At 67.2% G+C, this 54,688-nt stretch carries 53 protein-coding genes (2 of these 53 running past the window's edge); 26 read left to right on the plus strand and 27 right to left on the minus strand.

Features of this window, described 5'->3' with window-relative positions:
* Both ACFVWT_RS16015 and ACFVWT_RS16020 read right to left on the minus strand, forming a co-directional pair.
* Positions 1-20 carry the start of a cation diffusion facilitator family transporter gene (locus tag ACFVWT_RS16015; RefSeq protein WP_390249483.1) on the minus strand. The gene continues 757 nt to the left of window position 1, outside the view, so the window shows 20 of its 777 coding nt (coding positions 1-20); the start codon lies at positions 18-20; its stop codon lies beyond the left edge, outside the window.
* On the minus strand, positions 17-343 hold the full coding sequence (locus ACFVWT_RS16020) for an ArsR/SmtB family transcription factor (protein WP_390249485.1): 327 nt from the start codon (positions 341-343) through the stop codon (positions 17-19). The genes ACFVWT_RS16015 and ACFVWT_RS16020 overlap by 4 nt, the downstream gene beginning before the upstream one ends.
* 88 nt (positions 344-431) lie before the next feature.
* Between ACFVWT_RS16020 and ACFVWT_RS16025 the strand changes: the two genes are divergently transcribed.
* Together ACFVWT_RS16025 and ACFVWT_RS16030 are read left to right on the plus strand one after the other, a co-directional pair.
* Positions 432-1,436, plus strand: coding sequence for a polysaccharide deacetylase family protein (locus ACFVWT_RS16025; protein WP_390249487.1), 1,005 nt, complete (start codon positions 432-434; stop codon positions 1,434-1,436).
* A gap of 70 nt (positions 1,437-1,506) precedes the next feature.
* Positions 1,507-4,668: a beta-phosphoglucomutase family hydrolase gene (locus tag ACFVWT_RS16030; protein WP_390249489.1), complete on the plus strand. Its 3,162-nt coding sequence runs from the start codon at positions 1,507-1,509 to the stop codon at positions 4,666-4,668.
* Here the strand turns inward: ACFVWT_RS16030 and ACFVWT_RS16035 are convergent.
* The 7 genes from ACFVWT_RS16035 to ACFVWT_RS16065 form a co-directional block, all read right to left on the minus strand.
* A complete protein-coding gene (locus ACFVWT_RS16035) occupies positions 4,665-5,666 on the minus strand; it encodes a zinc-dependent alcohol dehydrogenase family protein (protein ID WP_390249491.1) in 1,002 nt (333 codons plus the stop codon). The two genes, ACFVWT_RS16030 and ACFVWT_RS16035, sit on opposite strands and share 4 nt — an antisense overlap.
* Positions 5,667-5,701: 35 nt before the next feature.
* Entirely contained in the window at positions 5,702-6,556 is an 855-nt protein-coding gene (locus ACFVWT_RS16040) for a universal stress protein (RefSeq protein ID WP_390249493.1), read from the minus strand.
* Between the two features lie 81 nt (positions 6,557-6,637).
* A complete protein-coding gene (locus ACFVWT_RS16045; protein ID WP_390249495.1) occupies positions 6,638-7,771 on the minus strand; it encodes a YihY/virulence factor BrkB family protein in 1,134 nt (377 codons plus the stop codon).
* An 81-nt stretch (positions 7,772-7,852) separates the two neighbouring features.
* Positions 7,853-8,449 (minus strand): DUF3618 domain-containing protein, encoded by a 597-nt coding sequence (locus ACFVWT_RS16050; RefSeq protein WP_390249497.1) that lies wholly within the window; start codon positions 8,447-8,449, stop codon positions 7,853-7,855.
* 34 nt (positions 8,450-8,483) lie between these two features.
* Positions 8,484-8,906, minus strand: a complete 423-nt coding sequence (locus ACFVWT_RS16055; RefSeq protein ID WP_390249499.1) for a phage holin family protein — start codon at positions 8,904-8,906, stop codon at positions 8,484-8,486.
* Positions 8,903-9,865 (minus strand): hypothetical protein, encoded by a 963-nt coding sequence (locus tag ACFVWT_RS16060; protein WP_390249501.1) that lies wholly within the window; start codon positions 9,863-9,865, stop codon positions 8,903-8,905. Before ACFVWT_RS16060 ends, ACFVWT_RS16055 begins: the two co-directional genes overlap by 4 nt.
* A gap of 151 nt (positions 9,866-10,016) precedes the next feature.
* Complete coding sequence (locus tag ACFVWT_RS16065; protein WP_390249503.1) at positions 10,017-11,051, minus strand: NAD-dependent epimerase/dehydratase family protein; 1,035 nt, start codon at positions 11,049-11,051, stop codon at positions 10,017-10,019.
* Between the two features lie 178 nt (positions 11,052-11,229).
* On the opposite strand from ACFVWT_RS16065, the gene ACFVWT_RS16070 reads away from it, so the two are divergent.
* Positions 11,230-12,054 (plus strand): sigma-70 family RNA polymerase sigma factor, encoded by an 825-nt coding sequence (locus ACFVWT_RS16070; protein ID WP_390249505.1) that lies wholly within the window; start codon positions 11,230-11,232, stop codon positions 12,052-12,054.
* On the opposite strand, the gene ACFVWT_RS16075 is transcribed toward ACFVWT_RS16070, so the two are convergent.
* A complete protein-coding gene (locus ACFVWT_RS16075; RefSeq protein WP_390249507.1) occupies positions 12,012-12,989 on the minus strand; it encodes a glycosyltransferase family 9 protein in 978 nt (325 codons plus the stop codon). The two genes, ACFVWT_RS16070 and ACFVWT_RS16075, sit on opposite strands and share 43 nt — an antisense overlap.
* Positions 12,990-13,099: 110 nt before the next feature.
* Between ACFVWT_RS16075 and ACFVWT_RS16080 the strand changes: the two genes are divergently transcribed.
* Genes ACFVWT_RS16080 through ACFVWT_RS16110 form a run of 7 tightly spaced genes read left to right on the plus strand, consistent with a single transcriptional unit; the run spans position 13,100 to position 19,880 of the window.
* Complete coding sequence (locus ACFVWT_RS16080; RefSeq protein ID WP_390249509.1) at positions 13,100-13,654, plus strand: D-glycero-alpha-D-manno-heptose-1,7-bisphosphate 7-phosphatase; 555 nt, start codon at positions 13,100-13,102, stop codon at positions 13,652-13,654.
* Positions 13,651-14,724, plus strand: a complete 1,074-nt coding sequence (locus ACFVWT_RS16085) for a glycosyltransferase family 9 protein (RefSeq protein WP_390249511.1) — start codon at positions 13,651-13,653, stop codon at positions 14,722-14,724. Before ACFVWT_RS16080 ends, ACFVWT_RS16085 begins: the two co-directional genes overlap by 4 nt.
* Positions 14,721-15,737 (plus strand): glycosyltransferase, encoded by a 1,017-nt coding sequence (locus ACFVWT_RS16090; protein ID WP_390249513.1) that lies wholly within the window; start codon positions 14,721-14,723, stop codon positions 15,735-15,737. Before ACFVWT_RS16085 ends, ACFVWT_RS16090 begins: the two co-directional genes overlap by 4 nt.
* Positions 15,734-16,984: a glycosyltransferase gene (locus ACFVWT_RS16095; RefSeq protein ID WP_390249515.1), complete on the plus strand. Its 1,251-nt coding sequence runs from the start codon at positions 15,734-15,736 to the stop codon at positions 16,982-16,984. Before ACFVWT_RS16090 ends, ACFVWT_RS16095 begins: the two co-directional genes overlap by 4 nt.
* On the plus strand, positions 16,981-17,706 hold the full coding sequence (locus ACFVWT_RS16100; RefSeq protein WP_390249517.1) for an SIS domain-containing protein: 726 nt from the start codon (positions 16,981-16,983) through the stop codon (positions 17,704-17,706). The genes ACFVWT_RS16095 and ACFVWT_RS16100 overlap by 4 nt, the downstream gene beginning before the upstream one ends.
* Entirely contained in the window at positions 17,703-19,106 is a 1,404-nt protein-coding gene (locus ACFVWT_RS16105) for a PfkB family carbohydrate kinase (RefSeq protein WP_390249519.1), read from the plus strand. The genes ACFVWT_RS16100 and ACFVWT_RS16105 overlap by 4 nt, the downstream gene beginning before the upstream one ends.
* A 45-nt stretch (positions 19,107-19,151) precedes the next feature.
* Complete coding sequence (locus tag ACFVWT_RS16110; RefSeq protein WP_390249521.1) at positions 19,152-19,880, plus strand: SDR family oxidoreductase; 729 nt, start codon at positions 19,152-19,154, stop codon at positions 19,878-19,880.
* Here the strand turns inward: ACFVWT_RS16110 and ACFVWT_RS16115 are convergent.
* Positions 19,834-21,042 carry a glycosyltransferase family 9 protein gene (locus ACFVWT_RS16115; protein WP_390249523.1) on the minus strand — a complete coding sequence of 403 codons (1,209 nt, stop codon included), beginning with the start codon at positions 21,040-21,042 and terminating at the stop codon, positions 19,834-19,836. The two genes, ACFVWT_RS16110 and ACFVWT_RS16115, sit on opposite strands and share 47 nt — an antisense overlap.
* Positions 21,043-21,300: 258 nt before the next feature.
* On the opposite strand from ACFVWT_RS16115, the gene ACFVWT_RS16120 reads away from it, so the two are divergent.
* From ACFVWT_RS16120 to ACFVWT_RS16130, 3 genes are read left to right on the plus strand one after another with little or no spacing between them, the layout of a single operon-like run.
* Positions 21,301-22,716: an aldehyde dehydrogenase family protein gene (locus tag ACFVWT_RS16120; RefSeq protein WP_390249525.1), complete on the plus strand. Its 1,416-nt coding sequence runs from the start codon at positions 21,301-21,303 to the stop codon at positions 22,714-22,716.
* Between the two features lie 17 nt (positions 22,717-22,733).
* Complete coding sequence (rfaE2, locus tag ACFVWT_RS16125) at positions 22,734-24,284, plus strand: D-glycero-beta-D-manno-heptose 1-phosphate adenylyltransferase (RefSeq protein ID WP_390249821.1); 1,551 nt, start codon at positions 22,734-22,736, stop codon at positions 24,282-24,284.
* Between the two features lie 33 nt (positions 24,285-24,317).
* Positions 24,318-25,256 carry a spermidine synthase gene (locus ACFVWT_RS16130; protein ID WP_390249527.1) on the plus strand — a complete coding sequence of 313 codons (939 nt, stop codon included), beginning with the start codon at positions 24,318-24,320 and terminating at the stop codon, positions 25,254-25,256.
* Positions 25,257-25,519: 263 nt separating this feature from the next.
* Here ACFVWT_RS16130 and ACFVWT_RS16135 read toward each other — a convergent pair whose 3' ends face one another.
* The gene (locus ACFVWT_RS16135) at positions 25,520-26,362 is read right to left on the minus strand and encodes a GAF and ANTAR domain-containing protein (protein WP_390249529.1); all 843 of its coding nucleotides are present in this window, start codon (positions 26,360-26,362) and stop codon (positions 25,520-25,522) included.
* A gap of 69 nt (positions 26,363-26,431) precedes the next feature.
* On the minus strand, positions 26,432-27,328 hold the full coding sequence (locus ACFVWT_RS16140) for a LysR family transcriptional regulator (protein ID WP_390249531.1): 897 nt from the start codon (positions 27,326-27,328) through the stop codon (positions 26,432-26,434).
* Between the two features lie 132 nt (positions 27,329-27,460).
* Here ACFVWT_RS16140 and ACFVWT_RS16145 point away from each other — a divergent pair, with 132 nt between their 5' ends.
* The 3 genes from ACFVWT_RS16145 (at position 27,461) to ACFVWT_RS16155 (ending at position 30,371) form a co-directional block, all read left to right on the plus strand.
* The gene (locus tag ACFVWT_RS16145; RefSeq protein ID WP_043477367.1) at positions 27,461-28,840 is read left to right on the plus strand and encodes an MFS transporter; all 1,380 of its coding nucleotides are present in this window, start codon (positions 27,461-27,463) and stop codon (positions 28,838-28,840) included.
* A 76-nt stretch (positions 28,841-28,916) separates the two neighbouring features.
* Complete coding sequence (locus tag ACFVWT_RS16150) at positions 28,917-29,666, plus strand: 3-hydroxybutyrate dehydrogenase (RefSeq protein WP_390249533.1); 750 nt, start codon at positions 28,917-28,919, stop codon at positions 29,664-29,666.
* Positions 29,667-29,738: 72 nt separating this feature from the next.
* Positions 29,739-30,371, plus strand: a complete 633-nt coding sequence (locus ACFVWT_RS16155) for a flavin reductase family protein (protein ID WP_390249535.1) — start codon at positions 29,739-29,741, stop codon at positions 30,369-30,371.
* Between the two features lie 76 nt (positions 30,372-30,447).
* On the opposite strand, the gene ACFVWT_RS16160 is transcribed toward ACFVWT_RS16155, so the two are convergent.
* Genes ACFVWT_RS16160 through ACFVWT_RS16170 form a run of 3 tightly spaced genes read right to left on the minus strand, consistent with a single transcriptional unit; the run spans position 30,448 to position 33,258 of the window.
* Positions 30,448-31,533 (minus strand): ABC transporter substrate-binding protein, encoded by a 1,086-nt coding sequence (locus ACFVWT_RS16160; protein WP_390249537.1) that lies wholly within the window; start codon positions 31,531-31,533, stop codon positions 30,448-30,450.
* 43 nt (positions 31,534-31,576) lie between these two features.
* A complete protein-coding gene (locus ACFVWT_RS16165; RefSeq protein WP_390249539.1) occupies positions 31,577-32,422 on the minus strand; it encodes an ABC transporter permease in 846 nt (281 codons plus the stop codon).
* Entirely contained in the window at positions 32,419-33,258 is an 840-nt protein-coding gene (locus ACFVWT_RS16170; RefSeq protein ID WP_390249541.1) for an ABC transporter ATP-binding protein, read from the minus strand. The genes ACFVWT_RS16165 and ACFVWT_RS16170 overlap by 4 nt, the downstream gene beginning before the upstream one ends.
* A 257-nt stretch (positions 33,259-33,515) precedes the next feature.
* Between ACFVWT_RS16170 and ACFVWT_RS16175 the strand changes: the two genes are divergently transcribed.
* The 3 genes from ACFVWT_RS16175 to ACFVWT_RS16185 all read left to right on the plus strand — a co-directional run bounded on the left by ACFVWT_RS16175 (position 33,516) and on the right by ACFVWT_RS16185 (position 36,618).
* Entirely contained in the window at positions 33,516-34,307 is a 792-nt protein-coding gene (locus ACFVWT_RS16175) for an IclR family transcriptional regulator (RefSeq protein ID WP_390249543.1), read from the plus strand.
* Between the two features lie 122 nt (positions 34,308-34,429).
* Entirely contained in the window at positions 34,430-35,701 is a 1,272-nt protein-coding gene (locus tag ACFVWT_RS16180; protein ID WP_390249545.1) for a CaiB/BaiF CoA transferase family protein, read from the plus strand.
* Positions 35,701-36,618, plus strand: coding sequence for a hydroxymethylglutaryl-CoA lyase (locus ACFVWT_RS16185; RefSeq protein ID WP_390249547.1), 918 nt, complete (start codon positions 35,701-35,703; stop codon positions 36,616-36,618). The genes ACFVWT_RS16180 and ACFVWT_RS16185 overlap by 1 nt, the downstream gene beginning before the upstream one ends.
* Before the next feature lie 23 nt (positions 36,619-36,641).
* Here the strand turns inward: ACFVWT_RS16185 and ACFVWT_RS16190 are convergent, their stop codons facing one another.
* Positions 36,642-36,920: a hypothetical protein gene (locus ACFVWT_RS16190; protein WP_390249549.1), complete on the minus strand. Its 279-nt coding sequence runs from the start codon at positions 36,918-36,920 to the stop codon at positions 36,642-36,644.
* A 178-nt stretch (positions 36,921-37,098) separates the two neighbouring features.
* Positions 37,099-38,622: an amino acid permease gene (locus ACFVWT_RS16195; protein ID WP_390249551.1), complete on the minus strand. Its 1,524-nt coding sequence runs from the start codon at positions 38,620-38,622 to the stop codon at positions 37,099-37,101.
* A 236-nt stretch (positions 38,623-38,858) separates the two neighbouring features.
* On the opposite strand from ACFVWT_RS16195, the gene ACFVWT_RS16200 reads away from it, so the two are divergent.
* A complete protein-coding gene (locus ACFVWT_RS16200; RefSeq protein WP_390249553.1) occupies positions 38,859-40,442 on the plus strand; it encodes a DUF222 domain-containing protein in 1,584 nt (527 codons plus the stop codon).
* Positions 40,443-40,554: 112 nt separating this feature from the next.
* Here ACFVWT_RS16200 and ACFVWT_RS16205 read toward each other — a convergent pair whose 3' ends face one another.
* Complete coding sequence (locus ACFVWT_RS16205) at positions 40,555-40,893, minus strand: hypothetical protein (RefSeq protein WP_390249555.1); 339 nt, start codon at positions 40,891-40,893, stop codon at positions 40,555-40,557.
* Positions 40,894-41,110: 217 nt separating this feature from the next.
* Between ACFVWT_RS16205 and ACFVWT_RS16210 the strand changes: the two genes are divergently transcribed.
* From ACFVWT_RS16210 to ACFVWT_RS16225, 4 genes are all read left to right on the plus strand, one after another.
* Positions 41,111-41,962, plus strand: a complete 852-nt coding sequence (locus tag ACFVWT_RS16210) for an IclR family transcriptional regulator (protein WP_390249557.1) — start codon at positions 41,111-41,113, stop codon at positions 41,960-41,962.
* A gap of 205 nt (positions 41,963-42,167) precedes the next feature.
* Positions 42,168-43,865 (plus strand): urocanate hydratase, encoded by a 1,698-nt coding sequence (gene hutU / locus ACFVWT_RS16215; protein WP_390249559.1) that lies wholly within the window; start codon positions 42,168-42,170, stop codon positions 43,863-43,865.
* Between the two features lie 3 nt (positions 43,866-43,868).
* Positions 43,869-45,461 carry a histidine ammonia-lyase gene (gene hutH / locus ACFVWT_RS16220; protein ID WP_390249561.1) on the plus strand — a complete coding sequence of 531 codons (1,593 nt, stop codon included), beginning with the start codon at positions 43,869-43,871 and terminating at the stop codon, positions 45,459-45,461.
* 165 nt (positions 45,462-45,626) lie between these two features.
* A complete protein-coding gene (locus ACFVWT_RS16225; protein ID WP_390249563.1) occupies positions 45,627-45,863 on the plus strand; it encodes a hypothetical protein in 237 nt (78 codons plus the stop codon).
* A gap of 36 nt (positions 45,864-45,899) precedes the next feature.
* Here ACFVWT_RS16225 and ACFVWT_RS16230 read toward each other — a convergent pair whose 3' ends face one another.
* Together ACFVWT_RS16230 and ACFVWT_RS16235 are read right to left on the minus strand one after the other, a co-directional pair.
* The gene (locus tag ACFVWT_RS16230) at positions 45,900-46,136 is read right to left on the minus strand and encodes a hypothetical protein (RefSeq protein WP_390249565.1); all 237 of its coding nucleotides are present in this window, start codon (positions 46,134-46,136) and stop codon (positions 45,900-45,902) included.
* A 146-nt stretch (positions 46,137-46,282) separates the two neighbouring features.
* Positions 46,283-46,801 (minus strand): cupin domain-containing protein, encoded by a 519-nt coding sequence (locus ACFVWT_RS16235; protein WP_390249567.1) that lies wholly within the window; start codon positions 46,799-46,801, stop codon positions 46,283-46,285.
* 70 nt (positions 46,802-46,871) lie between these two features.
* Between ACFVWT_RS16235 and ACFVWT_RS16240 the strand changes: the two genes are divergently transcribed.
* Positions 46,872-47,480, plus strand: a complete 609-nt coding sequence (locus tag ACFVWT_RS16240; protein ID WP_390249569.1) for a TetR family transcriptional regulator — start codon at positions 46,872-46,874, stop codon at positions 47,478-47,480.
* A gap of 92 nt (positions 47,481-47,572) precedes the next feature.
* On the opposite strand, the gene ACFVWT_RS16245 is transcribed toward ACFVWT_RS16240, so the two are convergent.
* The 6 genes from ACFVWT_RS16245 to ACFVWT_RS16270 all read right to left on the minus strand — a co-directional run bounded on the left by ACFVWT_RS16245 (position 47,573) and on the right by ACFVWT_RS16270 (position 53,751).
* Entirely contained in the window at positions 47,573-48,433 is an 861-nt protein-coding gene (locus ACFVWT_RS16245) for a phosphogluconate dehydrogenase C-terminal domain-containing protein (RefSeq protein WP_390249571.1), read from the minus strand.
* 1 nt (position 48,434) lies between these two features.
* Positions 48,435-49,235, minus strand: coding sequence for a sugar phosphate isomerase/epimerase family protein (locus tag ACFVWT_RS16250; protein WP_390249573.1), 801 nt, complete (start codon positions 49,233-49,235; stop codon positions 48,435-48,437).
* The gene (locus ACFVWT_RS16255) at positions 49,232-50,053 is read right to left on the minus strand and encodes a triose-phosphate isomerase family protein (protein ID WP_390249575.1); all 822 of its coding nucleotides are present in this window, start codon (positions 50,051-50,053) and stop codon (positions 49,232-49,234) included. The genes ACFVWT_RS16250 and ACFVWT_RS16255 overlap by 4 nt, the downstream gene beginning before the upstream one ends.
* Positions 50,037-50,507, minus strand: a complete 471-nt coding sequence (locus ACFVWT_RS16260; protein ID WP_390249577.1) for a ribose-5-phosphate isomerase — start codon at positions 50,505-50,507, stop codon at positions 50,037-50,039. The genes ACFVWT_RS16255 and ACFVWT_RS16260 overlap by 17 nt, the downstream gene beginning before the upstream one ends.
* Positions 50,504-52,282, minus strand: a complete 1,779-nt coding sequence (locus ACFVWT_RS16265) for a dihydroxyacetone kinase family protein (protein WP_390249579.1) — start codon at positions 52,280-52,282, stop codon at positions 50,504-50,506. The genes ACFVWT_RS16260 and ACFVWT_RS16265 overlap by 4 nt, the downstream gene beginning before the upstream one ends.
* Before the next feature lie 104 nt (positions 52,283-52,386).
* Positions 52,387-53,751 (minus strand): MFS transporter, encoded by a 1,365-nt coding sequence (locus ACFVWT_RS16270; RefSeq protein ID WP_390249581.1) that lies wholly within the window; start codon positions 53,749-53,751, stop codon positions 52,387-52,389.
* Positions 53,752-53,960: 209 nt separating this feature from the next.
* Here ACFVWT_RS16270 and ACFVWT_RS16275 point away from each other — a divergent pair, with 209 nt between their 5' ends.
* A protein-coding gene (locus tag ACFVWT_RS16275; RefSeq protein ID WP_390249583.1) for a FadR/GntR family transcriptional regulator crosses the window boundary here: on the plus strand, positions 53,961-54,688 show its 5' portion. It continues 16 nt past the right edge of the window; only the first 728 of its 744 coding nucleotides appear in the window; its start codon is at positions 53,961-53,963; the stop codon falls past the right edge of the window.

Below are 54,688 nucleotides of genomic sequence, written 5' to 3' on the forward strand. Positions count from 1 at the left end.
GAGTCCAGCAGCGCCGTCATGCGAAGCACTTCCCGTCCGGGGCGCAGCAGGACGGATCAACGGCGAGGACCACGCCAATCAGGTCTTTGATGGCGTGGCCCAGCCTGGTGTCTGCGAGTTCATACCGGTTGCGCCGACCGTCAGGAATGGCAACCACCAGGCCGCAGCCGCGAAGGCACGTCAGATGGTTTGACATGCTCTGCCGGGAGACCCCGAGGGTGTCCGCCAGATCGGAGGGATAGGCCGCGGCGCCGGACAGGGCCAGCAGGATCCGGGCGCGGGTAGGGTCCGAGACCGCGTAGCCGAAGCGGGCCAGCACGGGTGCCTGAGCGAGCGTTTCCATAACGCCAAAGTACATCCTCTGATGTATTAACGCCACCGCGGGCCCTTCAGCCCTAGGCGCGGCAGGGTCCCGGCTGTCATCGTTGAACATGGCCGGCGAACCACCCCTCGAACAACGCCGCGACGCGCGCCGCCGGCTGATGGCGGCTGTCCTTGTGGCGATCGCTGTCCTAGCCGCCGTTGTCCTGGCCCTGATCCTGGCCGGAGCGCCGCGGGGACCGGCCCCGCAAACCGCTCCTCCGGCGGAAAAAGGGGCGTCCCCCAGTTCATCCGCTTCCCCGTCTTCGATACCGTCCACCCCGGTCACGGAGGTCCCGGCGTCGTCCGGGCCCCCGCCGTCCCCTTCCTCCGAAACCCCGGGCGAAGCGACCAACCCGGGCCCTGTTGCGCCGGGCCCCACACCGCCGCCGGAGACGCTGCCTGCTCCGCAGCCCCCTCCGCCGGTTGCCCCGTTTCCTGCCGGCCTTGCCGGGCAGGACGTGGAGCTGGTTCCCGGTGCAGGGCCCTCCGTTGCCCTGACGTTCGACGCCGGCGCCAACTCGGCGGGCCTCCCGTCGATCCTGCAGACACTGGCGGGCGCCGGAGTCCGCGGGACGTTCTTCCTGACCGGGGCATGGGCCGCTGCGAATCCGGCCGGGGTGGCCGCCATCGTGGCCGGCGGCCACCGGGTGGGCAACCATTCCCAGACCCACCCGGACTTCACCGGACTGCCGGACTCGGTGATCGGGGACCAGGTCCGCACGGCGGAGCAATCAATAGCCGGCGCCGGAGCGGATCCCCGTCCCTTGTTCAGGTTTCCGTTTGGCGCCCGTGACGCGCGCACCATCGCAGCCGTGAACAACCTGGGCTACGTGCCGGTGCGCTGGTCCGTGGACACCCTCGGCTGGAAGGGCACCAGCGGCGGCATCACGGCACAGCTCGTGGCGGACCGCGCATTGTCGGCCCTGCAGCCGGGCGAAATCGTCCTGATGCACATCGGCTCCAACCCGGACGACGGCTCCACCCTGGACGCCGATGCCCTGCCCCGGATGATCGAAAGGATGCGCCAGGCCGGCTACGGATTCGTCACGCTGGACAGCCTGCTTGCCGGGTAGCCGGGCAGCCGGCCGGAAGACGGGTCCAATGTCACTGGGCAGGCCGGGCCAATGCTGGTAGGACTAAGCCATGACTGAGTCGCCAACCGCCGCCGCCGCGCTGGCCCCGGTTGACGCCGTGGTTTTCGACCTTGACGGCGTGGTGACGGACACCGCGGACCTCCACGCGACGGCATGGAAGGAACTTTTCGACGACGTCCTTCAGGACCCCCGGATTCCGCGCACTGCCCGGCGTGATCCCTTCACGGAGGCCGACTACCTGCGCTATGTGGACGGCCGGACCCGGGAGGACGGAGCAGCGGCGTTCCTGCACTCGCGCGGGGTGGAACTGCCGGCGGGCGAATCCGGGGATGGCCCGGCGGAGTGGACCGCGGTGGGGCTGGGGGCGCGCAAGAACGGGATCTTTGAAACGCTGCTGAGGCTCAGGGCCGTCCCCGTCTTCCCCGGAACACTGGCGTTGCTCGAACGCCTCAAGGCAGGGAAGGTGCCGGTGGCGCTCGCCACTGCCAGCCGGAACGCCCGTGCGGTGCTGGCATCCGCCGGTCTCGAAGACGGCTTCGACGTCGTTGTCGACGGGAACACCGCGGCGCAGCTGGGACTTGCCGGCAAACCCGACCCCGCGCTGTTCCTCCACGCCATCAGCGAGCTCGGGGTGGCGCCGGAACGGGCGGTGGTCATCGAGGATGCCGTGGCCGGCGTGGCGGCGGGCCGCCGCGGCGGCTTCGGGCTGGTCGTGGGGATCGACAGGGCAGGACACCGGGCCGAGCTGGAAGCCGCGGGCGCCGACGTCGTGCTTGAAGACGTCAGTGAACTGGACCTCGGACTGGTCATCGCCGACCCCTGGCTGCTGGTCTATGAGGGATTCGACCCCGCACACGAAGGCCACCGGGAGGCCCTGACCACCCTGGGCAACGGCTACATGGCAACGCGGGGCGCGGCCCCCGAACACCGCAAGGACGATGTGCACTACCCCGGAACCTACCTGGCCGGCGTCTACAACCGGCTCACCAGCGTGATCCAGGGGCAGGAGACCGAGGACGAGCACATGGTGAACATGCCGGACTGGCTGCCGCTGGACCTGTGCGTGGAGAGCGGAAGTTGGTGGTCCGAGGGCGGACTGCGCCTCCGCAGCGAACGGCGCACCCTGGACCTGAGGCGCGCGCTGCTGACGCGGGAAGCTGTGCTGGAGGACGACGCCGGGCGGCGGCTTGATGTGGTCCAGCGCCGGCTGGTCTCCATGGCGGAACCGCATCTCGCCGCGCTCGAGATGACGGTGACAGCCGTCGGCTGGGGCGGCAAGGTGGGCATCCGTAGCGGTTGCGACACGGACATCACCAACTCGAACGTGCCGGTGGAAGCGCTCCTGTCCAACCGGCACCTGGCAGACGTGACGGTCTCCGGGGCCGATAACGGGCCCGGGTCCGCCACCCAGGTTGTCCTGGTCCGCACCACCCAGAGCAGGATCGGCGTAGCGGTGGCCGTCCGGACCGACGTCCCCGCAAGCCTGCATCCGGCCAGGCCCGAGGAGCTGGGCGGACTGTTCGTGCACCGCTTTGAGGTGCAGCTGCGGGACGGCGAGCCGGTAACTGTCACCAAGACCGTGGCCGTGGCGAGCTCCCGCGACCACGCCATTTCTTCGCCCAGGACAGCCGCCGTTGATGTCCTCAACCGCTCCGGGGGAGGCTTCGAGGTGCTGCTGGCCGCCCACGAGGCGGCATGGCGCGGACTGCTCACGCCCTTCATCATCGAGGTGGACGACTCCACCGAGTCGCAGCTGATCCTGAACCTGCATGTCTTCCACCTGCTCCAGACCATTTCGGCGCACACGGCGGAGCTGGACGCCGGAGTCCCCGCCCGGGGCCTGCACGGCGAAGGCTACCGGGGCCACATCTTCTGGGATGAACTGTTTGTCCTGCCGCTCCTGACATCCCGGCTTCCGGCCGTGACGCGGGCACTCCTCGACTACCGGTGGCGGCGGCTGGGGACGGCACGGGATGCTGCGAGGGCGGCCGGGTTCGAGGGCGCCCTGATTCCGTGGCAGAGCGGAAGCGACGGCCGGGAGGAGACGCCCAGGCTACTGTTCAACTCCCGTTCCGGCCGCTGGGTGCCGGACTACTCCCACCTGCAGCGCCACTCGGGCCTGACGGTCGCGTTCAACGCCTGGCAGTATTTCGAAGCGACCCAGGACCGCGCCTGGCTGACCCACCACGGCGCGGAGATCATCGTGGAGGTTGCCCGCTTGTTCGTTTCGATGGCGGAGTACGATCCCGCCGGGGACAGGTTCCATATCCGGGCAGTGGTGGGTCCGGACGAATACCACACCGGCTACCCGGACAACCCCGGCGGCGGCCTGGACGACAACGCCTACACCAACGTCATGGCGGCCTGGGTATGCGACCAGGCCGTGTGGATCATGAGTTCGGTGCGGGGCTTCGACATGGACGACTTCCGGCAAAGACTGCGGGTCACGGACGAGGAAATTGACGGCTGGGCGCGGCTCGGCCGCAGGGTCTTTGTTCCCTTCCTTGCCGACGGCATCATCAGCCAGTTCGCCGGGTACGAGAATCTCAAGGAGCTGGACTGGGAGCACTACCGCCGCACGTACCGGAACGTCCAGCGGCTGGACCTCATCCTCGAAGCCGAGGGCAGCAGCACCAACCACTACCGGCTGGCCAAGCAGGCGGACGCCCTGATGCTGCTCTACGTCCTCGGCGAAGACCAGCTCACCACCTTCCTGGACCGGCTCGGGTACCCGGTGACGGCGGAGCAGATCGCCAGGACCGTCGACTTCTACCTTGCCAGGACGGCGCACGGTTCCACGTTGAGCCGGGTGGCGCACGCCTCGGTACTGGCGCAGCTTGATCCGGAAAGGGCGTGGGACACGTTCCGCGAAGCCCTGGACGCAGACCTGGACGACACCCAGGGCGGCACCACCCGGGCGGGCATCCACCTGGGTGCCATGGCCGGTTCCATCGACGTGATCCAGCGCAGCTTCGCCGGCCTGCGCATTACCAGGGACGCCCTTGATTTCTCCCCCCGCCTGCCCGCGGAACTTGGCAGGGTTTCATTCAATGTGCGCTACCGGGACCAGCTGCTTGCGGTGCACCTGGAGAAGGGCCGCCTGCTGGTTTCCGCAGACCCCGGAGACGCTTCCCCCGTGCTGGTCCGGGTGGGAACCCAGCACGTCCTGCTGCACGCCGGTCAGCATCACGAATTCCGGCTCGGGTCCTAATCCATGTGCAGGACAGCCGCTCCGGTAATGCGGTCCGCGGCAAGGTCCTGGAGCGCCCGCCCGGCATCCTCCATCCGGTAGGCGACGGTGGTGGGACGAAGCGGTATTTCCGCGGCAACGCGAAGGAATTCTTCGCCGTCGGCCCTGGTATTTGCGGTGACGCTGCGCAGCTGCCGTTCCTGGAACAGCTCCGATCCGTAATGCAGCGGCGGGATATCGCTCAAGTGGATTCCCGCCACCGCCAGCGTGCCCCCGCGGTCCAGGGCGCGCAGCGCCTGCGGAACCAGCCAGCCCGCCGGTGCGAAAAGGATGGCCGAATCCAGCGGGACAGGAGGTTCGTCGTCGGCGTCCCCCGCAAAAGCCGCTCCGAGCTCCAGGGCGAGGCGCCGGGCTTCCTCCGAGCGGGTCATGACGTACACGCTGGCTCCGCGGTGCATGGCCACCTGTGCGGCCAGGTGGGCGGAGCCGCCGAAACCGTAGATGCCGAGGCGGCCGCCGTCCGGCACCTGGGCCCGGGTCAAGGCCCGGTAGCCTATGATGCCCGCACACAGCAGGGGTGCGGCCTGTTCGTCGGGGAAAACCTCCGGAATCCGGTAGGCATAGTCCTCATTGACCGTCACGCGGTCGGCGTAGCCGCCGTCCCGGTCCCAGCCCGTGAAGGTAGGGGACAGGCACAGGTTCTCCTGGGAGCGGAGGCAGAACCGGCAGTGTCCACAGGTGCCGCCCAGCCAGGCCACGCCCACTCGCTCCCCAATCCGGAACCTGGTGGCGCCTTCGCCAAGCTCCACCACTTCACCCACCACTTCATGGCCGGGAATGACGCCGCTCCTGCGGGGCTGGAGATCGCCTTCGGCAAGGTGGAGGTCGGTGCGGCACACCCCGCACACCCGCACGGAAAGCAGCACCTCGCCCGCCCCGGGGCGTGGATCGGGGCGTTCGCCGAAGACCAGCGGATGCCCCGACATGGGACCAGGATTGCCAACCCACCAAGCGCGCACGGCACACTTCCTGTTCTGTTATAGCGGGACGGTGCTCATCGCGTGATCAGCACGTTGCACAGCGCCCGCTCCAACGCCGAGGAGACGGTGCTCCCCGGATGTCCCTCCCGGTGATGCGCACCCAGCACCAGGACATCGGCCTGTGCCGCGGCTGCCAGGAGTTCCTTTGCTACGGGGTGGCTCTCCAGCAGGATGCCCTCGACGGGGACGTCGGGGGCAAGGCTCCTGGCAAGTTCTACGGCCTGGTCCAGCAGCTCCTTGCCGCGGAGGGGTGCATGGCGCCCGTGCGGTGCCTGGTGCTGGTCCCCGGCCACATGGATCAACTGCAGCGGGACGTTTAAGCCGGCCGCCATGCGGGCAGCCTCCGCAACCACCTTCGCGTGCCGGGGTTCTTCGTCAATTCCGGCCGCTATCGGCTGGCCTGGACGGCCCGGATAGCGGACCACCATAAGGGGGCATGGTGAGTGGACCGCCAAATCGAGGCATGCGGAACCCACCAGTTGGCCCAGGAACCGGCCCATTCCGCGGTGCCCCACGGCGAGCACGCCCGCGCCCTCCGCCGCAGAGCGGAGGACCTGGGCGGGAAGCCCCGGCTCAATAACGCCGTCAATGTCCAGGGTGGCCTTCAGCCCGGCCGCAACCGAACCGGCCAGGTCCAGGCCTTCCTGGAGGGTCGCCTCGGCGGCATGCCGCAGCCCGCTGCCTTCAACGCCTTTGACGGGACCAAGATTCTTGGTGAAAACGGGCCACACCCATGCGTGGATGACCTTCAATTTGCGGTTCGTGGCGGCGGCGTGGCCGGCGGCCCAGCGGACGGCCAGCCGGGACGGTTCGGACCCGTCATAGCCCACCGCGACAGGTCCGTCCGGGTTCCGTGCTGGAGCCGGCATGGGACCTCCCCTCGTAGGCGACGGCGCAGTGTCCGCCCGGGCGCAATGTCCACCCAGTAGAGACCGGGCATGCCCTCTGCGCTAGGGCCTTTGGTCCTGTTCGCGGTCCCGGCGCTCGCGGTCGTGACGTTCGCGCAGGTCTCGTCCCCGCCGGATATCCTCTTCTTCCCGGACCTGCAGCTTGTCGCTTTGCTTGGTGTCCCGGGGCGGCAGCTGGATGGTTTCCTCGGCCTTGATGCCGGCCTGGAGCTGGCGGCCACGCTCCATCTCGGCGTCGAACTCGGCGCCGAACAGCAGGGACATGTTCAGGATCCAGAGCCACAGCAGCGCAATGATCACACCGCCGATAGCGCCGTAGGTCTTGTTGTAGCTGTTGAAGTTGGCGACGTAGAAGCCGAACGCCAGGGACGCCAGCAGGAAGACTACGAGGGCGATTGCCGATCCCATGCTCATCCAGCGGAATTTCGGCTGCTTGACGTTGGGGGTGGCATAGAACAGGACGGCAATCGCCGCAATGACCAGCACCAGCATCACGGGCCACTTGGCGATGTTCCAGGCGGCCAGGAACGCGTCGCCCAGGCCGATGACGTTCCCGACGGACTCTGCCACCGGACCGCTGAGCACAAGCATCGCGGCCAACACGACGACGATCAGCAGATTGACGACAGTGACGCCGAGCATGGTGCCCCGGAGCTTGAGGAATGGGCGGCCTTCGTCCACTTCGTAAATCCGGTTCATGGCGCGGCCGAAGGCGCCTACGTAGCCCGACGCGGACCAGAGGGCGGTGAGGAGCCCTAGGACGAGGGTGACGCCGGCCGCCGAGGAGCCGGCCAGGTCTTCAACCACGGGTCGGATCGTGTTTACGGTCTCGCCCGGGGCTATGCCCTGCACGATGTCGAGAAGGGCCGACGTGGTTTTCTGGGCGTCGCCGAAAATGCCGAGCAGGGACACGAGGGCCAACAACGCCGGGAAGATTGAGAGGACCGAATAGTAGGTCAGGGCGGCGGCGAGGTCCGGGCACTGGTCCTTGGTGAATTCCCGGAAGGTCTTCTTCGCGATGTACTTCCACGAGGGTTTGGTGACGTCGGCGGGACTGTCCGGTTTACGGGAGTCATCCGGGGCAGGAGCGGTACGTGCCTTGGCGGTGCTACTCTCCTCCGTTTCAGCATCGGGGCCGGCGGCGGTGCCGTTCTCGGTGGCGGGGTTCTTAGCCATGGGAATCTTCTTTCGTGGTTAAGCGCAGCGGCCGGCTGCCCAGCGCGTCAGCGAGGGCAACCGGCCGTCTTCCGGGTCGGACTACACCTGTTGGACATTGTCCTTGGCGTCTGCGGCGCGGTATTTCACGTCGTCCACTGCGCCCTGGCCCTCGGCCTTGACGTGGTCAGTAGCTTCCATGGCGGTTGCCTTGACGTTCTCCAAGGCGTCCTGCGCCGGGGCCTTCAGGCCCTGGGCAACGTCCTTGGCGGCTTCGGTCAGCTCCGTGGTGAGCGGCTCGGCCTTTGTCTTGAGGGCGTCGGCTGCCTCGCGCTCCTTCTCGCTCGCCGGGATCAGGGACGAAACCAGCATTCCGGCGCCGAAAGCGATCAGCCCTGCTGCGAGCGGGTTGCCCTGCGTCTTGGTGCGTACTTGGCGTGGCGTGTCCCCGATGGCGGCGCCGGCGTCCGACAGATGGGATCCCGCACTGCCGGTGCCGGAATGCACCCGGTCCGTGGCGTGCTCAGCTGTTCCCATGACCTTCTCCTTCACTCCGAACACGGCGTCCTTAACCTTGTCCGTCTGGCGGTGGACGATGTTCGACGGGGTAACTTTGTCCGCCACGGCGTCGACATTGGTGCCGAGCCGCGCGCGGGTTGCTTCGATATCGGCGCGGATGGCGTCCGGGTTTTCACTCATCGTGTGTACCTCGAGCTCTCTTTGTGCCTGTGTCTTAGTGGCTGGGTTTAAGGGTGGGAGGTATTTCCTGGAGCGTCTCCGCTGTCTGCGGCATGCCCTTGATCGCGTTGAGCTGCTTACGGCCTACGGCTGCCAGGACGGCGGCAATGATGCCCCAGATAACAGCGACGACGACGGCGGACCAGCCGAGTCCCATGACTGTTCCCAGTGCCCACCAGAGGGCCAGGGAGAGGAACAGGAGCACGAAGTGTCCAGCCACTCCGGCCCCGGCCAGCATTCCGCCGCCTTTACCGGCGCGGGACGCTGACTGCTTGAGTTCGGCCTTGGCCAGCTCCACCTCCTGGCGCATCAGCGTGGAGATGTCCCGGGTCACGTCGCCGAGCAGGTCGCCGAGGGAGCTGTTGTCGGCTTTGGCGTGCGCCGCCGTAGGAGTGGTTTCCGGAAGTTGACTGCTCATCGCTGCCCTCCGCGCAAGGGGTCGTCACGGTACGGATCATCGGCGAGGGGGTCGGCGGCCAACGGATCCTTGGCCAGCGGATCCGCGGCCCACTGGTCCTGCTGTGTTCCCTCATCGGCCAGCGGGTTGGGCGGGTACGTGTCCTCCGAATAGCTGTGTGCGCCGGTCCGCTCGTCGCTATATGCACCCGTGCCGGCGTAAGCGCCGGCACCGGCTCCGGCAACGGACAGGCCGGCAGTGGTGGCGTCAGGCGCCGGCATCTGCACCGGCGGCGGCGGAACCGCTGTGCCGGTGTCGGGAACGTAGCCGGGCACACTGGAAGTCGGAGCCCGAGAGGTGCCGCCGCTGAGCGGCGCGCCCGTGGATTCGGGTGCCCCGGCGCTGAGGCTGCGTGTCAGCCGGCCGGCGAGGATACCCGCTCCGGCGGCAAGCATCAGGAATGTTCCCGGGCGCTGCCGGGCGAACGACTTCACTTCGTTGAGCAGTGAGCCGGGGTCCCGGCCTTCCAGCCATGAGGCCACGGATGCGGACCGGTCCGCAGCCTGGCGGATCAGATCTGTGGCCACACCGGGCTGATCGGAGGCGTCAGCCATGGTGCGGAGCTCGCCGGAAATGGAATGGAGGCCCTGGGCCACCTTCTGCTGCTGGGCGCCGGCCTGGTCAGTCAGGTCTGTCCTTGCCTGGTAGAGCAGATCCTTGGCGTTGGCCTTGACCTCTCCGGCGACGTTGGCGGCCTCCGCCTTGGCGGTCTCAGCCACGTGCTGGGCGGAGTCCGTTGCCTGGTGGGCAACGTCCCCGGCCTCCTGCTTGGCCGTCTCCGTCTTCGACGGCGTGCCTTGCTGCGCCGGATAGGCGGTGTCATAGGCGGCGGCGGTATCCGGCGTCGCCGGGACGGCCGTTTGCTCTGCGACCCCAGGGGTGCCGTAGCTTCCGTCCTGTGGCCATCGGTTCTCTGTCATCTTCGCGCTCTCTTTCCAAGAAGGTCGGCTGCTGATCAAGAACCAGCAATAACTGGCTACTAAATAGTAAGCATGATTACTATCAAATAGTAAGCACCCTTGGTGTATTTGTTTTTCGGACCGGCTATTTTCCGGCCCCGCCGTCCTTGGATCAGTTTCGCGGGCGCAGCGGGGGAGAGCCTTCCGAGCCGCTGCCGGTCGTCAGCCCTTCCAGCACCTCCCGGATGGCGTCCATGGAGGACGTGCGCGGCTCCCACCCCAGTAGCTCGCGGGCGCGGCGCGTGTCCATGAGGGGGGCTCCTTCAGCCATGGCAATCCAGCCGGCATCCGTTGGCTGCAGGCGGAGCCGCCAGCTGAGGTCCACGGCGGCGCGGACTAGCCCGTAGGGCACGGGAAGCCACCGCGCTGCATGGAATATCCGCGCCAGTTCCACCGGCGTAATGACGGGTTCGGCGGCGATGTTGAACGCACCGGAGGCGCGGCGGTCCAGGACGCGCCAGTAGGCGTCCGCGACGTCGTCGGCGTGGACTGCCTGGAAGGCCAGCCCGCGCGGAAGTGGAATGATCGGAAGCCTGAGTTTCCGCGGCAGGAGCCGGGGGAGCGCCCGCCCGAGGAAATACCGTCCGATCTCGCTGCCCGCCTCAGCCTGGAATGTGAGCGCCGGCCGGAGCCGGGAGACGGTGATGGCCGGGTTGTCCGCCGCGAAACGGTCCAGGAGGACTTCCTGTTCAGCTTTGTGCCGACCGTAGTGCGACTCCTGGATGCCCGTGGCCGGCCAGTCCTCGGCCCGGCGCGTTTCCTTGTCTGAGGATCTGTATGCGCCCACGGACGATGCGCACACCACGTGGCCCACGCCGGCTTCCCTGGCGGCCAGTAGGACGTTGGCCGTCCCCGTCACGTTCGTCCGGTGGAGGGCGGCCGGGTTGTGGTTCGGCTGGAGGATCCACGCGAGGTGCACCACGGCATCCGCGCCGGCGAGCGCCGCGCGCAAGGGCCCGCCGTCGTCGTCCGCGATGTCTACTGCGTGCCATTCCACGCCACCGTACGGCGCGGCCGTGTGGGTGGGCGGCCTGCGGCCAATTCCCACGATTTCAAAGGTGTCGGGGCGTTCCGCCCGCGCGTGCTGGAGGCGCCGCAGCAGCGCTGTGCCCACATTTCCGCTGGCGCCGGTGATCGCGATCCGCATGACGGTCCGCCCTTCCGAGAGGCTATGTACACCGGCTGACTATCCGGTCCGGGCCGGCGCGTTGTGGTTCGGCCTTAACGCTACCGGCCATTGTTTAATAAGCAAGCTTATGGTTACCTACTGCTCTAAGTCTTGCCACAGGCTTTCGGTCGCTCCACGGACAAAGGAACGAACCCCCATGGCGGAATCCCGGCAGTCGCCACAGATCCTGGAACCGGAACAACACCACGGCCGTCCGGGCCGGATCAGGCAAACCTTCGAAAACCACCTGGTTCTTGACTATTTGGACCTCGCTGAGGCACTCGCGGCACGCTTCCAGGCCCGCGGGCGTGACAGGGCGGACCTCAACCAGGTTGCCTACCTTGGCCTGGTCAAGGCGGCGCGGGGCTTCGATGAGGCCCGCGGGGGCAGCTTCCCCGCCTACGCGGCGCCTACCATCACCGGAGAACTCAAGAGGTACTTGCGGGACCGGTGCTGGATGGTCAGGCCGCCGCGGCAGGTACAGGACCTGCGGACTGAACTCCTGCGCACGGAACCGGCGCTGGCCCAGTCCCTGGGCCGCCCGCCCACCGTGGCCGAGCTGGCCAGGGAACTGGATGTAACCCCCGAAGCCGTGGGCGAAGCAACGGCTGCCGCGGCCAGCCTGCATCCGGAGTCCCTCGACGCGGTAGACGCCGCCGACACTGCCCCGCTCGCCGAAACCCTCAGTTCCGGGGAGGACCCACTGGCCCGTTTCGAGGAACTGATCTGCCTCAACCAGGCCATCCATGAGCTCAGCGCCGAGGACCAGGAGCTGCTGTACCGGCGCTATTTCTGCGAGGAAAGCCAGGCCGAGCTCGGACGCCGGTTCGGCGTCTCGCAGATGCAGGTTTCACGGCGCCTTTCCCGGGTCCTTGTGCAGCTCCAGCGCTTATTGCAGGACGAGGGCACCCAGGAATGGGGCTCCAGGGAGGACACGGATCAGAGCAGTCCCAGCCCGCGGAGGGCATCGAGCACGTCCTGAACGTCAACGCCCAGCAATGCCGGGTCCGGCTCATCGGCAAAGACATCCCCGCGGCGCAGCTCCGCGCGGGTCAGCACCACATGCGGACCGGCCGGCGGCCCCCACCGCTCCGGCGGAGCCGGACCGAACAGGGTAACTGACGGCCGGGCGTAGGCAGCTGCCAGATGCGCGGCCCCGGTATCGGCCGAAACCACCACACCGGCTTCGGAGATCATCGCGGCGAATTCCGAGAGGCGCTGCGTGCCGGCAACCACAGCTTCGTCTCCAAGTCCGGCCTGGCGGGCCACCCGGAGGGCCCGTTCCCGTTCGTCGGCGCTGCCGGTGAGCACTACGGCGTGTCCGGCGTCATGCAGCGCCGAAGCTACTCCGGCAAACCGTCCCTCGGGCCACAACCGGCTGCCGTAGGCGGCGCCAACATGCACCACGGCCATCGCGGCGCGGGCGCCGGGCAGCCTCGATGACTGCCGGCTGGAAACGGCGGGCCGGTCCAACCGCAGGTCGAGGGGATCTGCCTCGATGCCGTACCAGCGCAGGAGCCGGGTCCACCGTTCGCGCTCGTGCATCTGCTCCACCCATGGCGGACCGCCGCCCGCAGGGGCGTGCGCAATCAGCAGCCGCGGCCCGATGGCTTCCAGCAGGGCCGTACTCTCGGGCCCCCTGCCGTGCAGGTTGACCGCAACGTCCACGCTGCCCTGCGACACGGCGAGCGGCGTATCCAGCGCGGCCGGGAGCAGTTCGAAGCCTCCCACCAGCTCAAGGATGTCCGCCAGCCACTGCGGACCGGCATAGACCAGGCGGTGGCCGGGGAAAGCCCGGCGGAGGGCATGGAGGGCCGGGACCGACACCAGGAGGTCGCCAAGCTTGAGGGCGCGCAACACCAGCAGCGTCGGTGGAACGCCGGACGCCGCCGCTGAACCCGCCGCCGTGGAACCCATAGCTGCAACCCTCTCATTTCCGGACCGCCCGGACCCTTGGTTCGGGAGTCTAATCGGGGAAGCTGCTCCCGGGGCGTTTGAGCAGCCGGTTTGAGGGGAACAGGGTGGGTATGGCAAGTTCCAGCATTCCACCACCGAAGGCCGTGCTCTTTGACCGGGACGGCACCCTGGTCCGTGATGTGCCCTACAACGGCGACCCCCGGCTGGTGGCGCCGATGCCCCTGGCGCGGGAGGTCCTGGACGGGCTGCGCGGGAAAGGCATCGCCACCGGAGTGGTCAGCAACCAATCGGGGATCGCCCGCGGCTTGCTCTCCCGCAGCCAGGTGGACAGCGTCAACGGCCGCATCGAGGCCCTCTTGGGTCCTTTTGATGTCTGGGAAATCTGTCCGCACGGCACCGAGGACGGCTGCGGCTGCCGCAAGCCCGCCCCCGGGATGATCCTCAGTGCCTGCCGGAGGCTCGGTATCCGGGCTGCCGAAGCCGCCTACATCGGCGACATCGGCAGCGACATGGAGGCCGCTGAAGCCGCCGGGTCGAGGGGGATTCTGGTGCCCACCCCCCTCACCCGGCACCAGGAAGTGGAAGCCGCCGCGGAGGTGGCGGCGGACCTGTCCGCCGCGGTGGCGCTCCTGCTGGGCCTCGCGCCTGCCGGGAACCGACAATGACCCGGGTACTCGTGGCCCGCCTGGACAGCGTGGGGGACGTACTGCTGGCCGGCCCGGCCGTTCGGGCCGTAGCCAATGGACGGCGAACGGACGGCGACGCGCCGAACGACGTCGTGCTCCTGTGCGGCCCCCAGGGCGAAGCGGCAGGCGGGCTGCTGCCCAACGTGTCCGAAGTGCACAGCTGGGCGTGCCCGTGGATCATCAATCCGGCCCCGGCGGTCGCGGGGGAGGACACGGACCGGCTGGTCACGTTTATCCGTGATTCGAGGATCACGGAGGCAGTGATCCTGACGTCGTTCCACCAGTCACCCCTTCCCCTGGCGCTGCTGCTACGGCTGGCAGGAGTCAGCCGTATCACCGGTGCGTCCGTTGACTACGCGGGCGCTTTGCTGGATGTCCGGCTCAGGCCCGGGGAGGACTTTTCCGAAGACCAGCCTGAGGCCGAGCGCGCCCTGGGAATCGCCCGGGCTGCGGGATTCCGGCTGCCGCCTGGCGACGACGGCAGGCTCAGGGTTGCGGATCCTCCCGATGCCCGCGAACTCGTGGGCGGGGAGCCCTACATTGTGGTGCACCCGGGTTCTTCCGCGCCGTCCCGGGCCTGGCCTCCGCTGCACCACGCAGCCGCCGTGGAACTCCTCGAAGGCGCCGGGCACCGGGTGGTGGTAACCGGAGGCCCCGGTGAAACGGACCTGACAGCCACCGTGGCCGGCCCGTCGGGGCTGGACCTCGGCGGACGGACCGACCTGCGGACCCTGGCCGGGGTCATCGCCGGGGCACGCGCCCTGATCACCGGGAACACCGGGCCGGCGCACATCGCCGCCGCCGTCGGCACTCCCGTTGCCTGCCTGTTTTCTCCGGTTGTTCCGGCAGTCAGGTGGGCGCCCTACGGCGTTCCGCTTGAACTGCTGGGTGACCAGAGTGCACCCTGCAGGCTGAGCAGGGCGCGCGAATGCCCGGTGCCCGGCCACCCCTGCCTGGCGTCAGTTTCCCCGGAAAGCGTAGTGGACGCCGTGGAGCGGCTCATCAGCGGAGTGTCCTCCCTGTCCACCCGGCGGAAGGTCCGTCAATGAGGATCCTGCTGTGGCACGTGCACGGGGCCTGGACTGACTCGTTCGTCCGCGGCCCTCACGAATACCTCCTGCCGGTCCTTCCGGGCGGCGGACCCTGGGGGCTGGGCCGCGCGGGCCGGAACTGGCCGGCGTCCGTCCGCGAAGTCGCCCTGGAGAGCCTCGACGCCGGCAGCATCGACGCCGTCGTGCTGCAACGGCCGGAAGAAATTGCCGAGGTGGGCCGCGCCCTTGGCCGCCAGCCCGGCAGAGAGCTTCCCGCCGTCTACGTCGAACACAACACTCCCAAAGGCAACGTCCCGTCCACGGTGCATCCGCTCGCGGACCAGCATGCCATCCCGCTGGTGCACGTCACGCATTTCAACGAGCTGTTCTGGGATAGCGGCTCCGTCCCCACCACCGTGATCGAACACGGGGTGCCGGACCCCGGCTATCTCTATACCGGCGAGGTTCCGGAGCTGGCCGTCGTGGTCAATGAGCCCGTCCGCCGCGGCCGGGTCACTGGAACGGACCTGCTCCCGCGCTTCGCCGCGGCCGCCCCGTTGCAGGTCTTCGGGATGGGCGGGGACGAACTTCCCGGGGTCACGGGGCTGCCGCCCTCCCGGCTGACCGTCCGCGGTGACCTTGCCACCGCAGCGCTCCACCGCGAACTCGCCCGCTGCCGCGTCTATGTCCACCCGCTCCGCTGGACCTCGCTGGGGCTGGCACTGCTCGAGGCCATGCACCTGGGACTGCCCGTGGTGGTACTGGCCACCACCGAAGCCGCCCGGGCGGTTCCGTCGGAGGCAGGGGCGATCTCCACGGATGTCGGGGAGCTGGTCCGGCAGGCTCAGTTGCTGGTGGAGGACCCGGAGGAAGCCCGGTCGAGGGGGCGGGCCGCCCGCCAGGCAGCCCTGGAACGCTACAGCCTGGGTCCGTTCCTCGACGCCTGGGACGCCCTTCTCGATGATCTTGCCTCCCCGCGATTCCGAAAATCCAGGATCCTCATTCCTGCGCACGAAAGGAAGCTCCCGTGAGAATTTCCATGGTTTCCGAACATGCCAGCCCGTTGGCGGCGCTCGGCGGCGTGGACGCCGGCGGCCAAAACGTCCACGTTGCCGCACTGTCGACGGCGCTGGCCCGGCAGGGCCACCACGTCACCGTTTACACGCGGAAGGACGACGCCGGGCTGCCGCCCCGCGTCCCCATCCTGCCCAGGCTTGAGGTGGTGCACATTGTGGCCGGCCCGGCGCGCCACGTGCCAAAGGACGGGCTGCTTCCCTACATGGACCGGCTCGCCGAAGGGATCGCCGAGGACTGGGAGGGCCGGCAGCCGGACATCGTGCATGCGCATTTTTGGATGTCCGGCCTGGCTGCGCTGGACGCCGCCCGCCGCAGCGGAACGAATATCCCCGTGGTCCAGACGTTCCACGCACTCGGCACGGTCAAGCGACGCCACCAAGGGGCTGAAGACACCAGCCCCCAGCAGCGGCGCTGGCTGGAACCTGCCGTGGGGCGCTCCGCCGACCGGATCATTGCCACCTGCTCGGATGAAGTGTTCGAGCTCAAGGCCATGGGAATCGATACAGCCAAAATATCCATCGCCCCCTGCGGCGTGGACCTGGATCTCTTCCGCGGCTCGGGGCCCGCAGAGCCGCGGCTGCGCCGCCACCGGATCCTCTCTGTCGGCCGGCTGGTTCCGCGCAAGGGCGTGGACCTGGTGATCCGTGCACTCCCGCTGCTCCGCGACGCAGGTTTCGACGACGTCGAACTCCTGATTGTGGGCGGCGGGGGCGGAGCGGCAGCACTGGGCACGGACCCCGAGGCCCGGCGGCTCGCTGAACTGGCCCGGGAACTCGGCGTGGAAAACCACGTCACCCTCCGCGGGCAGGTCCCGCGCGGGGACATGCCGGGTATCCTCCGCAGCGCGGACGCCGTGGTCTGCACGCCATGGTACGAACCGTTCGGCATTGTTCCGCTGGAAGCAATGGCCTGCGGGGTGCCCGTGGTGGCCGCCGCCGTCGGCGGACTGACCGACACCGTGGTGGACGGGGCAACCGGCCTGCATGTGCCGCCGCGGAACCCGGCAGCCATCGCACGCGCCGTCGCCCGGCTCCTCGCCGGCCCGGAGCTCCGGCGCGAACTGGGGCTGGCGGGACTGCAGCGGGCGCGGTCGCGCTACTCGTGGGACCGCGTGGCCGCTGAAACTGAGAAGGCATACCAGCAGGCCCTTGCGGCGACCGCCGCGGCCCGGCTTGAACCGATGGAGGGGGCAGCGCTGTGACCACCGAATGGACCCTCCGCGCGGAAGGAATTGAGGTCCTGCCGCCGCACATTGTCCGGCCGCACGCCTTTGCGCCGGAGCCGGCTACGGACAGTCGGCGGAGAGGAAGCACCAGGCCGGATTCGGTCTTCGCCGTTCAGGAGCACCTGGACAACGTATTTCCGGCGCTGGAATCCCTGCGCACACAGGCATACCACCTTGCGGCCTGGGGCGAGGAACTGGCCCGCCGGCTGCTGCGCGGCCAGCGGCTGCTCGCGGCGGGGAACGGCGGCTCCGCCGCGGAAGCCCAGCACCTGACGGCCGAACTCGTGGGACGCTTCGACGGCGAACGGGTGCCGTTCTCCGCGATCTCCCTGCACGCCGAGACCTCGGCCGTGACCGCCATAGCGAACGACTACGGCTTTGAGGAGCTTTTCGCCCGGCAGGTCCGGGCCCACGGGCGCTCGGGTGACGTGCTGATCCTGCTGTCCACGAGTGGAAAGAGCCCCAACCTCCTGCGCGCCGCCGACGCCGCGGCCCGGCTGAATGTCACCACCTGGGCGCTCACCGGTCCGGCCCCCAACCCGCTGGCGTCCCGCTGCGACGAGGCCGTGACCATCCAGGCGCTGTCCGCCAACGCCCAGGAGGGCCATCTCATCGCCCTGCACGCCGTGTGCCGCGCCTTCGACGCGGAGGTGGCCCGGCGCGGGCGGAACGCAGCCGGAACGGGGAGCCTGGCATGAAAATCGTCGTCGTGGGAGATGTGCTGCTTGACGTCGACATCGACGGTGAGGCCACGCGCCTGTGCCCGGACGCGCCGGTCCCGGTGGTGGACGTTGACAATGTACGAAGGCGGGCCGGCGGCGCCGGGCTCGTGGCCCGGATGCTCGCCGGTGACGGGCACAGCGTCACGCTCCTGACCGTCCTCGCCGACGACGAAGCGGCGCGGCACCTGGAACGGGCGCTCGAGGGCATCACCGTGGTGGCAGGAGCATCCGGAGCCCCCACTCCGGTCAAGACCAGGGTGCGGGCGGAGGGCCATCCGGTGGTCCGGTTTGACGAAGGATGCGCCCCGCCGCCGCCCCCGTTGGTGACGCCGGCCATGCTGCACGCCCTGGAAAGGGCAGCAGTGATAGTTGTGGCGGACTATGGCCGGGGCCTCGCCAGCAACGTGGAGCTGAGGTCCGTCCTGGCCAGGCTTGGCGGCCGGATTCCCATCGTCTGGGATCCGCACCGCGCGGGCGCGGACCCCGTGCCCGGCGTGGCCGTGGTGACTCCCAACCTGGCCGAGGCCCGAAGCTTCGCCGGCGCTGCGCGCGGGGCGGATGCCGGAAACGGCGAACCCGGACACGGTGACACCGGACAAGGCGGCCCTGCTGCTCTTGCCCGGGACCTCCGGCTGCGCTGGCAGAGCAACGCTGTCATGGTGACCATGGGCAGCCAGGGAGCCATGCTGGCGTACGACGCCGACCAGCCGGCACTGCCCATACCGGCACCCAAGACCACGGTGACTGATCCCTGCGGCGCCGGCGACAGGCTGGCGGCCAGCCTGGCCGTACACCTGGTGGACGGCCACACCCTCGACGTCGCGGCCGTGCTGGCGGTCCGGGAGGCCGCCTCCTTCCTGCGGCACGGCGGGGTTGCCGCTCTTGCCGGAGAGCCGAAGCCGGTCAGACTGCACGGGCGGGAGACGGACGCGCTGGCACTGGCCCGCAGCGTGCGGGAAGCGGGCGGGATCGTGGTGGCCACGGGAGGTTGCTTTGACCTGCTGCACGCCGGCCATACGCGGGCCCTGGGCGCCGCCCGGAGCCTGGGCGACTGCCTCATCGTGTGCCTGAACTCCGATGAGTCCGTGCGCCGGATCAAGGGCCCCGAACGGCCCATCCTCAACCAGGAGGACCGCGCTGAGCTGCTGCTGGCCCTGGAGTTCGTGGATGCCGTGATGGTGTTCGACGAGGACACCCCGGAGGCCTGCCTGGCCGCGCTGCAGCCTGATCTCTGGGTGAAAGGCGGCGACTACGACGTCACGCAGCTGCCGGAAACCGCCCTGGTGGAAAGCTGGGGCGGACGTTGCACCACCGTGCCCTACCACCCGTCGCGCTCCACCACCGACCTCGCCGACGCACTCTCACGCGTCAGCTGAATCCCAGAGCGAACCCCAGAGCGAACCAGAATGAGAGGGAACACTATGACTGACGAGACCACCCGCGGGATTCCGCACGATTCTGTTGTCCGGCCGGGACGGGTGCTGGTGACCGGGGGAGCCTCCGGCCTCGGCGCCGCCGTCGTCGAGGCAGTACTTGCCGCAGGCGGCACCCCCGTGGTGCTGGACCGCGACATCCGGAACGTCGCGGCCGCGAAAGCCTTTGAAGTGGATGTCGCGGACCGCCGTGCAGTCAGCGCGACGGTCCAGGAGGCAGCCGAAACACTTGGAGGGCTGGACGCCGTGGTGACGGCTGCCGGCATAGACCGCTGCGGCAAGCTGGAGGATGTCCCGGCCGAGGACTGGGAGCAGGTGGTGTTCGTGAACCTGTTCGGCACTGTCTCCGTGGTCCGCGCGGCCCTGCCGTACCTCAAGGCCTCCGGCGGCAGGGTGGTCACCGTGGCGTCAACCCTGGGCAAGAGGGCGCTCCCGGAGGCATCGGCGTATTGCGCCTCAAAGTTCGGGGTGGTGGGCTTCAGCCACGCGCTGGCCGCCGAAACCGGGGGTGAGATCGGCGTGACCACGATGATCCCCGGCGGCATGAAGACCCGGTTTTTCGACGATCGGGCGGAAAAGTACAAGCCCCAGGACGACTCCCGCTTGAACGATCCCGCCAATGTGGCCCAGGCGATCCTTTTCGCGTTGTCCCAGCCGAGGGGATGCGAGGTCAGGGAGATGTTGATCTGCCACGAAGACGAGGGCTCGTGGCCCTGAGCATTCGCACGTCCGCGTAGACGTCCTCGGCCCGGACGCCGGCCACCAGTGAACTGTCATGGGCGCAGCGCGGGGCCGTCCAGCCCACCTGTGTGATGTCCGCCCCGCATTCCGGGCAGTGCGTCAGCCAGGAGAGGTGCACTCGGTGCAGTCCCCTGCCCAGGGGCCCGGCGTTGATCAGGTTCCCCGCCCAGTAGATCCCTATCGTAGGCGTTCCGAGGGCCTGCGCCAGGTGGCGGGGGCCGCTGTCATTGGCCACCATGACGTCACAGCGCGACAGCAGCGCTGCCAGGGTGCCAAGGTCCGCCTCGCCGGCAATCGACCGGACCAGGGCTGAACCGGAACGGGCCGCGATCTCGGCTGCCAGGTGCCGCTCACTGGAGTCACCCGCCACCAGCACCCGGCAGCCGTCGGCGGCGCAGGCGGCTGCCACGTCAGCGAAACGGGCGGCGGGCCAGCGCCGCCGCGGATCGGTTGCCCCGGGATGGATGACGACGACGGGCCTCGTCTTCCGCCCGGCCCGCCCGGCCCCGCCGGTTGCCACGCCGTCCGGCAGTTCACCATGCACCAGCGCACCATCCAACAGTGCAGCGGCCCGTGCGGCGAACTGCGGCCGGGGCCGGAGACTTGCCTCCAGCTCCACCGGCGGTGCGCCGGCGAGTCCCGCCACTTCCAGTGCCCGCAGCGGTTCGTGCTGGTAGTACGCGTAGGGCAGGTTGCGCTCCAGCGGAACGGCGTCGGGAGTTTGCGTGCCCACAGTGTGGCGGGCCCCCAGTCGCAGGAGGAACGGGTTGGAGTACCGGCCTCCGCCGTGCAGCTGGAGCGCCAGGTCGAACCGCTCCCGCTGCATATCCGCGAAGAAGGCGTCCAGTGCGGCCGGATCCTCTTCCCCGGGGCGGACGCCTTCCGCGAAGGGCACGATGCGGACGCCGTCCACGGGCCCGGCGGTTCCCTGCACCAGTGCGGAATGCAGCGGCGTCCCCAGGACCGTCACCCTGGAACCCGGGTAGGCAGCTTTGAGCGCGGAAACCGCGGGGAGGGCGAACAGCAGGTCCCCGAGGCCGCCGCCGCGCAGCACGGCAATACGGGTGACGTCCTGGAAAGCGCCGAGGATGGTGCCCACACCCCGTCTGGGCGCATCGTCGGCATTGGGTTCACCCATACCGTCTTCCCTCCTGCCGCTCCGGGCCGGCGTGGCCCTCCTGTGTGGGGCCACCATAGTTCGGATTGCGGCGCGTGGCTATCGCCGCAGCACGCCCCGCCGGCCGCGGCATCCGATGGCCAAATTTGCGGAGCCGGAAGGGTGTAAACGGCATTGAGCCGGGGTACGGGACCGGTGACAGGGTGCCCGTTCACCTAGCCGGGCCAGCCTCGCAGGCGCCCGGAAGAGTGCCGCGGCCGTCTCTTTGGAAGGAGCTCCATGTCCGCGATTGTCCAGCGCATCCACCACGGCGCCAAAGAACTGATAGTGATCCGGGATCCCCGCACGGGCGAGGAAGTGGGGGCAATGTCTGAAGCTGAGCCCCTGCACGTCCGGCGGGCGGTCAATGCCTCGCGCGCGGCCCTTCACGACTGGGCCCGAACACCTCCGGCCGAACGGGGTTCCTGCCTGCGGGCAGCCGCGCGTGCCCTGGCCGAGGCAGCACCGGCAGTCGCGCAGATGAACAACCGCGAGACCGGACGCCCCGTGGACGAGGCCCTGGCCGGGATTGAGGCGGGCATCGCCACCCTGGAACAGTATGCGGAACTAGGTCCCGTCCATCGCGGGCACAGCCTTAGGGGCAACCCGTTGGCGTCGGATTACACGGTGGCCGAGCCCCGCGGGGTGGCGGTGGTGCTCACCCCGTGGAATGACCCCGTTGCCGTGTCCTGTGGCCTCATCGGCGCGGCCCTGGTCACCGGAAACACCGTGGTGCACAAGCCCAGCGAGCGGTGCCCCCACCTGGGTGCCATGCTCGGGGACGTCCTGTCGGCTGCCTTCCCGCTTGACGTTCTGATTTCGCTGACCGGCGGGTCCGGTGTCGGCGCCTTACTGACCGAACAGTCCGGCGTGGACGTGGTGGCGCACGTTGGCTCAAGCGCCGCGGGCGCCCGGATCGCAAGGGCCTCCAACCTGACGGGGGCGCACGTCATCCGGGAAAACGGCGGCAACGATCCGCTTCTGGTGGATGACGACGTCGACCCTGCCTGGGCGGCGGAACAGGCGGCTATCGGCGCGTTCAGCAACAGCGGCCAGATTTGCACGGCCGTGGAGCGGATCTACGTGCACCGGGCGGTCGCCGGGCCTTTTTGCGAGGCACTGGAACAGGCAGCCCGCCGGCGCAACCGGGACGGCAGCCTGGCGCCCCTGGTTGACGTCCGCCTGCGGGACGCGGTCCACCGCCAGGTGGAGAATGCGATCCAGGCGGGCGCCCGTGCGGTGGAAGGCGGATTCGTTCTGGCGGGACCGGGAGCCTACTATCCGGCCACCGTCCTGGTGGACTGCACTGCGGACATGGACGTCATGGCGGAGGAAACGTTTGGCCCCGTGGCACCCGTGCAGGTGGTGGACAGTTTCGACGAGGGCCTCCGGCTGGCCGCCGAAGGACGCTACGGCCTCGCAGCGACAGTCCTGACCGGGAGGATCGCCCACGCGCAGGAGGCCATCGCGGCCCTGCCCGTGGGGACGGTGAAGGTCAATGCCGTGTTCGGCGGCGCACCGGGCGGGGCTGCCCAGCCGCGCGGTGACAGCGGCCAGGGGTTTGGCTACGGGCCCGAGCTTCTGGACGAGTTCACGCGGGTCAAAGTGGTGCACGTGGCGGCGCCGCCCAGCGGCGGCGAAAGCGGCCGGCCGTGAACGGGGTTTCGCCCGGCATGGCCGGTGAGCCTCCCGCAGCGGACGGCGTCCCCGCCGGCCTGGCCGGGCAACGCGCCCTGGCGGACTGGCTACCGGGTCGGCTGGCCGGTCTTGGGCCGTCCGTGACGGTGGTCGGAGACGTCATGCTGGATGGCTGGTGGAACGGGTCGATCGCACGGCTTTGCCGGGAGGCGCCGGCCCCTGTGGTGGACATCAGCCGGCGTGCCTTCGCGCCGGGCGGCGCCGCCAATACCGCCATGAACCTGGCGGCCCTTGGCGCACGCGTCCACATGGCCGGTGTGGTGGGTTGCGACGACGCCGGCCTGGAGTTGCGCCGTCGGCTCCGTGCCGCCGGCGTCAACGTCAGCCACCTCCACGAACATCCCGGGATGGTCACCACCACCAAGACACGGATCAGCAGCGCCGGCCAGGTCCTGTTGCGGTTCGACGACGCCGCGCAGCGCGTTCCGCAGGACGCGCTCGCCGCCCTGGCCCTCACGCTCCCCTCCGCCCTGCAGGGGCAGGACGCCGTGGTGGTGTGCGATTACGGACTGGGCGCCCTGACCGGTCCGGTCCGGGCAGCCCTGGTGGCTGAGCTGAAGGGCCGGCCCGGCCCCCCGCTGACGGTGGTTGATGCCCATGATCCCCGTCCGTGGGCTGTGCTGCAGCCGGATGTGGCTACGCCGAATGCGCTGGAGGCCGCCGGTATGCTGGGCGTTACGCTGCCCGCAGGGGCGGACCGTGCGGCCTTCCTGGCAGCCCGCCGCGACGAGCTGGCCGGAGCCGCCGGGGCACGGGCGGTGGTGGTCACCCTGGATCGGGACGGCACGCTGCTGCTGCCCGCCGGCGGCGATGTCCACCGCACCTGGGCCAGGCCGGCCAAGGAGAAGCAGGCCTCCGGCGCGGGGGACACCTTCGTTGCCGCCCTGACGCTTGCCCGGGCGTCCGGCCTGCCCCTGACCACCAGCGTGGACTATGCCCAGGCCGCCGCGGACGTTGTGGTCCACCACCCGGGGACGTCCGTCTGCAGCTCGGAGGACCTCACCCGTTACCTGGCAAGTTTCGCCGACACTGCACTCAGCGCCGACGAACTGGCCCGGCACATCGAGGGCGACCGGGCCGAAGGGCGCCGGATCGTGCTCACCAACGGCTGCTTCGACGTGCTGCACCGCGGCCACACCCGCTACCTCAACCAGGCCAAGCAGCTCGGCGACATCCTGGTGGTCGCACTGAACACCGACGAATCAGTGCGCCAGCTGAAAGGGCCGGACCGGCCCATCAACTCCGTGGCCGATCGCGCAGCAGTGATCGCGGCACTCAGCTGCGTGGATTACGTAACCGTCTTCGACACACCCACTCCCATCCCGCTGATCGAGAAGATCCGGCCGGAAATCTACGCCAAGGGCGGGGATTACACACCGGAGATGCTGGCGGAAACCGAAACGGTGGAACGATTTGGCGGTGAGGTGACCATCCTGGACTACGTCCCGGACCAGTCGACTACCGGCGTCGTGCAGCGGATCCGCAGCGGCGAGGGTGCCGCCGTGGGCGAGGCGCCGGTCAACTAGGGTTGAGGGATGAGCAACACGGTGGCCGGCTAGATGGCACGTAAGGGCCGGTCTGCCGGCAGGAACGCTGAACGTTCGACGCCGGGAGTGGTGGAAGTGCCCAAGGGAACCCGCCCGGACGGTCCGGTTGAGGGCGTGTACTACATCGACACCGGGGACTGCGAGCTGATCGCGGACCAGGACAATTCGAACGGCTGGCTTCTGCGCATCAACGGCGTCATGAGCTCGCACATCGACCTGGCGGACCCGCTCTTTCTGGACTTTGAATACATGCGCTGGATGTCTGCGCTGGTGGAATCCCGGTGGCCCCGGGAGGGCAGGCCCAAGCTGCGGGCCCTTCACCTGGGCGGAGGTGCGTGCTCGCTGGCGCGTTACTTCCACGCCGCGTACCCCGAAGCCCGCCAGGTGGTAGTGGAGCTGGACGGCAAGCTGGCGGAGTACGTCCGCGGCTGGTTCGACCTGCCTAAGGCCCCGCTGCTGCGGCTGCGTGTGGGCGAAGCGCGTGAGGTCACCGAGTCGCTCACGCCCCAGACCCGGGACGTGATCATCCGCGATGTATTTGCCGGTGCGCTCACTCCGCGGCCGCTGACCACAGCCGAGTTCAACGAGCATGCCAGGCGCGTGCTGGCCCCGGGCGGGATCTACGTGGTGAATTCCGGGGACGCTCCGGACCTGAAGAACGCCCGCGAGGACGCCGCCAGCATCGCAGCCGTCTTCGAGCACACCCTGATCATCGCCGACCCCGCCATGCTCAAGGGCCGCCGGTACGGCAACATGGTGATGGCCGGAAGCGACCAGCCGTTCGACGACGACCCCCGGCTGGCCCGCAGGCTCCTGGGCGGCGGCGTCCCGGCCCACATCTGGGACGACGCCAAGGTTCGTGCTTTTGCCGCGGGCGCAGCCGTCCGCCACGATCCGGCGCCGGCGCCGGCACGGGCTCCGGCACCGCCGGTGCCCGCGGCGCCGGACTAGAAGCCGGATCCGCGCATTAGGACATCCGGCACCTTCTCCGCAACAAAGGCGCAAGCCCGGTGCAACAAAACTCGCGGCAAGCGCAAAGTTGCCTCAAGAATCGGCTTTAGCGGCCATTTTTGGCTTTTGGGCCCTGCCGGCGTTGTAAGTTTGTGGAAGCTCTCCGCTTTCCCCCAAGACCGGAGGGCAGGAAGCCTCCGCGCTTGAGTCCCCTGACTCGCGCGGGGGCTTCCTTCATTCCTCCGGCATGATCCCGGCCGGCGTCAGCCCCCATCGGGAGTTGTGCCCCCGCCGGGAAGTTCCGTGCCGGAGAGGATGTCCGCGGCGATGGTGTGAAGTTTGCTGTCGCTGGCCTGCGCCGCCAGGTGCAGGAGTTCCATCGCCTGGTCCCTGCTGCTGCGGTTCTGGAGCATGACCAGCGAAACGGCCGCGTCGATGACAGCCCGCGATTTGAGCGCTGACCGGATGTGTTCGGGATAGATCTCCGGCTGATGGACACGGAGTGCCAGGCGCAGGATCCGGGAAATGGAGTCCGTGTGCTCCTCGACGGCGGCGATGGTGGCAGCATCGAAGGCGTCGGTGTTCCGGGCATAGCAGTTTAGGGCAGCAGCGGCGCCGGGGTCGGTGCGAATGGGGACCGCCAGGACGGAACGGATGCCCTCTCCCGAAACGGCACCGGCATAGTGCTCCCAGCGGCTGTCCTTCCCGAGGTCCGGGACGAGCACCGTGTGCTGTTGCCGGAGGGCTGTCAGGCACGGGCCGTCGTCGAAAGCGTACTGTTTTTCGTCCATCCGCAGCGCCTCGTTGTCGCTGCTGGCCACCGTTGCCGGGCTGCCGTCGCGCTCAACCGTGATGGCGCACAGCATCGGGTGGCGCCCGCCCAGGCGGGAGGCGGAAATAGTGGTCAGGCCCAGGAGGAACTCCGTGAATCCCGGGCTTTCCAACAGCAGGTCCTGGAGTTGCTCAGGACTGGGATAGTTACCTATGCCGGGAGCCATGACGGCCTCGATCCCTGAAAAGCCGGGCCCTCGGGTCCGGGCGAGAGCGGCGGACTCTTGAGCGCCCGCAGCCACGGTGGTGAACATCCACAGATTCGACGCACTCACACCAGCGAAGGTGCTCCGACATCCCCTACTTCTGACACTACGCTGTGCCGGGGGTCCTGAACATAGCCCTCAACTGCTGCCCAGCAGGTGCTCCCGGTGCTCCACTGTCTGGTCCCGCAGCGCCTGCACCAGTGCGGCCACAGCCGGCCGCCGCATGGAGTCGGGCCGCAGCACCATCCAATAGGGGAGCCGTTCGGAGAACGCGTCCGGAAGCAGCCGGACCAGGTCCTGGTGCAGGTCGCCCATGAAGCAGGGCAGGAAGCCGATTCCGGCACCGGCGCGGGTCGCTTCCACATGGACAAACACGTTGGTGGAGCTCAGTCCGTCCTTCATGGCAGGGACGAGCCTGCGCGGGGCGTCGAGGTCGTCCACCTGAAGCATGGAGTCCACGAAATACACCAGCGGATGTTCCGTCAGTTCCTCCACCGTTGCGGGTGTCCCGTTTTCGGAAAGGTAGGCCCGCGAGGCGTACATGCCCAGCACGTATTCACCCAGTTTGAAGGCCTCGGCGCGGTGCACTTGGGGCTCTCCCACCACCACCTCGATGTCCAGCCCGGAGCGCTGCTGCAGGGCCCGGCGTGTGACGGTCACGATCTCCACACTGAGTCCCGGATGCTTGCGCCGCAGCTTCGCCACCGCCGGCGCGGCGATGTAGGCGCTGAAGCCGTCCGTTGCCGTCATGCGGACAACTCCCGTGATGGGGTCCGGTGCCTGGCCGGGCTTCCCCAGGCTGCGCACGGCTTTTTCCACCTGCTCGGCCACCAGCACGGCCTCGGCGCCGAGTTCCGTGAGTTCCCAGGCGCCGGCGGCGCGGGAGAGGACGCGGCCGCCCAGCGTTTTCTCCAGTGCCGCTATCCGGCGTGACACGGTGGTGTGGTTCAGGCCCAGGGCCTGCGCCGCCGTCGTGAATTTGGCTGACCGCGAGACGGCCAACAGGACGAGGAGATCGTCGGGATTAGCTTCCATATCTGCAATTCTGCACACAAGGAGTGCTGGTTTGGCCATTGAACCGCGAAGTTTCTGCGGCAATACTCATCTGAGCCCATTCAGTGCTGTGGATCACAGCGCGTGTCATCGTGGACACTAAGGAGAACCAAGATGAGCGTAGAACAACGCTCTGCAACACCGGCCGCTTCTGCCCCAAAGGGCGCCGGCCTCAAAAAAATCGTCGCAGCCTCCATGGTTGGCACCGTAGTGGAATGGTACGAATTCTTCCTCTACGCCACCGCAGCAACCCTGGTGTTCGGCAAGTACTTCTTCCCCGCCACCGGCAATGAGCTGGACGGCATCATCCAGGCTTTCATCACCTACGCGGTCGGCTTCGTGGCCCGCCCGCTCGGCGGCATCGTCTTCGGCCAGATCGGCGACAAGCTGGGCCGCAAGCCCACCCTTCAGCTCACCATCGTGATCATCGGTGTGTCCACCTTCCTGATGGGCTGCCTCCCCGGCTTCGCCGAGATCGGCTACCTCGCACCGGCACTCCTGGTATTCCTGCGCTTCATCCAGGGCTTCGCGCTGGGCGGCGAATGGGGTGGCGCCGTGCTGCTCGTGGCCGAGCATAGCCCTAACAAGTCCCGCGGTTTCTGGTCCAGCTGGCCCCAGTCCGCCGTTCCGGTAGGCAACCTGCTTGCCACCCTGGTCCTGTTCATCATGTCCAACGTGCTGAGCAGCGCGGACTTCCTTGGCTGGGGCTGGCGCGTGGCGTTCTGGCTCTCCGCCGTGATCGTATTCGTGGGCTACTACATCCGCACGAACGTCTCCGAGTCGCCGATCTTCCTGGAAGCGAAAGCCCAACTGGAGCAGGAGCAGGCCGTCAGCTACGGCGTCGGCGAGGTCATCCGCAAGTACCCCAAGGGCATCCTGCAGGCAATGGGCCTGCGGTTCGCGGAAAACATCATGTACTACCTCGTGGTCAGCTTCGCGATTGTGTACCTCAAGAGCGTCCACAAGTACGACACGTCCTCGCTCCTGCTGGCGCTGCTGATCGCCCACCTCATCCACTTCCTGGTCATCCCGCAGGTGGGACGGCTTGTGGATAGCTGGGGCCGGAAGCCCGTGTACCTGGTGGGTGCCATCACCGGCGCCACCTGGCCGTTCTTCGCCTTCCCCATGTTCGACACCAAGAACGCCGTGGTCATCGTCCTGGCAGTGACGATCGGCCTGTGCCTGCACGCGTTCATGTACGCGGGCCAGCCCGCCCTCATGGCGGAGCTCTTCCCCACCAGGATGCGTTACGCCGGTGTGTCGCTGGGCTCGCAGGTCACCTCGATCTTCGCCGGTTCGCTGGCGCCGCTCCTGGCCACGCAGTGGCTCAAGGACACCGGATCGTGGGTCCCCACGGCCATCTACCTGGTGGTGGCGTGTGCCGTCACCACGGTGGCAGTGTTGAGCCTCAAGGAAACCAAGGGCATTGCCCTCGAGGACGTGGACAGGGCCGACGCCGAGCGCGAAGGCCTGGCGGTAGCAGCCACGCGCTGAGCTGCTGGATTGTGGCCGGCTCCAGCCTTGCTGGAGCCGGCCGGCTCGTTGAAACATTTGAACAGGAAGGCTGGTTATGGAAAACACGCTGAACGGCCGCAAGGCACTGGTCACCGGAGGAGCCGGCGGCATCGGCGCAGCCAGTGTGCGGGCCCTCGCCGCACGCGGCGCCAAAGTGGTGATCGCCGACGTCGACGAGGCCGCCGCGGCAGCGCTCGCAGACGAAGTGGGCGGTACTGTCTGGGCGGTGGACCTGCTGGACGTGGATGCCCTGGCAACGGCCAGCCTGGACTGCGACATCCTGGTCAACAACGCCGGAATCCAGCGCATCAGCCCTATCGAGGACTTCGACCCGGCCGATTTCCGCCGGCTCATCACCCTCATGCTGGAGGCGCCGTTCCTGCTGATCCGGGCGGCGTTGCCACACATGTATGCGAATAACTTCGGCCGGATCATCAACCTTTCGTCGGTGCACGGGATCCGGGCCTCCCCGTTCAAGAGCGCCTACGTTTCCGCCAAGCATGGCCTGGAAGGGCTCAGCAAGGTGACGGCGCTTGAGGGCGGGGCTCACGGGGTCACGTCCAACTGCATCAACCCCGGGTACGTGCGCACGCCGCTGGTGGAGTCGCAGATCGCCGACCAGGCCAAGGTCCACGGCATCCCCGAATCCGAAGTCCTGGCCAAGATCATGCTCACGGAGTCCGCCATCAAACGCCTGGTGGAGCCGGAGGAAGTCGCCTCGCTGGTCGCCTGGCTCGCCTCCAACGACGCCGGCATGGTCACCGGCGCCAGCTACACCATGGACGGCGGATGGTCGGCGCGGTAAGGGGTGGTCACGCGTCCGGTTGCGGGCAGTCCGCGAAACGAGTGCGTGAAGGGGCCCGGTTAGGCTGGAACAATGCGCAAGGATTTTAATCCCGGGGAGATGCCGGCCGGTGACTTCTACCGGCTGCTGACGGCCGTGGTTGTTCCCCGCCCCATCGCCTGGGTGTCCAGCACGTCCGCCGCTGGTGTGGACAACCTCGCCCCCCACTCCTTCTTCACTGTGGCTTCCGTGAGCCCGCCGATCATCCAGTTCACGTCGGTGGGGAGGAAGGACTCGTTGCGGAACATCATTGACCGCCGGGAGTTCGTGGTGAACCTTGCACCCGCCGACCTCATGGCCGAGGTCAATGCAACGGGCACCAGCTTCCCGCCGGATGTCAGCGAGTTCGACGCTGCTGGCCTGACTCGCGAGCCGGGCCTGACCGTGACGGTTCCCCGGGTAGCGGAGTCCCCCGTGGCACTGGAGTGCCGGCTGCATTCAACTCTGGAAATGGGGGATTGCGTCCTGGTGTTCGGGGTGGTCACCCATGCCGCCATTTCCGCGGACGTTCTTGACGGCAGCCACCCCCGGATCGACCTTCTCGAACCGCTGGCGCGGCTCGGGCGGGATGAATGGGGGCACCTCGGTCCGGTTGAGGAACTCGGCCGAATCCGCAGGTCCGAGTGGCCGGGCCATTTTCGACGGCGGGACGAACCGGACGCTTGACGTCTTCCAGCCTGGCGCTCAGGAGCAAACAGGGACCGGTCATCCGTTACGGATGGCCGGTCCCTGTTTTTCGGTCCTACTTCACAAACTCGTTCGTGTAGGTGTCTGCGAGCTGAATGTCCTTGTCCCCAACCTCAGGGTTGGCCACGCGCTGGGTCTTCAGCACCGCCTGCACGCCGTCCTCGGTGAACGCGCCGTCCTTGCTGAGAGTCTTCTTGAGCTCCTCGATCACCTTCGCGTACAAGGCCTTGTCACCGCCCGCGAATTTTTCCGGCATTTTCGCAGCGATCTCTTCGCCCGAATGTTCGTCGATGAACTCGAGAGTGCGCTTAATTGCCTTGGCGAGTTTGCCGGCCGTCTCCTTGTTCTGGTCCAGCCAGTCAGCCTTGGCGTAGAGGCTCGCTGACGGCCAGGCGTCGGCGTCGAACACTTCCTTGAGCCCCTCGGTGGTCCGGACGTCTTCCAGCAACACGGGATCATGTCCGATCCGCTTGGTGAGCACGGAGACGTCGGGTTCGAGCATCACCGCCGCATCCACCTGGCCCTGTTCCATCGCCGCAACGGCCGAGGATCCGGCGCCGATTGCGGAGACGGAGGCGTCCGTCTGCTGCATGCCGTTCTTGGCGAGCAGGAACTTGATGAACATGTCCGTGGAGGACCCGGGCGACGTGACGCCCACATTCTTGCCCTTGAGGTCGGCGATGGTCTTGATCTTGCCTTCGTTCTTCGGTGCAACCAGCAACGCCAGCCCGGAGGACCGGCCCATGTCCACGAAGGCCTTGACCTTCTGGTTTTTCGCCTGCATCTGGATGGTGTGCTCGTAGTACCCGCTGGTCACCTGCGTGCTGCCGCCGATCATGGCAGTCAATGCCTTCGATCCGCCCTGCAAGTCCTGGAGTTCGACGTTCACGCCTTCCTCCTGGTAATAGCCCAGCTCCTGCGCGAGGGTCGTCGGAAGGTACGTCAGGAGCGTCTGGCCTCCGACGCCGACAATCACCTTCGTGCCTCCGGCCGCGCCGTTGGCTGCGCCTCCCGTTCCGGTCTGTCCGGGAGGCGCAGCGGACGGCGTGCCGCAGGCTGAGAGGGCCAGGACTGCGGCTGCAGCGATGGCCAGTGGCCGGATGATGCTCCGGCGCCTTTGCCGGTTTTCATTTCGAATCATCGAGTGTCCCTTCGTGACAGTGATAGTGGTGTGTTTTGAGCGCCTAGGACGACTGAACAGGGCGCCACCGGAGCAGGTGCCGTTCCAAGCGGTTGACGAGCAGGTCGATAATGAGGACCACGATCATCAGGATGAACATTCCGGCGAAGACGCCCTTGGTATCGAAGACGCCCTGCGCTTGGGCGATCGCGTAGCCGACCCCGGCGGAAGCGCCGAGGTATTCGCCCACCACGGCGCCCGTGATGGCGAAGCCCACGCTGATGTGGAGGCTGGAGAAAATCCAGGTGAGGGCGCTTGGAATGAACACGTGGCGCAGGAGCTGCTTTTCGGAAGCGCCAAGCATCCGGGCGTTATCAACGAGGACGCGGTCAACGCTCTTCACGCCCTCAAGGGTGTTGAAGAAGACAATAAAGAAAACCAGGGTGAAACCGAACGCCACCTTGGACCAGATGCCCAGGCCGAACCAGAGCAGGAAGATCGGGGCCAGGACAACGCGGGGAAGGGCGTTGAACATTTGCAGGAACGGGTCCAGCAGGCGCTCGAGGAAACGGACGCGGGCCAGGACGAAGCCGAGGAGAAGCCCGGCGGCGGCGCCCACGATGAAGGCGAGTATGGCCTCCTGCATGGTGATCCACAGGTGGGGGAAGACGAATCCGGACGACACCCAGATCCAGACGGTCTGGAAGATATCCGAGGGGAGCGGAAAGAAAAACTCGTCTACGATTCCGGTTCGCACGGAAAGCTCCCATGCGCCGAGAACCGCGATCGTGAGGAGGAGCTGGGTGCTTCGCATCGCCAGCGGGGGCATCTCAGTCCGGCCCGCCCGGCGGCGCGTGCCGGGTTCCAGTGCCGCGGAGAGTCCGTTCTTCTTTGATCCAACGATAGTCATGCGACTTCGCCTTCTTCCGCCATTGCCGTCTCGTAGGTCTTCGAAACTTCGATCTTCAACCTGCCCCAGATCTCACGGTGCAGCGCTACGAACTGGGGGTCGTCGCGAATATCGAGCAGGTCGCGCGGACGCGGAATGTCGATTTCGTAGCTTCCCACGACCGTGCTCCCGGGGCCGGCGCCCAGGATCACGACCTCATCGGAGAGCGCGATGGCTTCGTCCAGGTCATGGGTGATGAAGACAACCGCCTTGCCCGATTCCTGCCACAGCTGAAGCAGTTCGTTCTCCATGATTTGCCGGGTCTGCACATCGAGTGCGGAAAACGGTTCGTCCATCAGCAGGACGTCCGGGTTGACGATCCAGGCCTGGGCGATGGCAGTGCGTTTGCGCATGCCGCCGCTGAGCTGGTGCGGGTAACGGTCAGCGAAGTTCTTGAGTCCAACCTTCTCCAGCCAGCGCCGTGCCTCCGCATGGGCTTCCGACTTCGATACCCCGGCCATTGTCAGGCCGAGGCTCACGTTGTCGATCACCGTCTTCCACGGCAGGAGCGGGTCCTGCTGGAACATGTAGGAAGCACGTCGGTTGACGCCGTTTACGGGTTCGCCAAAGCTCCTCACTTCGCCAGCGCTTGGGTTCAAGAGTCCCGCCGCCATGTTGAGGATGGTGGACTTGCCGGAACCGGTTGGACCCACGATCGAGACAAACCTGCCGGGCTCCACTTGGAGGTTGATATCCCGGACGGCAAAGTAGGTTTCGCCCCCGGGCGTGGGGAATTGTCTGGTGCACCCGGCGAGCTCCACCGCGTACCTGGATCTGTCTGCCTGTGCAGCTGGCATCATTGCACTCTTCCCGGCCCGCGCTGGCCGATTGTTGTAGCTGCTGATTCTGGGTAGGACGAACGGTGTGCGTCGCCCGCGTGCCCGCTTCGTCGGCTGTGACGAATTGGACGCCGTTTTCCACATCGTGGGTTCACCATCAGGATGTGGACCCGATGCTAGCAGTAACCTGCATCACACTCAACGACCCGGGCGAAACTTTGGCGGCCGCTGCCGGCAACGCCTGCGCCCATGGACGGGGCTCATACACTTTGTCCATGAGCCCCAACGAATCATCGGTCACGCCTTTGCTGGTTCTCCGAAAGATCACCGCCATCCTTGATGCTTTTTCCCTCGCCCAGCCGGAGCTTTCCCTGGCCGGAATCCGGGCGGCCACGGGAATGCCCCACTCCACGGTCCAGCGCCTCGTCGCGAACATGGTCCAGGAGGGAATCCTGGACCGGAGCGGAGACCGGTTCCGCGTCGGGGTTCGGATGGCCCACTGGGCTGCGCCGGCCACCCAGGGCCTGGACTTCCTGGAGTTGCTCACTCCCGTGCTGCGAAGGCTGCGGGATGAACTCGGTGAAACGGCCTGCATCTTCCGGGAATCCCAAGGGAAGCGGGTTTGCATCGCGCTCGCCGAAACCAGGCGGATGCTCAGGAGGGTGGTGCAGGTGGGCGAGATCATGCCACTCCACGTAGGTGCCGCCGGCCGCGTGCTTCTGGCCTGGAATCCGGATGTGGCCGAACAGGTTTATCGATCCGGGCTGCATTCGCTGACGGACCAGACCATCACGGATGCCACGAGCCTGGAGGCCGCGGTGGCGAAAACCCGGGCGGACGGATTCGCCATCACAACGGGTGAGCGGGTCTCGGGTGCGAGCGGAATCTCGGCTCCGATCTTCGGGCCGCAAGCGGAGCTGTACGGCGCCCTGACCGTGATGGGTCCGGCCATGAGGATGCCGTTCGACGTGTGCGCTTCGTGGCTCGAGCCCGTCCTCGCGGCGGCGGAAGAGGCAACAAGGGTCATCGGGGGAACGATTCCGCCAGAGGGTCTACCCACATCGTGAATTTAGGTCCACAATATGAAATAGTCTGGCGCCCGGGAAAAGTGCCTCATTAGGCTTCCCGCTAACCGAATCCGTGACGGTTGCCGTGGATTTTCCGGCGCCCGCAGAACAGGAGTCCAAAGATGGTGAAGGTTTCCGAGACGCCCCCGCAAGACCACACGTCAACCGCTGTGTCCGTTCCCGATGCGAGGCAGGGGGAAGGGCCTCTGGCCGGGGTGCGAGTCCTGGAGCTGGGATCCCTCATTGCTGGTCCGTTCGCGGGACGACAGCTTGCCGACTTCGGCGCGGAAGTCATCAAGATCGAATCGCCCAACCGTCCGGACCCGATGCGGGAATGGGGCCGGGCGCGCGTGGAGGGCCACACGCTGTGGTGGTCCGTGCAGTCCCGCGGCAAGAAATGCGTCACGCTGGACCTAAAATCCCCTCGCGGACGCGAGCTCTTCCTTGAACTGTGCGAGGAAGCAGACGTCATTCTGGAGAACTTCCGCCCGGGCACGCTGGAAAAACTAGGTCTTTCCCCCGAGGAGCTCTGGCGGGTCAACCCGGGTCTCATCATTGCCCGGGTGTCCGGCTACGGCCAGACGGGGCCTGAAGCGCACAAGCCGGGCTACGCCTCCGTTGCCGAGGCGAGGGGAGGACTGAGGTATCTCAACGGATATCCTGACCAGGCGCCGCCGCGTACCGGCATCTCGCTGGGGGACAGCCTGGCGTCGCTCTATGCGCTGCAGGGAATATTGCTGGCCCTGTACTGGAGGGACGCAAGGGGAGGAACAGGCCAGGTGGTGGACGTGTCCCTTGTGGAAGCATGCTTTTCGCTCCTGGAAAGCGCGGTGCCCGATTACGCGGCATCTGGCGTTGTTCCCGGTCCCAGCGGTTCGGGGTTGAAAGGGATCGCGCCGTCAAACATCTTCCGTTCCGCCGACGGAAAGTGGGTGGTAATCGCCGCGAACCAGGATTCCGTCTTCGTGAGGTTGGTTGCAGCCATGGGACGTTCCGAACTGGCGTCGGACGCACGCTACAGCAACCATTCAGCTCGGGGTGCGCACCAGGAAGAGCTGGAATCACTCATTGCCGAGTGGGCTGCCGGCTTCAACCACGACGAACTCATCTCGGTCCTGGACCGCCACTCCGTGCCTAACAGCCCGGTCAGCAGCATCGAGGACATCTTCGAGGATCCGCAGCTTCGCGCCAGGGGAATGTTGGTAAACGTCCCGGACGAGCAGTTGGGCTCGGTCGTGCAACCCGGAATTATTCCGAAGCTGACGCGCAGCGCGGGGGCGATTGGCTGGAGTGGTCCCCTCACGCCGGGCTCTCACAACCGTGACATTTACGAGGGCCTGCTGGGACTCTCTGACAAGGACCTACAGGACGCCAAAGAAGAGGGAACCATCTGATGAATGACATGCAAGCTTCACGGTCAGTTTCAATCGTGGATGTCAGTCCGCGGGACGGACTCCAGAACGAGAAAGTGCCCGTCAGCACCGACGACAAGCTGCGCCTCATCCGTGACCTGATTTCGCTGGGCGCCAGGAGGATTGAGGCCGTCAGTTTCGTGAACCCCAGGAAAGTACCGCAGATGGCGGATGCCGATGCGGTCATGGCCGGGGTGCCCAGGGATACAGGCGCCAGCTTCATCGGGCTGGTCCTGAATACCCGCGGCGCGGTCCGCGCCGCGGACGCCGGTGTGGACGAGATGAACTATGTGCTGCCGGTGACGGACGCCTTCGCTGCTGCCAACCAGAACACCACCGTCGCCGCCGCCCTCGACGCCTTGGAGGAGGTTTCCGCCATCGCCGCAACGGCTTCGATTCCGCTCACGGTGACGGCGGCCGTCGCATTTGGCTGTCCCTATCAGGGTGACGTGCCCAAGGAACAGACCCTCGCCGTCGTCCGCGGTGCCCTGCAGCGTGGGACGCTGGCCGAGATTGCCCTTGCGGACACGATCGGCTGCGCTGTCCCTTGGCAGGTAGGCGACGTATTCGCCGGGCTGCGCTCTGAGACCGAGGTGCCGCTGCGGGCGCATTTTCACGAGACGCGCCACACGGCGCTGGCCAACACGTACGCCGCAATGGCCGCCGGCGTCGGAGTATTCGACAGTGCGGTAGGGGGCCTGGGCGGCTGTCCTTTTGCGCCAGGTGCCGCAGGAAACATCTCCACCGAAGACCTGGCCTGGATGCTGGAACGCGCAGGGTTCGAGACGTCGATCGATCCGTTGCGGGCAACGGAACTTGGCCGCTGGATCTGCGCCAAGGTGGCAACTGCACCACGCTCCGGGCTGTCCGCTGCGGGCGTGTTCCCTCAGTCGTCCTGACGCTGTCCGTCCTCCTGCGTCGCCTATTCCGGCGTCCTCACCTGGCGGTAGTCGTAGTAGATCACCTCGGGCACCAGGTCGGGGTGGGCATCAGCCGCCGTCCGCAGGCCTAGCGACGAGCCGCGGATAACCGACACCACGCCGAGCCTGCGGCCGTTGAACGGGTCGTCCCCGAGTACGACGTCGCCGATCTTGAACGGCACAGTGGCCGTACGCACTTTCTCCGCAGTGTCGGTGAGCCAGGAGATCAAGCGACGCCTGTCGCGTGGGAGGCGAGGCCGGGAAGCTGGAAGATCCTTCATTGAAACCACTCCTTTGCAGTGCCTCGACCAGCAGAACGTGCAGGCGGTCCGGAAGCTGCAGCAAAGAGTTCAATTATCCGGCCTGCGCCTGTTGTCTAACCTAAAGGCCAAACCCCACGCGTCGCATGCGTAACTCCTACCCCTTCTGTACCGTCCAACACTCGGAATTTTTTATGGACTACTTGCCCGGTTCTGCGAGGCGGGGCGCCGTCTCATCCACCAGCTCGGCCCGCGCGCGGCCATGGCCCCGGACCCACACACGGTAGGCCACCATCAGCAGGCCCAGCCACACGGCACCTACGTAGAGGGCAACCCGGGAATCTTCAAACGCACCCAGGACCGCGATCACCAGGGCCATGAATGCGATGGTCATCACGGAGGCTGCCGGCCACCACGGAGACGGGAATTCCGACGCCGGCAGCCCCTTGCGGGCGATCTCCCGTTTCATGGCCACATGGGAGGCAAGGATCATCACCCACACCCAGACGGTAGCGAACGTGGCGATCGAGGCGATCAGCAAGAACACGTCCTCCGGCATGACGGCGTTCAGGACCACACCCGCCAGCAGGACGACGGTCATCATCACAACCGTCATCCAGGGCACGCCGTGGCGCGAAACCTTGCCGAAGCTGGCGGGCGCATGGCCCTGCCGGGCCAGCCCGAAAAGGATGCGGCCCGCACCGAATATGTCGCTGTTGATGGCCGAGAGCGCGGCGGTGATCACCACCGCGTTGAGGATGTGCGGGGCGGCGGGAATGCCGAGGCCGCTGAAGATCTGGACGAACGGGCTGCCGTTAGTGCCCACTTCGTTCCACGGGAACAGGCTCATGAGTACTGCCAGGGTCAGCACGTAGAACAGCAGCACGCGCACGGGCACGGTGTTGACCGCCTTGGGAATGACCTTCTTGGGGTCGGCCGCTTCACCTGCCGTGACGCCGATGGTCTCGATCCCGCCAAAGGCGAACATCACGACGGCGAACGAGGCCAGGAGTCCTTCGAAGCCGTTGGGGAACAAGCCCCCGTGCTCCACGAGGTTGCCGATCCCCGGAACGACGGTTGCCCCGCCGGCCTGGAAACCGAAGATGATGATGGCTGCACCGCCGGCGATCATGGCGATGATGGCCACGACCTTGATCAGCGAGAACCAGAACTCCAACTCCCCGAACACCTTGACACTGAGCAGGTTCAGGGCCGCCAGGAAGAAGATGACGGCGAGGACCCAGATCCACCTCTCCACGTCCGGGAACCAGAAACCCATGTAAATACTGAAGGCCGTGACGTCCGCGATGGCCACAATCGCCATTTCGAACACGTACGTCCAGCCGGTCACGAACCCGGCGAGCGGGCCAAGGTAGCGGCTGGCGTATTGGCCGAACGAGCCGGAAACGGGGTGCCGCACGGCCATCTCGCCCAGCGCCCGCATCACCATGAACACGGCGGCGCCGCCGATCATGTAGGCCAGGAGGACCGCCGGTCCGGCTTTCTGAATGGCGGAGGCCGAGCCGTAGAACAGGCCCGTGCCGATGGCCGAGCCCAAGGCCATGAAGCGGATGTGGCGGACGTTGAGTCCGCGGTTCAGGACGGCGTCGACGGCGGTTCCTGCAGCGGCGCGGACAGTGCCTCCGGCGGTGTCGGAGGCCGTGGTGGTGTTTTCGGGAGCCGTTTGTTCTGCTGTTTGGGCTGCTGTTGGAGCTTGTTGCATGCGAATACCTTCTCGTCATTGGGAGGGGGATCGCTATCCAGCAGACCATTTCCGCGCCGTACGTGATGAGCCTCACGGGGGTTTGGTGTCTTTCATTTCAGACTGTCCGTTGCTCGTCCGCCTTTTCCCCTCCAGCGCGAACGGACAGTTGCGGCCCCGGTGCCGGTGCGAACGGACGCTTATGGGCCGTTGCTGTGCCATCAAAGAATGTCGGTGCCTCCTGCGATGCTTTGGGTATGGATATCAAGGTGGTCGTGGAGACGACGGAGGCGATCGGGGCTTCCGTCGCTGCGTTGGCTGCCATGTTCCGCCGCGGTACTGACGACGTGGGCTCCGCCAGCGGTGATCCGCTTCGGGACCGGGCGGATGCGTGCCTGGACGGAATGGCTGAGCTCGCCAGGATGGAAGCCGGAATCGCTGCCCTGAAGGTGCACCTCGCCGCCGGATACGCTGAAACAGCCGCAGCCATCGCGCCGCCGCCAGCGTCCCCGCAGGAACACACAGTCCAGGACATGGCCGTAACTGCCGAGGTCGCGTGTGTCCTGACAGTCAGCGAACGCACCGCCGGCGCCCTCCTGGCCGAGGCCCACGCCCTGACCACTGCCTTGCCGCTGACGCTGTCCGCGCTGCAGGCCGGAAGTATTTCCTGGCAGCACGCCAGAGTCATGGTGGACGAAGCCGCCAATCTCGACCGGGCTGGAGCCGCTGGTTTGGAGGCACATTTCCTGGACGCCGACGCGCCAAACCCCGCCCGCGGGTGCCCGGCCGGGGACCTCGTCCCGTCCCGTTTCCGCGCCAAGGCCCGCACCTGGCGGGAGCGCCACCACCCGGTCAGCATCGAAGAACGCCACACCAAGAGCGCCAGGGACCGGCGGGTCGAGTACCTCCCGGACCGGGACGGCATGGCCTGGCTCTCCGCGTACCTTCCCGCCGACACCGCCGCCGCGATCTGGGACCGAACCACCAGTGCCGCCCGGGCCCTCCAAGGAGCAGGCGAGGCCAGGACCCTTACCCAACTCCGCGCCGACGTCGCAGCCACTTGGCTTCTCACTGCAGGTCGCGAAACTGAAGGCAGCACAGTGGCTGGAGAGGTGCCTTCCCCTGCAGCGCAGGTACTCATTACCGTTCCGGTGCTCTCGCTGCTGGGCTTGAGCGAGGAGGCTGCCATGCTGGACGGGTACGGGCCGGTCCCGCCGTCCATGGGGCGAGCCCTTGTCGCCGAGGGGGCTTCGTCGTTCCTGAGGGTGCTGACTGACCCTCGGAATGGTGCGCCGTTGGAGATCGGACGGACCAGCTACCGCATCCCCCAAACGTTGCGGCAGTGGCTCCGGCTGAGGGACGGGAAATGTCCGTTCCCCGGCTGTAACAACCAGTCGCTGGACAATGACGCGGACCACCTCCTCGCCTGGGCTCGCGGCGGGACCACAGGGATCAGCAATCTCGGCCAACCGTGCCGCAAACACCACCGCCTCAAACACACTACCGGGTGGGCACCCTCCGACGCCGGGACCCATGAACCGCCGGGCTGGACTTCACCCACAGGCCGCCATTACGCCAGCGAACAACCCGACTGGGAGCCACCCCGCTTGCCAAGTGAGACCGTTGCCCTGGCTAACAGCCCGGAGCCGGGCGCGCCCGAGGAGTTCGACAACAGTCCGGGCCACCCCTTCCCCGCATATCCTGGGCCGGATAGTGACCGTGACTTGCCGGTAGACTACGACCCATTGCCCGATCTCGAACCGGCAGACTATCCACATGCCGAAGACCCGTTCGTGGAATGGGAGCTCTTTCTGTCCTCAGAGAGCTACTCGGTCCGCTAATGAGGCCGCGGACGTCAGCGCGGCGGCACCCGGCCCGGCGGTTGGCCCCGGCCACCAGGCCGATTTTCCCTGCCGGTGGTTTGGTCAAGGCCGCGTGCTTACCGCCTTGTTCCTAGCCTTGTTGCTGCGTGCTCAGCACGATGATGGCGGCGTTGATTCCGAGTCCGATGAGCCACCACTTGTTGAAGGTCAGTAAGAGCAGTGCCGCCGAGATTGCTGCTCCCGAAACAGTGACTGGGACCCACCAGGGTGAGTTTCCGATGAGCCCCACGCCGCCCGCGGCCAGGACAACAGTGGCGGCAACAGCCAGCACCACCGCAAGGCGCCTGACGTTCCCGGCAATGGGGGAGTGCCCGACGTCGAAAGGTGCTTTCGGGTCTGGCTTGGGTAGCCAGATAGCGAGATGGACCAGTCCGTGGGCGATCAGGAACAGCCCGGCAATCCACTGCATGGCGCCCTCCCGCAACAGTCCGTGACCTCCATCCAAGCACCGGACGGGTGGCACGGCATAGGGCCGGAAGCCCCGGCCGCTCACCCGCAGGGAGAATGTCTGGTATCCCGGACATCGGTGTGGTTCGATGGCATCGCCGGGCGTCCCGGCGTGGAGGACGCTTAAGTACGGGATACCGGACACCTGCAGGTGTCCGGCTGCGAACGATGGAGGACACATGGCGGACAACGAGTCGCCCCCGCAGGCAGCGCCAAAAGCGGCGTCCAAGCCGGTGTCAAAACCGGCGACAAAGGTGACATCGAAAGTCCCGGCGGCGGAAAATACCTTGCGCATCCTCAAACTGCTGGCCTCCAAGCGCGGCCCCATGGCGGCGTCGAACATTGCCACCGCGCTGGGCCTGCCGCGATCGAGCGTCTACCACCTGCTCGGCGTCATGGAGGCCAACGGCTTCGTGATGCACCTGCATGAGGAGCAACGGTACGGACTGGGCATCAGCGCCTTCGAACTCAGTTCCGCGTATTCGCGGCAGGAGCCGCTGTCCCGGATCGGCCGGCCGATGCTCGCCTCCCTGGTGGACGTCATCGGCGAAAGCGCGCACTTGGCGGTGCTCCACGGCCGCGACGTGCTGTACATCGTGGAGGAGCGCGCCAAAAACCGGCCATCGCTGGTGACCGACGTCGGCGTCCGGCTGCCCAGCCACCTCACGGCCAGCGGCCGCGCCATCCTTGCCGCGCTGCCCAAGTCGCAGGTCCGCGCGCTGTATCCGAACGCGGCTGCCTTCACCGCCCGGCACGAGGTGGAGGGCGCCATCATGAAGTACTCGGCGCTGTCCTCGCACCTGGACCAGGTCCGGCAGCGGGGCTATGCCACCGAACACGGTGAGGTGACCCCCGGATTCGGCTCGATTGCCGCCGCGGTGACGGACCACGTGGGATGGCCGACGGCGGCGGTCGCCGTGACCTTCCTCGAAGACAAACTCCCGGCGGACCAGTGGCCGGCCCTCGCAGCCCGCGTCCGAAAGGTGGCGGACGAGCTCTCGGTCCGCATCCACGGCCGCCCCGCGGGCTAGTCCGCACCGCAGCCCAACTAGCTCGCAGTTAACGTCGCCAAAAGCGCTTTTCGCGACGTTAACTGCCAGCCAGTTGGGCACGGGGAGCGCGTCTGGAATCCCGGACAGCACCCTTCCGAAAGCCCTGTTTCCGCACCCGCGGACAGGCTTTAGTTGATACAGAACCTCTTCCCGCGAACCACCCGAAACAACGAAGGAGCCCCCCATGGCACCCGCCGATTTCACCACCGGTGCCCGCCCGGTCAAAGCAGCCCGCGGCACCGAGCTCACCGCCAAGAGCTGGCAGACGGAAGCCCCGCTGCGCATGCTCATGAACAACCTCGACCCCGAGGTCGCCGAGCGCCCCGACGACCTCGTGGTCTACGGCGGCACCGGCCGCGCCGTCCGGTCATGGGCCGCGTTTGACGCCATCACCCGCACCCTGGAGACCATGGAGAAAGACGAGACCCTCCTGGTTCAGTCCGGCAAGCCGGTCGGCGTCTTCCGCACCAATGAGTGGGCGCCGCGCGTGCTGCTGGCCAACTCCAACCTCGTCGGCGACTGGGCGAACTGGCCCGAATTCCGCCGGCTCGAGGCCGAGGGCCTGATGATGTACGGCCAGATGACGGCCGGGTCCTGGATCTACATCGGCACGCAGGGCATCCTGCAGGGCACCTTCGAAACCTTCGCCGCCATCGCCCGCAAACTCACCGGGGACGAGAACGGCACCCTCGCCGGCACCCTGACCCTCACCGGCGGCTGCGGCGGCATGGGCGGCGCCCAGCCGCTCGCCGTCACCCTGAACGACGGCGCCTGCCTGATCGTCGACGTCGACGAAACCCGCCTGCGCCGACGCGCCGGCAAGCGCTACCTCGACGAGGTGGAGACCGACCTCGACGCCGCCATCGCCAAGGTGCTCAAGGCCAAGGAAGAGCGCCGCGGCTGGTCCGTCGGCTACGTCGGCAACGCCGCCGAGGTCTTCCCGGAGATCCTGCGGCGCCACAACGCCGGCGAGCTCACCGTGGACATCGTTACGGACCAGACCTCCGCGCACGATCCGCTGAGCTACCTGCCCGAAGGCATCACGGTGGAGGAATGGCACACCGAGGCCGCCGCGGACCCGGAAGGCTTCACCAAGAAGGCCCAGGCTTCGATGGCCAGGCACGTGCAGGCCATGGTGGAGTTCCAGGATGCCGGCGCCGAGGTGTTCGACTACGGCAACTCCATCCGCGACGAGGCCCGCAAGGGCGGCTACAACCGCGCCTTCGAGTTCCCCGGCTTCGTCCCGGCCTACATCCGCCCGCTGTTCTGCGAGGGCCTCGGCCCGTTCCGCTGGGTGGCGCTCTCCGGCGACCCGGAGGACATCCGTGTCACGGATGAGGCCATCAAGGAACTGTTCCCGGAGAACAAGCACCTGCACCGCTGGATCGACGCCGCCCAGGAGCGGGTCGAGTTCGAGGGCCTGCCGGCCCGCATCTGCTGGCTGGGCTACGGCGAACGCGCCAAGGCCGGCCTGCTGTTCAACCAGCTCGTCAAGGAAGGCAAGGTCAAGGCCCCCATCGTGATCGGCCGCGACCACCTCGACTCCGGCTCCGTCGCCTCCCCGTACCGCGAAACCGAAGCAATGCAGGATGGCTCGGACGCCATCGCCGACTGGCCGCTGCTCAACGCCCTGCTCAACACCGCCTCCGGCGCCACCTGGGTCTCCATCCACCACGGCGGCGGCGTAGGCATCGGCCGCTCCATCCACGCCGGCCAGGTCTCCGTCGCCGACGGCACCGACCTCGCCGCGGAAAAGCTCGCGCGTCTCCTCACCAACGACCCCGGCATGGGCGTCATCCGCCACGCCGACGCCGGCTACGACCGCGCCGTCGAGGTCGCCAAGGAACGCGGCGTCCGCATCCCCATGAACGAAGGCAAGTAACAAATGACTCTCACGACCCACGAACCACTCACCGTCACCCTCGGCTCCAGCGGCGTCACCCCCGAGGACGTCGTCGCCGTCGCCCGCCACGACGCGCGGGTGACCATCTCCCAGGAAGCGCTGGACACGGTCGCCAAGGTGCGGGCCCACATCGACGACCTCGCCCACAGTGAGGTCCCGGCCTATGGCATCTCCACCGGCTTCGGGGCGCTGGCCAACCGGCACATCCCCAATGAGTTGCGCACTCAGCTGCAGAAGTCGCTGATCCGCAGCCACGCCGCCGGCATGGGCCCGGCCGTGGAACGCGAGGTGGTCCGCGGCATCATGTTCCTGCGCGCCAAGACCCTCGCCTCCGGCCGCACCGGCGTCCGCCCCGTGGTGCTGCAGACCATGGTGGACGTCCTCAACGCCGGCATCACGCCGGTGGTCCGCGAATTCGGCTCGCTCGGCTGCTCCGGCGACCTCGCCCCGCTGTCCCACTGCGCCCTGGTCCTCATGGGCGAAGGCGAGGCGACCGGCCCGGACGGCGAGCTGTACGGCGGCAAAGGCGCAAGGCCTGTTGCTGAGCTGCTCGCCGAACACGGAATCGAACCCGTCACGCTCGCCGAGAAGGAAGGGCTGGCGCTGGTCAACGGGACCGAGGGCATGCTGGGCATGCTGCTGATGGCCATCGCGGACATCCGCCAGCTGCTCACGACGGCGGACATCACCGCCGCGCTCAGCGTCGAGGCGCTGCTCGGCACCGACCAGGTGTTCCTGCCCGAGCTGCATGCAGCCCTCCGGCCGCACCCGGGCCAGGCCGCAAGCGCGGACAACATGCTCCGGGTCCTGTCCAACTCTCCGATCGTCGCCTCGCACCGGATCAACGACACCAAGGTCCAGGACGCCTACTCGCTGCGCTGCGCACCCCAGGTTGCCGGCGCCGTCCGCGACACCGTGGACCACGCAGCCCTGGTCGCCTCCCGCGAACTCGCCGCGGCCATCGATAATCCCGTGGTCCTGCCCGACGGCCGCGTCAGCTCCAACGGCAATTTCCACGGCGCCCCGGTGGCTTACGTTTTGGATTTCCTGGCAATCACCGTGGCGGATTTGAGTTCCATTGCCGAACGCCGCACCGACCGCATGCTGGACCCGGCCCGTTCACACGGTCTGCCGGCCTTCCTGGCTGCGGACCCTGGCGTCGATTCCGGCCTGATGATCGCCCAGTACACGCAGGCCGGCCTGGTCTCGGACAATAAGCGGCTGGCCGTTCCGGCGTCGGTGGACTCGATCCCCAGCTCGGCGATGCAGGAAGACCATGTGTCCATGGGCTGGCACGCGGCCCGGAAACTGCGCAAGGCCGTGGAGAACCTTCGCCGCGTCCTGGCGATCGAGCTGGTCACGTCGGCACGGGCCATCGATATGCGGACCCAGCTGTCCGGGGGCGAGCTGACTCCTGGGCCGGCCGGCGCGGCCGTGATCTCGGCGCTGCGAGGCGTCGTGGACGGCCCGGGAACGGACAGGTTCTTGTCGCCGGAACTGGAGGCCGCAGACCGGCTCGTCGCCTCGGGCGAGGTGCGCGCGGCGGCCGAATCCGCCGTCGGAATTCTGGCCTAAAAGTGAATATAGTGCATGGAAAATGACAATTTCCCGGTGCCCCCGAAATACTGCGCGACACAACAGGCGGGGGCCCGGGAATTGTAGTAGAACTAAAGACGTAGTGATGAAGCCCACACCAATGATGTTGTGGCAAAAGAACATATACAAAGGGGTAGAAGTTCAATGAAAGCACGGGGGACGGTTCTGTCCAGGCGGGCGGCATTTGCTGCCACGGTTTCCGACTGGAGAATCCTCAAGGCAGGCGAGCGGGTCGAAATCCTCAAGCATGCGCATGTGGTGGCCGCAGGTGAAATCGAGGAAATTTCCGTGAGTGGAAACGTGCTGTGGCTGGTGCCTTCGGGCCCCTTGGATACCCAGCTCTTTATGAAGTCCGACGGCGTCCAGGTCCGCAGGACCTAAGCCGCGGACCTGGTCCGCCGAACGTGAGCCGCGGTGTTAGGCGGCGATGTCTTCGTAGGTCTCACCGAAGGGGACGGACTCGTCCAGGGCCACGGTGAACGCGCCCGGCTCGTGGCGGGTGACGCGGATGCCGCAGTTGCCGTCCTCGACGGCAGCTTCGATGAGTTCCTTGACGGCGCTGTCCAGGCCGTCGTGGACCTCTTCGACGGTGGAAAAGGTCAGGCGGATAGACCGCGCGTTGGTGGTCTGGGTTTCAAGCATGGCTGAGCTCATTGCAGGACTTTCTCTAAACTATGCGCCGGTTGGCCACAGTCCATTCTACCGGCGATGTCAAAATACGTAGGATGTCTGGCATTTGGCCCTCCGGGTTTCTGGTTCGCCGAAGTCCGGAGGGCGGCCTGTCCTAAGCCCTTCCGCCCTCAGCGGGAGCCGAAGGGAGGCGGCCCCAGGAGTACGATCCCGGCGTTCCTGCGCGCGGAGTCCTGCACCTTGCCGAAATCCACGGCGCCGCCTCCGGCCCCGGCGTCCAATGGCGTGCTCGCGTCCCAGTAGAAAGCCTGGCAGCATCCCGGTGTATGCAAACAAAGCATCCTGGCATGCGGTGACGTCACCATGAAAGCGTGGGGGACACCTCGGGGCGCGACCATCAAGCCGCCCTCGCCGACCCGGTGTTCCTTTCCATCCATGTGCACCAGGATCTCGCCTTCCAGGATGAACATGGTTTCGTCCGAATCGGGATGTGTGTGCAGTGGCGTCATCTTGCCGCCGGACATCTGGTCCTCGAACATCATGAAGGCCCCGCCGGTCTCCTCGGCCTTGGCTTTCCAGGTATGGACTCCACCGCCGAAGAACCAGCGCCGTTCGCCCTCCTCCTGTCCCCGGATGATGGGGTTGATGGCTGCCGGGTTGGTGACCGCGGGACTGCTGGTTGCGTCCATGGGACTCTCTCTTCACTGAGAAACTTATGGGACTAATGTCCCATAACAAGACTGGAGTACCATAAGGTTCATGTCAACCCCTTATCAGGCTGGCGGGCGAACGGGCCAGAAGCAACGGACGTTCGACGCGCTGGTGGCAGCGGCCCGGGAGGCAGTGGCTGCGGGCCTCACTCCTACGGTGGATGACGCCGCTGCTGCCGCCGGCGTCGCCCGGAGCACTGCCTACCGGTATTTTCCGGGCCAGCGTGAGCTGCTGGCCGCCGCGCATCCCGAAACCGCACGGACGTCCCTCCTGCCGCCGGACGCCCCGGACGATCCCGCCGCCCGGCTGGACGCCGTCGTGCTTGAGTTCACGCAACTGATCGTCCGGACCGAGGCGCAACAGCGCACCATGCTGCGGCTCTCACTTGAAGAGGCCAAAGAGGAGTCGCCGCTGCCGCTGCGGCAGGGCCGGGCCATCGCCTGGATCGAGGAATCCCTGCACCCGCTTCGGAGCAGCTGGTCGCCGGCGGCCATGCGGGCACTTGCGCTGACCATCCGCAGCGCGATCGGCATCGAGGCCCTGGTCTGGCTTACGGATATCGGCGGACTCACGCGGGAGCAGGCGGTGGCCTCCATGAGGTGGTCCGCGCAGGCACTGCTGCGCCAGGCGGTTACTTCCGGGCCGCCTCCGCACTGACCCTCCCGCCCGGGTGGTGACCCAACGAACTGTCCCCGCCCCGCCGGCGGCGGTGCGGGGACAGCTGTCCGCTACTGGCAGCGGGGATCCGCTTAGCGCCTTACGGCGTCCAGCTTCAGCATCTTGGCGATGACGCCGTCAAGCTCGGAGTCGTCGAAGATCTTCTTCCAGTCGTCCTTGATGATGGTGTCCTTGCCGTACTGGATGGCGATTTCGCAGGCCTCGGAGAACGGGTTGGAGCCACGGAGGGCGTTGGTCAGGGCGATCTGAACGTGACCGAACAGCATGGCCTTGGCGGCTTCCTCCGGCACGCCGGCGGTGTGCACGGTCTCGTGCAGCGCCTCGTTGAGAAGGGTGCCGATCATGCAGGCCACGGTTTCCACGAGGGTGGGCTCGAGGATGGCGAGCTGTTTCACGGTGACCCAGTGAACGTCGATGACGGGCGCGTAGATGGTGCGGATGACGGCCTCGGCCGAGTCGCGGGTCGCTGCCGGTGCGTCCTCGTCGATCGCGGCAACCACGTTCTGCGGGGCCCCCTCGCCGCCGAAGGTGTCGGCCCACTCTTCCTTGGTGGTGCGCTCCAGGAACACGGACGGGTGGCAGGGGTGGGCAACGGCCTGGACCACGTCGTCGCGCTTGGCCAGCAGCCCGGCGTAGGCGGCGGCGGGGTCCAGGGTGAGCAGGATCGCGCCGGCCTTCATCTGGGGGACCACGCCTTCGGATACGACGCCCAGGACGGTGTCCGGGACGGCGAGGATCACGACGTCGGCGCCCTTGACGGCGTCGTCGGTGGAGGTGATCTCACGGCCTTCGGCGCGGACCCGCTCCTGGCCTGCGGGGGAGTTCTCGCTGTAGAAAACGGTGTGGGCGCTCTTCTGGAGGTTCCGGGAAACGCGCATTCCCATTTTCCCACCGGCTCCGATGACGGCGACGGTCAATTGTTCTGCTGACATTTCACTTGCTCCTTAGGAAATCGATGCTTTGCCGGGTCCACTGGTTTTCGAGGCGGATGGTTTCCGCCTCGGAGTCCTGCCACGGCAGCCAGTGTTCGACGATCTGGTTGATATTTCTTTCTGTGGGCTGAAACTTGCCGGCCATGTAGTCGTAGTCGAGAAGGCCTTCGCCGAGAGGTGCGCCGGAGTACGTGAACCCGACCCATCCCTCTTTGCGGCTGAACCCGAAGTCTTTGATGTGCATGTTCAGCACGTAAGGCGCGACGGCGTCGATCACCTCACGCGGCATCTCCAGCGCCGCCACCGTATTCGCGGGGTCGCTGCAGATACCGAGGGACGGACTGTCGACTCCGCGGACGACGTCCAGGATCCGGGAGGTGGGGACCTGCTCGTAGGTCTCCACCGCGATCTTCACACCGGCCGCTTCGAACTCCGGCAGGACTTCCTTGAAGATCGCCACCGCTTCCTCCGCCGTCGGCGTGTGGCCCGGGACGTTGAACATGGTCCGCAGCAGGGGCGCGCCCAGGATGCCGGCGATGTGCAGGAACTTCCGCAGGTGCTCCGGGCGGATGCCTTTGGTGCCGAGCTCCAGCGCTACCCCCAGCGAGTCCGCGGTGGCGCGGACAGCTTCGAGTTCGGAGCCCGTCATGGCTTCCAGCGGGGCGTAGTCGCAGATTTGGAAGAGTTCCACGCCCAGGGCCGCGGTGCGTTCAAGGGCCTGGTGGATGGTGAGCGGTGCGGAGACTTTGTCAGAGAGCTGCCAGAAGAAGGCGTAACTGCTGAGGCCGATTGTGGAGCTCATGCTCTGGCCGCCGTTCCGGCCAGCAGGCCGAGCCGTGCGGCAGCCTCGTCCAGGATGGTCTTTAGCGCCTTCGGATCGTGCGCGAACCGTCCCAGGAAGAGCCCGGCGACGGCGGAGTCCAGGCGGGTGATCAGGCCGGGGCCGGCGCTGCCGCCGTAGATCACCCGGCTGTCCGCCTGTCCGGGCAGGGCGCGCAGGTGCGCATCCAGTCCGGTAATGACGGCACTGATGTATTCCGGGGTTGCCGGCTCCGGGGCGCCGATCGCCCACTGCGGCTCGTACGCCACGATGGTGCGGCCGGCCGGTCCAAGGGACTGCGCGCGGTTGAGGGCGGCATCGATGTCGGCTGAGCACCGGGCGACAGCTTCCTCGACGGATCCCTGCTGCAATTCGCCCACACACAGGACGGGGGTGAGGCCGTTGCGGTACGCGGCGGCCGTCTTCAGCCCGATGATCCTGTCGTCCTCGCCGAAGATCCGGCGGCGTTCGGCATGGCCCACTTCGGCATAGCGGCCGCCGAGTTCGGCCACCGTCCTGCCGCCCACCTCACCGGTGAACGCGCCTTCGTCTTCCCAGAAGATGTCCTGTGCTCCGGCGGCGGCACCGGCCGCGCCCAGGATGCGGGCCGCTTCGGGCAGCGCCGGAAGGGTGGGCAGTACAAAGAGTTCGATGTCGCCGTTCTGGACTGCGGGGTGCGCAAAGGCGATGGCGGCAACGTCGCGGCAGTAGTCGACTGAGCGCTGGTAGCCGAAGTAGAGCTTGAGGCTGACGCCGATGACGGCCTTCGATTGTGTTGCTGTATTAGCAGGAAGTGACACCTTCATAGTCCTTAATCAGGGTGACCTTGTCGGCCGAGGCGGAGGTCTCGTCAAAGGTGTAGGTGAGCCATTCGCGGGCCAGCCGGCGGGCGAGTTCCAGTCCGACGACGCGCTGGCCGAAGGTGAGGACCTGCGCGTTGTTGCTCAGGATGGAGCGTTCCACCGAGAAGCTGTCGTGCGCGGTGACAGCGCGGACACCGGGGACCTTGTTCGCGGCGATGGCGACACCGAGGCCTGTGCCGCAGACCAGCAGGGCGCGGTCCGCCTTGCCGGCGGCGATGAGTTCTGCGGCGGCGATGGCCACCGACGGATACGGCGTGTGGCTGGTGGCATCCACACCGACGTCCGTGACGGATTCGACCAGCTCGGAGGCCTCCAGGTCAGCTTTCAGGGCTTCCTTGTAGTCGAATCCGGCGTCGTCGGACCCGATGACCAGGCGCAGTTTGGCGCTCATGCGTTCTCCTTAACAGATTTGTTCTGGGTGGCGGTGTTCGCTGCAGCTTTGGCCTCCGCGAAAGTGTTGTGGATTGCCCGGACGATCAGTGCCATCGAGACCGCTCCGGCGTCCGGGGTGCCGAGGCTCTTCTCGGCGTGCGGACGGGCGCGGCCCATGAGGGGCAGCAGCCGGGCGGTGTCTTCGGCGGCCTGCTGCGCAACCGTGGCGGCGGCGCCCCAGGCTTCGGTGAGCGACTGCCCGGCATTCACGCCGGCAGCCAGGGCGTCGCGGAACGGGACCAGGACATCCACCAGGGTCTTGTCCCCGGGCTTGGCCTTGCCGAAGTCCATGATCGCGGCCGCAGCGCCGGCGACGCCGGCGGCGACAGCCCCGGCGTCGGGCGTTTCCGTGTTGCCCACGGCGTCACCGACGGCACGAAGGGCCATTCCCCAGAGCGCGCCGGACGTTCCGCCGGCCTTGTCGGCCCAGGCGTCCGCTGCGAAGTGCAGGGTGGTGGCTGCGCCGGCACCGCGGGCGACGGCGTTGCGGGCGGCGTCGACTGCGGCGCGGACGCCGCGTTCCATGCCGATGCCGTGGTCACCGTCGCCGGCAATGGCGTCGATCCGGCCCAGTTCATCGGCGTTGGCGTCCACCACTGCCTTGGCGGCGCCCAGTGCTGCCAGGACCCGGACGGCACCGGCGCGGGAGTCCTCCGTGGCGTCAGGGATGGAGAGTTCGACGTCGGCAAGCTCGGCGCCGTCGCTGGCGTCCAGCGCCGCCGCCGTGACTGCTCCGCGGCGGAAGGCCGGGGCATCGGCGGGGGCGTTCCACAGCGTCTCGAGTTCGTCGTCGAGCCAGAAAAGGGTGAGGGAGGTGCCGGCCATGTCGAAGCTGGTCACGAGTTCGCCCACCTGCGGGTCCACGGCTACCAGGCCGGCGTCGGCGAGGAGCGGCGCGACGCGGCGGTAGACCACGAACAGTTCTTCGTACTTGACGCTGCCCAGGCCGTTCAGGATGGGGACCACGCGGGCACCGGCTGACGCCTCGAGTCCTTCAGGGACTTCGGTGAGCAGCTTGCCCACCAGCAACTCGGCGAGCTGGTCCGCCGTCGGGATGTCCGTTTCATCAATTCCGGGTTCGCCGTGGATGCCCATGCCCACCGCCATGCGGCCCTCGGGGACGGAGAACAGCGGGTGGTCGGCGCCTGGCAGGGTGCAGCCGGTGAAGGCCACGCCGAAGGAGCGGGTGCGGTCGTTGGCGCGCTCGGCGATGGTGAGGACGTCGTCCAGGGAGTAGCCGGCCTCGGCGGCCGCGGCGGCCACCTTGAAAACGGTGAGGTCCCCGGCGATGCCGCGGCGCTTGGTGCGCTCGGCCAGCGGTGCGGAGGAGACGTCGTCGGTCACGGCGATGCTGCGGCAGTCGATGCCCTCCTTACGGAGGCGGTCCTGGGCCTGGGTGAAGTGCAGGACGTCGCCGGCATAGTTGCCGTAGCCGAGCAGAACGCCGGCGCCGTTGTTGGCGGCTTTGGCCACGTTGTAGACCTGCTGGGATGACGGGGATGCGAAGAGGTTGCCCATCGCCGCGCCGTGCGCCAGGCCCTGGCCCACCAGGCCCGCGAAGGCGGGGTAGTGGCCGGAGCCGCCGCCGATCACCAGGGCCACCGTGTCCGGTGTGCTCCTGGTGTTGCGGACGACGCCGCCGGAGACGCGCTTCACCCAGCGGCCGTGGGAGGCAACAAAGCCTTCGATCATCTCGTCAGCGAAGTCTGCTGGTTCATTGAACAGGCGGGTCATGGGAAAGCTCCTGGAGTAATGGCTGGCCCCGGCAGCGGAGCCTGTCGGATCGGTCTCGACAGGCTCCGCCACCGGTTAGTTGAAGAAGGGCGGTGGGATCGTGTCTAGGGCTCGGAGTGGTGTCCGGCCCCCGCGGGGTCCAGCGCCTCCACCGGGACGCCTTCGCTGACCTTGCCGGAGCGGCTCAGCGTCACCATGAGGACGCAGGACAGGAGCATGAAGCCGCCCACAACGAACATCGGTACCGTGTAGCCGCCTGTCCAGTCCTTGAGCCAGCCGGTGACGTACCCGGCGCTGAAGCCGGCCAGGTTACCCACAGTGTTGATCAGGGCGATGCCGGCTGCGGCTGCTGCGCCGGTGAGGAACTGGGTGGGAACGGTCCAGAAGTTGGGCAGCGCGGCGAAGATGGACATGGCCGTGATGGTGATGACGGCGATTGTTGCTGCCGGCGATCCGGCGAACAGTGCCAGCGGGATGCTCAATCCGCCAATGAGGGCCGGAAGGGCGATGTGCCAGGTCTTCACGCCGCGCTTGGTGGCGTCCTTGGACCAGAAGTACAGGGCGAACGCCGCCGGGAGGTAAGGAATCGCGGTGATCAGGCCCTTCTGGAACACATCGAACTTGGTGCCGTAGATGCCTTCGAAGCCGGCGATGATGGTGGGCAGGAAGAAGCCGAGGGCGTACAGGCCGTAGATGAAGCCGAAGTAGATTGCCGAGAGCATCCAGACGCGGCCATTGCCGAAGACGGTGCGGACGCTGACGTGCTTGTTGCTGGCGGCCGTTTCCGACTTTTCCTTCTCCAGCGCGCCGGTCAGCCAGGTCTTTTCCTCCTGCGTCAGCCACTTGGCCTTTGCGGGGGAATCAGCCAGATAGAACCAGGCGATGACGCCGATGATGATGGCCGGAACGGCGACGCCGAAGAACATGACACGCCAGCCTTCAAGGCCGAAGAGTCCGTGCTGCTGGATCAGGAGGCCAGCCAGCGGTGCGCCGATGACGGTGGTCAGCGGCTGTGCCAGGTAGAACAACGCGAGGATCTTGCTGCGGTGGCGGGCCGGGACCCAGAGGCTCAGGAACAGGATGGCGCCGGGGAAGAAGCCGGCCTCGGCCACACCCAGGATGAACCTGAGGATGTAGAGCTGTTCCACGTTGCCCACCCAGGTGAACAGCAGTGAGACGATGCCCCAGCTGACCATGATCCGGGCCAGCCAGCGGCGGGCCCCGAACTTATGCAGGGCCAGGTTACTGGGGACCTCCAGCAGGATGTAGCCGATGAAGAAGACGCCGGAGGCGAATCCGAACTGCGCTGCGGAGAGGGCAAGGTCGGTGTTCATGCCGTTCGGGCCTGCGAAAGAGATTGCCGTCCGGTCCAGGTAGTTGATGAAGAACATCAAAGCGACGAACGGCACAAGCCGTATTGCCACTTTCCTGATTGCGGATTTTTCGACCACCGATTGTGTGGTGTCCACGTTGACTCCTAGATGTTGATGTCCCGGCCGCATCCTGCGCTGGAGGCGTGGGTTTGATGTCGAGGCTTAGCGTCGGGGGCATATCAAGTGGGGCTAGGCCTGTGACCTCCACCATAAGGCCGAAACCGTAAATTGGTCAACCGGTTGACTGATTTAATTCGGGGTGGGTGAGTTCAGACCCTGCCGTGTCCGGTTGCTACGCTGTGACTGTGTCCGCAAACTCCGCCGCCTCGTCGGCCAAAATCAGTGCCGCGCTCGGTTCCATGGGGCAGGGTTCTGTCGTTTCCGAGGTGGCCGAGAGGCTGATGGCCTACTTCACCAGCGGCGACATTGCGCCCGGAACCCGTCTTCCGGCCGAGCGCCAGCTGGCCGCTTCGCTCGGGGTAGGCCGCTCGGCGGTGCGCGAGGCGCTCGCCGCCCTGGAAATCCTGGGCATCGTGATCGTCCGCCCGGGATCCGGAACTTACCTGCGCGACGGCGTCTCGGAGCTCTTGCCGCGGACACTCAGCTGGGGCCTCATGCTGGGTGAGCCGCGTACCCGCGAACTCGTTGAGCTGCGCAGCGGCCTGGAGGTGCAGGCGGTGCAACTTGCTGCGGCGAGGATTACCGAAGAAGCCCTGGAGCGGATGCGCGCCAATCTCGCCTCGATGGAGGAGAACCTGGGCAACCTGGCAGCCTTCGTCGAAGCTGATGCCGCCTTCCACAAGGAAATTGCCGCCAGTTCCGGTAACCAGGTGCTGCAGGAGCTCCTGCAGAGCATCCGCTCGCTGCTGCGGATCTGGGTTGACCGTGCGCTGACGGACGAAGGCCATGCCGCGGCGGCGCTTGCCGAGCACCGGGCTATTTTCGCGGCCCTCGAATCGCGCGACGCGGCAGGGGTCACGGATGCCATGGCTTCCCATATGGGCACCGCCTCCCGCCGGCTGCTCGCCGGTTA

Source organism: Arthrobacter sp. NPDC058288 (genome assembly GCF_042880995.1).
Classification (GTDB): Bacteria; Actinomycetota; Actinomycetes; order Actinomycetales; family Micrococcaceae; genus Arthrobacter.

What these genes read in the sequence shown, in the direction of transcription:
- ACFVWT_RS16205 (WP_390249555.1), bottom strand. Translation starts at nt 40,893, where the DNA reads ATGCAGTGGATTGCCGGGCTGTTCCTGATCGCCCACGGACTGGTCCAT.
- ACFVWT_RS16185 (WP_390249547.1), top strand. Translation starts at nt 35,701, where the DNA reads ATGAATGACATGCAAGCTTCACGGTCAGTTTCAATCGTGGATGTCAGT.
- ACFVWT_RS16170 (WP_390249541.1), bottom strand. Translation starts at nt 33,258, where the DNA reads ATGCCAGCTGCACAGGCAGACAGATCCAGGTACGCGGTGGAGCTCGCC.
- ACFVWT_RS16195 (WP_390249551.1), bottom strand. Translation starts at nt 38,622, where the DNA reads ATGCAACAAGCTCCAACAGCAGCCCAAACAGCAGAACAAACGGCTCCC.
- ACFVWT_RS16105 (WP_390249519.1), top strand. Translation starts at nt 17,703, where the DNA reads ATGAAAATCGTCGTCGTGGGAGATGTGCTGCTTGACGTCGACATCGAC.
- ACFVWT_RS16130 (WP_390249527.1), top strand. Translation starts at nt 24,318, where the DNA reads ATGGCACGTAAGGGCCGGTCTGCCGGCAGGAACGCTGAACGTTCGACG.
- ACFVWT_RS16120 (WP_390249525.1), top strand. Translation starts at nt 21,301, where the DNA reads ATGTCCGCGATTGTCCAGCGCATCCACCACGGCGCCAAAGAACTGATA.
- ACFVWT_RS16115 (WP_390249523.1), bottom strand. Translation starts at nt 21,042, where the DNA reads ATGGGTGAACCCAATGCCGACGATGCGCCCAGACGGGGTGTGGGCACC.
- ACFVWT_RS16025 (WP_390249487.1), top strand. Translation starts at nt 432, where the DNA reads ATGGCCGGCGAACCACCCCTCGAACAACGCCGCGACGCGCGCCGCCGG.
- rfaE2 (WP_390249821.1), top strand. Translation starts at nt 22,734, where the DNA reads ATGGCCGGTGAGCCTCCCGCAGCGGACGGCGTCCCCGCCGGCCTGGCC.
- ACFVWT_RS16040 (WP_390249493.1), bottom strand. Translation starts at nt 6,556, where the DNA reads ATGCCGGCTCCAGCACGGAACCCGGACGGACCTGTCGCGGTGGGCTAT.
- ACFVWT_RS16240 (WP_390249569.1), top strand. Translation starts at nt 46,872, where the DNA reads ATGTCAACCCCTTATCAGGCTGGCGGGCGAACGGGCCAGAAGCAACGG.
- ACFVWT_RS16065 (WP_390249503.1), bottom strand. Translation starts at nt 11,051, where the DNA reads ATGCGGATCGCGATCACCGGCGCCAGCGGAAATGTGGGCACAGCGCTG.
- ACFVWT_RS16230 (WP_390249565.1), bottom strand. Translation starts at nt 46,136, where the DNA reads ATGAGCTCAGCCATGCTTGAAACCCAGACCACCAACGCGCGGTCTATC.
- ACFVWT_RS16165 (WP_390249539.1), bottom strand. Translation starts at nt 32,422, where the DNA reads ATGACTATCGTTGGATCAAAGAAGAACGGACTCTCCGCGGCACTGGAA.
- ACFVWT_RS16055 (WP_390249499.1), bottom strand. Translation starts at nt 8,906, where the DNA reads ATGAGCAGTCAACTTCCGGAAACCACTCCTACGGCGGCGCACGCCAAA.
- ACFVWT_RS16265 (WP_390249579.1), bottom strand. Translation starts at nt 52,282, where the DNA reads ATGACCCGCCTGTTCAATGAACCAGCAGACTTCGCTGACGAGATGATC.
- ACFVWT_RS16245 (WP_390249571.1), bottom strand. Translation starts at nt 48,433, where the DNA reads ATGTCAGCAGAACAATTGACCGTCGCCGTCATCGGAGCCGGTGGGAAA.
- ACFVWT_RS16085 (WP_390249511.1), top strand. Translation starts at nt 13,651, where the DNA reads ATGACCCGGGTACTCGTGGCCCGCCTGGACAGCGTGGGGGACGTACTG.
- ACFVWT_RS16140 (WP_390249531.1), bottom strand. Translation starts at nt 27,328, where the DNA reads ATGGAAGCTAATCCCGACGATCTCCTCGTCCTGTTGGCCGTCTCGCGG.
- ACFVWT_RS16160 (WP_390249537.1), bottom strand. Translation starts at nt 31,533, where the DNA reads ATGATTCGAAATGAAAACCGGCAAAGGCGCCGGAGCATCATCCGGCCA.
- hutU (WP_390249559.1), top strand. Translation starts at nt 42,168, where the DNA reads ATGGCACCCGCCGATTTCACCACCGGTGCCCGCCCGGTCAAAGCAGCC.
- ACFVWT_RS16155 (WP_390249535.1), top strand. Translation starts at nt 29,739, where the DNA reads ATGCGCAAGGATTTTAATCCCGGGGAGATGCCGGCCGGTGACTTCTAC.
- ACFVWT_RS16080 (WP_390249509.1), top strand. Translation starts at nt 13,100, where the DNA reads ATGGCAAGTTCCAGCATTCCACCACCGAAGGCCGTGCTCTTTGACCGG.
- ACFVWT_RS16030 (WP_390249489.1), top strand. Translation starts at nt 1,507, where the DNA reads ATGACTGAGTCGCCAACCGCCGCCGCCGCGCTGGCCCCGGTTGACGCC.
- ACFVWT_RS16190 (WP_390249549.1), bottom strand. Translation starts at nt 36,920, where the DNA reads ATGAAGGATCTTCCAGCTTCCCGGCCTCGCCTCCCACGCGACAGGCGT.
- ACFVWT_RS16150 (WP_390249533.1), top strand. Translation starts at nt 28,917, where the DNA reads ATGGAAAACACGCTGAACGGCCGCAAGGCACTGGTCACCGGAGGAGCC.
- hutH (WP_390249561.1), top strand. Translation starts at nt 43,869, where the DNA reads ATGACTCTCACGACCCACGAACCACTCACCGTCACCCTCGGCTCCAGC.
- ACFVWT_RS16090 (WP_390249513.1), top strand. Translation starts at nt 14,721, where the DNA reads ATGAGGATCCTGCTGTGGCACGTGCACGGGGCCTGGACTGACTCGTTC.
- ACFVWT_RS16145 (WP_043477367.1), top strand. Translation starts at nt 27,461, where the DNA reads ATGAGCGTAGAACAACGCTCTGCAACACCGGCCGCTTCTGCCCCAAAG.
- ACFVWT_RS16200 (WP_390249553.1), top strand. Translation starts at nt 38,859, where the DNA reads ATGGATATCAAGGTGGTCGTGGAGACGACGGAGGCGATCGGGGCTTCC.
- ACFVWT_RS16110 (WP_390249521.1), top strand. Translation starts at nt 19,152, where the DNA reads ATGACTGACGAGACCACCCGCGGGATTCCGCACGATTCTGTTGTCCGG.
- ACFVWT_RS16210 (WP_390249557.1), top strand. Translation starts at nt 41,111, where the DNA reads ATGGCGGACAACGAGTCGCCCCCGCAGGCAGCGCCAAAAGCGGCGTCC.
- ACFVWT_RS16020 (WP_390249485.1), bottom strand. Translation starts at nt 343, where the DNA reads ATGGAAACGCTCGCTCAGGCACCCGTGCTGGCCCGCTTCGGCTACGCG.
- ACFVWT_RS16260 (WP_390249577.1), bottom strand. Translation starts at nt 50,507, where the DNA reads ATGAGCGCCAAACTGCGCCTGGTCATCGGGTCCGACGACGCCGGATTC.
- ACFVWT_RS16175 (WP_390249543.1), top strand. Translation starts at nt 33,516, where the DNA reads ATGAGCCCCAACGAATCATCGGTCACGCCTTTGCTGGTTCTCCGAAAG.
- ACFVWT_RS16225 (WP_390249563.1), top strand. Translation starts at nt 45,627, where the DNA reads ATGAAAGCACGGGGGACGGTTCTGTCCAGGCGGGCGGCATTTGCTGCC.
- ACFVWT_RS16045 (WP_390249495.1), bottom strand. Translation starts at nt 7,771, where the DNA reads ATGGCTAAGAACCCCGCCACCGAGAACGGCACCGCCGCCGGCCCCGAT.
- ACFVWT_RS16075 (WP_390249507.1), bottom strand. Translation starts at nt 12,989, where the DNA reads ATGGGTTCCACGGCGGCGGGTTCAGCGGCGGCGTCCGGCGTTCCACCG.
- ACFVWT_RS16060 (WP_390249501.1), bottom strand. Translation starts at nt 9,865, where the DNA reads ATGACAGAGAACCGATGGCCACAGGACGGAAGCTACGGCACCCCTGGG.
- ACFVWT_RS16050 (WP_390249497.1), bottom strand. Translation starts at nt 8,449, where the DNA reads ATGAGTGAAAACCCGGACGCCATCCGCGCCGATATCGAAGCAACCCGC.
- ACFVWT_RS16250 (WP_390249573.1), bottom strand. Translation starts at nt 49,235, where the DNA reads ATGAGCTCCACAATCGGCCTCAGCAGTTACGCCTTCTTCTGGCAGCTC.
- ACFVWT_RS16070 (WP_390249505.1), top strand. Translation starts at nt 11,230, where the DNA reads ATGGCGGAATCCCGGCAGTCGCCACAGATCCTGGAACCGGAACAACAC.
- ACFVWT_RS16180 (WP_390249545.1), top strand. Translation starts at nt 34,430, where the DNA reads ATGGTGAAGGTTTCCGAGACGCCCCCGCAAGACCACACGTCAACCGCT.
- ACFVWT_RS16235 (WP_390249567.1), bottom strand. Translation starts at nt 46,801, where the DNA reads ATGGACGCAACCAGCAGTCCCGCGGTCACCAACCCGGCAGCCATCAAC.